55 protein-coding genes and 1 riboswitch (2 of these 56 only partly in view) are annotated in these 57,671 nt (G+C 45.7%); of the genes, 54 read left to right on the plus strand and 1 reads right to left on the minus strand.

Features of this window, described 5'->3' with window-relative positions:
* The 21 genes from EIZ58_RS01595 to EIZ58_RS01690 form a co-directional block, all read left to right on the plus strand.
* Positions 1–908, plus strand: the 3' portion of a protein-coding gene (locus EIZ58_RS01595; RefSeq protein WP_134698772.1) for a TRAP transporter substrate-binding protein. Its footprint begins 115 nt before the window's first position; 908 of the gene's 1,023 nt are visible here — the last part of the coding sequence; the start codon falls outside the window, past its left edge; its stop codon occupies positions 906–908.
* A gap of 83 nt (positions 909–991) precedes the next feature.
* The gene (locus EIZ58_RS01600) at positions 992–1,513 is read left to right on the plus strand and encodes a TRAP transporter small permease (RefSeq protein ID WP_134698773.1); all 522 of its coding nucleotides are present in this window, start codon (positions 992–994) and stop codon (positions 1,511–1,513) included.
* Position 1,514: 1 nt separating this feature from the next.
* Positions 1,515–2,810, plus strand: a complete 1,296-nt coding sequence (locus EIZ58_RS01605) for a TRAP transporter large permease (RefSeq protein ID WP_134698774.1) — start codon at positions 1,515–1,517, stop codon at positions 2,808–2,810.
* 39 nt (positions 2,811–2,849) lie between these two features.
* A complete protein-coding gene (gene iolB / locus EIZ58_RS01610) occupies positions 2,850–3,650 on the plus strand; it encodes a 5-deoxy-glucuronate isomerase (protein ID WP_134698775.1) in 801 nt (266 codons plus the stop codon).
* A gap of 60 nt (positions 3,651–3,710) precedes the next feature.
* Positions 3,711–3,956 (plus strand): hypothetical protein, encoded by a 246-nt coding sequence (locus EIZ58_RS01615; protein WP_134698776.1) that lies wholly within the window; start codon positions 3,711–3,713, stop codon positions 3,954–3,956.
* Positions 3,957–4,026: 70 nt separating this feature from the next.
* Positions 4,027–4,638, plus strand: a complete 612-nt coding sequence (locus EIZ58_RS01620; protein WP_240688910.1) for an ABC transporter substrate-binding protein — start codon at positions 4,027–4,029, stop codon at positions 4,636–4,638.
* A gap of 42 nt (positions 4,639–4,680) precedes the next feature.
* Positions 4,681–4,845, plus strand: a riboswitch (M-box (ykoK) riboswitch).
* 87 nt (positions 4,846–4,932) lie between these two features.
* Positions 4,933–5,058, plus strand: coding sequence for a hypothetical protein (locus EIZ58_RS34740; protein WP_255438117.1), 126 nt, complete (start codon positions 4,933–4,935; stop codon positions 5,056–5,058).
* Positions 5,059–5,062: 4 nt separating this feature from the next.
* Positions 5,063–6,421 (plus strand): magnesium transporter, encoded by a 1,359-nt coding sequence (mgtE, locus tag EIZ58_RS01625; RefSeq protein WP_134698778.1) that lies wholly within the window; start codon positions 5,063–5,065, stop codon positions 6,419–6,421.
* A 227-nt stretch (positions 6,422–6,648) separates the two neighbouring features.
* On the plus strand, positions 6,649–7,557 hold the full coding sequence (locus EIZ58_RS01630) for a metal ABC transporter substrate-binding protein (protein ID WP_240688911.1): 909 nt from the start codon (positions 6,649–6,651) through the stop codon (positions 7,555–7,557).
* A 28-nt stretch (positions 7,558–7,585) separates the two neighbouring features.
* Positions 7,586–8,347 (plus strand): metal ABC transporter ATP-binding protein, encoded by a 762-nt coding sequence (locus EIZ58_RS01635; protein ID WP_134698780.1) that lies wholly within the window; start codon positions 7,586–7,588, stop codon positions 8,345–8,347.
* Positions 8,344–9,192 carry a metal ABC transporter permease gene (locus EIZ58_RS01640; RefSeq protein WP_134698781.1) on the plus strand — a complete coding sequence of 283 codons (849 nt, stop codon included), beginning with the start codon at positions 8,344–8,346 and terminating at the stop codon, positions 9,190–9,192. Before EIZ58_RS01635 ends, EIZ58_RS01640 begins: the two co-directional genes overlap by 4 nt.
* Positions 9,193–9,350: 158 nt before the next feature.
* Positions 9,351–9,680 (plus strand): DUF1904 family protein, encoded by a 330-nt coding sequence (locus EIZ58_RS01645; protein WP_134698782.1) that lies wholly within the window; start codon positions 9,351–9,353, stop codon positions 9,678–9,680.
* A gap of 53 nt (positions 9,681–9,733) precedes the next feature.
* A complete protein-coding gene (locus EIZ58_RS01650) occupies positions 9,734–10,171 on the plus strand; it encodes a MarR family winged helix-turn-helix transcriptional regulator (RefSeq protein WP_134698783.1) in 438 nt (145 codons plus the stop codon).
* Positions 10,172–10,412: 241 nt separating this feature from the next.
* Positions 10,413–11,369: a CobW family GTP-binding protein gene (locus EIZ58_RS01655; protein WP_134698784.1), complete on the plus strand. Its 957-nt coding sequence runs from the start codon at positions 10,413–10,415 to the stop codon at positions 11,367–11,369.
* Positions 11,370–11,495: 126 nt separating this feature from the next.
* Positions 11,496–12,509: a permease gene (locus tag EIZ58_RS01660; protein ID WP_134698785.1), complete on the plus strand. Its 1,014-nt coding sequence runs from the start codon at positions 11,496–11,498 to the stop codon at positions 12,507–12,509.
* Between the two features lie 208 nt (positions 12,510–12,717).
* A complete protein-coding gene (locus EIZ58_RS01665) occupies positions 12,718–13,593 on the plus strand; it encodes a TIGR03943 family putative permease subunit (protein WP_167577434.1) in 876 nt (291 codons plus the stop codon).
* 227 nt (positions 13,594–13,820) lie between these two features.
* Positions 13,821–15,383 carry a nickel ABC transporter substrate-binding protein gene (gene nikA / locus EIZ58_RS01670; RefSeq protein ID WP_134698787.1) on the plus strand — a complete coding sequence of 521 codons (1,563 nt, stop codon included), beginning with the start codon at positions 13,821–13,823 and terminating at the stop codon, positions 15,381–15,383.
* Positions 15,384–15,385: 2 nt separating this feature from the next.
* The gene (gene nikB, locus EIZ58_RS01675; RefSeq protein WP_240688912.1) at positions 15,386–16,330 is read left to right on the plus strand and encodes a nickel ABC transporter permease; all 945 of its coding nucleotides are present in this window, start codon (positions 15,386–15,388) and stop codon (positions 16,328–16,330) included.
* Between the two features lie 77 nt (positions 16,331–16,407).
* Positions 16,408–17,196, plus strand: coding sequence for a nickel transporter permease (gene nikC / locus EIZ58_RS01680; RefSeq protein ID WP_240688966.1), 789 nt, complete (start codon positions 16,408–16,410; stop codon positions 17,194–17,196).
* A gap of 24 nt (positions 17,197–17,220) precedes the next feature.
* Positions 17,221–18,090 carry an ATP-binding cassette domain-containing protein gene (locus EIZ58_RS01685; RefSeq protein ID WP_134698789.1) on the plus strand — a complete coding sequence of 290 codons (870 nt, stop codon included), beginning with the start codon at positions 17,221–17,223 and terminating at the stop codon, positions 18,088–18,090.
* A complete protein-coding gene (locus EIZ58_RS01690) occupies positions 18,087–18,866 on the plus strand; it encodes an ABC transporter ATP-binding protein (protein ID WP_134698790.1) in 780 nt (259 codons plus the stop codon). The genes EIZ58_RS01685 and EIZ58_RS01690 overlap by 4 nt, the downstream gene beginning before the upstream one ends.
* 92 nt (positions 18,867–18,958) lie before the next feature.
* Here the strand turns inward: EIZ58_RS01690 and EIZ58_RS01695 are convergent, their stop codons facing one another.
* Entirely contained in the window at positions 18,959–19,303 is a 345-nt protein-coding gene (locus tag EIZ58_RS01695) for a hypothetical protein (protein ID WP_134698791.1), read from the minus strand.
* A gap of 722 nt (positions 19,304–20,025) precedes the next feature.
* On the opposite strand from EIZ58_RS01695, the gene EIZ58_RS01700 reads away from it, so the two are divergent.
* The 33 genes from EIZ58_RS01700 to EIZ58_RS01860 all read left to right on the plus strand — a co-directional run.
* A complete protein-coding gene (locus tag EIZ58_RS01700; RefSeq protein ID WP_134698792.1) occupies positions 20,026–20,256 on the plus strand; it encodes a ferredoxin in 231 nt (76 codons plus the stop codon).
* 136 nt (positions 20,257–20,392) lie between these two features.
* Positions 20,393–20,989, plus strand: coding sequence for an MSMEG_1061 family FMN-dependent PPOX-type flavoprotein (locus EIZ58_RS01705; protein ID WP_134698793.1), 597 nt, complete (start codon positions 20,393–20,395; stop codon positions 20,987–20,989).
* A 2-nt stretch (positions 20,990–20,991) separates the two neighbouring features.
* A complete protein-coding gene (locus tag EIZ58_RS01710) occupies positions 20,992–22,383 on the plus strand; it encodes a M14 family zinc carboxypeptidase (protein ID WP_240688913.1) in 1,392 nt (463 codons plus the stop codon).
* A 65-nt stretch (positions 22,384–22,448) separates the two neighbouring features.
* A complete protein-coding gene (locus EIZ58_RS01715) occupies positions 22,449–23,237 on the plus strand; it encodes an ABC transporter ATP-binding protein (protein ID WP_167577435.1) in 789 nt (262 codons plus the stop codon).
* 93 nt (positions 23,238–23,330) lie between these two features.
* Complete coding sequence (locus EIZ58_RS01720) at positions 23,331–24,278, plus strand: iron-hydroxamate ABC transporter substrate-binding protein (RefSeq protein ID WP_167577436.1); 948 nt, start codon at positions 23,331–23,333, stop codon at positions 24,276–24,278.
* A gap of 65 nt (positions 24,279–24,343) precedes the next feature.
* Positions 24,344–25,360 (plus strand): FecCD family ABC transporter permease, encoded by a 1,017-nt coding sequence (locus EIZ58_RS01725; protein ID WP_240688914.1) that lies wholly within the window; start codon positions 24,344–24,346, stop codon positions 25,358–25,360.
* The gene (locus EIZ58_RS01730; protein ID WP_134698796.1) at positions 25,357–26,382 is read left to right on the plus strand and encodes a FecCD family ABC transporter permease; all 1,026 of its coding nucleotides are present in this window, start codon (positions 25,357–25,359) and stop codon (positions 26,380–26,382) included. The genes EIZ58_RS01725 and EIZ58_RS01730 overlap by 4 nt, the downstream gene beginning before the upstream one ends.
* A 175-nt stretch (positions 26,383–26,557) precedes the next feature.
* On the plus strand, positions 26,558–27,529 hold the full coding sequence (locus EIZ58_RS01735; protein ID WP_134698797.1) for an ABC transporter permease: 972 nt from the start codon (positions 26,558–26,560) through the stop codon (positions 27,527–27,529).
* A 17-nt stretch (positions 27,530–27,546) separates the two neighbouring features.
* Complete coding sequence (locus tag EIZ58_RS01740; RefSeq protein WP_134698798.1) at positions 27,547–28,422, plus strand: carbohydrate ABC transporter permease; 876 nt, start codon at positions 27,547–27,549, stop codon at positions 28,420–28,422.
* Positions 28,423–28,575: 153 nt separating this feature from the next.
* Positions 28,576–30,132, plus strand: a complete 1,557-nt coding sequence (locus EIZ58_RS01745; protein WP_134698799.1) for an extracellular solute-binding protein — start codon at positions 28,576–28,578, stop codon at positions 30,130–30,132.
* 60 nt (positions 30,133–30,192) lie between these two features.
* Positions 30,193–33,312 carry a heparinase II/III domain-containing protein gene (locus EIZ58_RS01750; RefSeq protein WP_134698800.1) on the plus strand — a complete coding sequence of 1,040 codons (3,120 nt, stop codon included), beginning with the start codon at positions 30,193–30,195 and terminating at the stop codon, positions 33,310–33,312.
* 12 nt (positions 33,313–33,324) lie between these two features.
* Complete coding sequence (locus EIZ58_RS01755; RefSeq protein WP_134698801.1) at positions 33,325–35,706, plus strand: CBM96 family carbohydrate-binding protein; 2,382 nt, start codon at positions 33,325–33,327, stop codon at positions 35,704–35,706.
* 17 nt (positions 35,707–35,723) lie between these two features.
* Positions 35,724–36,164, plus strand: a complete 441-nt coding sequence (locus EIZ58_RS01760) for a hypothetical protein (RefSeq protein ID WP_134698802.1) — start codon at positions 35,724–35,726, stop codon at positions 36,162–36,164.
* A 903-nt stretch (positions 36,165–37,067) separates the two neighbouring features.
* Positions 37,068–38,102 carry a response regulator transcription factor gene (locus EIZ58_RS01765; protein WP_134698803.1) on the plus strand — a complete coding sequence of 345 codons (1,035 nt, stop codon included), beginning with the start codon at positions 37,068–37,070 and terminating at the stop codon, positions 38,100–38,102.
* 38 nt (positions 38,103–38,140) lie between these two features.
* The gene (locus tag EIZ58_RS01770) at positions 38,141–39,913 is read left to right on the plus strand and encodes a cache domain-containing sensor histidine kinase (protein WP_167577437.1); all 1,773 of its coding nucleotides are present in this window, start codon (positions 38,141–38,143) and stop codon (positions 39,911–39,913) included.
* A gap of 64 nt (positions 39,914–39,977) precedes the next feature.
* A complete protein-coding gene (locus EIZ58_RS01775) occupies positions 39,978–40,742 on the plus strand; it encodes an SDR family NAD(P)-dependent oxidoreductase (RefSeq protein ID WP_134698805.1) in 765 nt (254 codons plus the stop codon).
* Between the two features lie 51 nt (positions 40,743–40,793).
* Positions 40,794–41,750 (plus strand): sugar kinase, encoded by a 957-nt coding sequence (locus tag EIZ58_RS01780; protein WP_134699595.1) that lies wholly within the window; start codon positions 40,794–40,796, stop codon positions 41,748–41,750.
* A 2-nt stretch (positions 41,751–41,752) separates the two neighbouring features.
* A complete protein-coding gene (locus EIZ58_RS01785; RefSeq protein WP_240688915.1) occupies positions 41,753–42,421 on the plus strand; it encodes a bifunctional 4-hydroxy-2-oxoglutarate aldolase/2-dehydro-3-deoxy-phosphogluconate aldolase in 669 nt (222 codons plus the stop codon).
* 1 nt (position 42,422) lies between these two features.
* A complete protein-coding gene (locus EIZ58_RS01790; RefSeq protein WP_134698806.1) occupies positions 42,423–44,717 on the plus strand; it encodes a DUF4962 domain-containing protein in 2,295 nt (764 codons plus the stop codon).
* Positions 44,718–44,729: 12 nt separating this feature from the next.
* Positions 44,730–45,047, plus strand: a complete 318-nt coding sequence (locus EIZ58_RS01795) for a cupin domain-containing protein (protein ID WP_134698807.1) — start codon at positions 44,730–44,732, stop codon at positions 45,045–45,047.
* Positions 45,048–45,094: 47 nt separating this feature from the next.
* A complete protein-coding gene (locus tag EIZ58_RS01800) occupies positions 45,095–45,718 on the plus strand; it encodes a YesL family protein (protein ID WP_134698808.1) in 624 nt (207 codons plus the stop codon).
* Between the two features lie 14 nt (positions 45,719–45,732).
* Entirely contained in the window at positions 45,733–46,917 is a 1,185-nt protein-coding gene (locus tag EIZ58_RS01805) for an MFS transporter (protein ID WP_167577438.1), read from the plus strand.
* Position 46,918: 1 nt separating this feature from the next.
* Positions 46,919–47,857 (plus strand): DUF1835 domain-containing protein, encoded by a 939-nt coding sequence (locus EIZ58_RS01810; protein ID WP_134698810.1) that lies wholly within the window; start codon positions 46,919–46,921, stop codon positions 47,855–47,857.
* Between the two features lie 111 nt (positions 47,858–47,968).
* Positions 47,969–48,943 carry a CobW family GTP-binding protein gene (locus EIZ58_RS01815; RefSeq protein WP_134698811.1) on the plus strand — a complete coding sequence of 325 codons (975 nt, stop codon included), beginning with the start codon at positions 47,969–47,971 and terminating at the stop codon, positions 48,941–48,943.
* 11 nt (positions 48,944–48,954) lie between these two features.
* Complete coding sequence (locus tag EIZ58_RS01820; RefSeq protein WP_240688916.1) at positions 48,955–49,437, plus strand: hypothetical protein; 483 nt, start codon at positions 48,955–48,957, stop codon at positions 49,435–49,437.
* Between the two features lie 36 nt (positions 49,438–49,473).
* Complete coding sequence (locus EIZ58_RS01825; protein ID WP_134698813.1) at positions 49,474–50,817, plus strand: MATE family efflux transporter; 1,344 nt, start codon at positions 49,474–49,476, stop codon at positions 50,815–50,817.
* 19 nt (positions 50,818–50,836) lie between these two features.
* A complete protein-coding gene (locus EIZ58_RS01830; RefSeq protein WP_134698814.1) occupies positions 50,837–51,523 on the plus strand; it encodes a J domain-containing protein in 687 nt (228 codons plus the stop codon).
* An 11-nt stretch (positions 51,524–51,534) separates the two neighbouring features.
* Positions 51,535–52,344 carry a sensor histidine kinase gene (locus tag EIZ58_RS01835; RefSeq protein WP_134698815.1) on the plus strand — a complete coding sequence of 270 codons (810 nt, stop codon included), beginning with the start codon at positions 51,535–51,537 and terminating at the stop codon, positions 52,342–52,344.
* On the plus strand, positions 52,341–53,000 hold the full coding sequence (locus EIZ58_RS01840; protein WP_134698816.1) for a response regulator: 660 nt from the start codon (positions 52,341–52,343) through the stop codon (positions 52,998–53,000). The genes EIZ58_RS01835 and EIZ58_RS01840 overlap by 4 nt, the downstream gene beginning before the upstream one ends.
* 149 nt (positions 53,001–53,149) lie before the next feature.
* A complete protein-coding gene (locus EIZ58_RS01845) occupies positions 53,150–54,205 on the plus strand; it encodes a DUF4198 domain-containing protein (protein ID WP_134698817.1) in 1,056 nt (351 codons plus the stop codon).
* Positions 54,206–54,269: 64 nt separating this feature from the next.
* Complete coding sequence (locus EIZ58_RS35040; protein WP_134698818.1) at positions 54,270–55,916, plus strand: copper resistance CopC/CopD family protein; 1,647 nt, start codon at positions 54,270–54,272, stop codon at positions 55,914–55,916.
* 98 nt (positions 55,917–56,014) lie between these two features.
* On the plus strand, positions 56,015–56,302 hold the full coding sequence (locus tag EIZ58_RS01855) for a hypothetical protein (RefSeq protein ID WP_134698819.1): 288 nt from the start codon (positions 56,015–56,017) through the stop codon (positions 56,300–56,302).
* Positions 56,299–57,671: the 5' portion of a M1 family metallopeptidase gene (locus EIZ58_RS01860; RefSeq protein ID WP_134698820.1), read on the plus strand. It continues 82 nt past the right edge of the window; 1,373 of the gene's 1,455 nt are visible here — the first part of the coding sequence; it begins with the start codon at positions 56,299–56,301; the stop codon falls past the right edge of the window. The genes EIZ58_RS01855 and EIZ58_RS01860 overlap by 4 nt, the downstream gene beginning before the upstream one ends.

Below are 57,671 nucleotides of genomic sequence, written 5' to 3' on the forward strand. Positions count from 1 at the left end.
GGAAAGTAACATTAGTCGCTGCCCATGTTGAGCCGAAAGAGGGGGCATACCAAGCCGGAATGGAGAAGTTTAAGGAAGTAGTAGAGAAAGAGAGCAACGGATCCATAGAGGTTCAAATTCATTCGAATGGTGCCCTTGGCGGCAACGATGATGAGCTTGTACAGAAAATGCAAACGGGAACGGTAGATTTGATTGCCTCCGCTCCGGGATTTTTATCTCAGTCGGTACCCGAAGTGGGCCTGTTTTCCCTTCCTTATTTATTTAAGAATCGAGAACATTGGTCAGAGACGTTAGATGGGGATGTAGGGAAGGAGATGTCCGTTTTTATCGAAGGCAAGACTGATTTCAAAGTACTTGGTTTTTGGATTCGAGGGGTCCGTAGCTATTTCGGAACAAAGCCGGTTGAAACCCCAGAAGATTTGAAAGGGATAAAAATCCGTACGCAAAGTAGTCCCGCCAACCTGGAAACATGGAAGTCCTTCGGTGCACAGCCAGCATCGGTTGCCTTCAACGAATTGTATCAAGCCATTCAAAATAAAGTAGTGGATGCCGCAGAAAACGATTTTACGAATATCTATCAAATGAAGTTTTATGAGGTTTCCCCTTTCATCTCTTTAACGGAGCATGAATTCTTGACCCCGGCGTTTCTGATGAGTCAGAAAAAATTTGATCAGTTGACGGATGAACAGAAGAAGGCAGTGGAAAAAGCTGCCATTGAAGCGACCATAGCAGAGCGAGAAATGGATCGGAAGCTGGCGGAGGAGTCTTTACAGAAGCTAAAAGAAAACGGTGCCACCATTAATGAGGTTGAAAAAGAGAAGTTTGTCCAACTTACTGAACCTGTACGCCAAAAGATTGCGAAAAATTTAGGACTCGAAGACATGGTACAGAAAATCATGCAGCATTAAACATTAATGGGGAAAGATGATGGATATTTAGGTTCCTCTAAGTAACTCTCATCTTTTCCTAATTCATTCAGGTGGTGGAGCTTATGAAAAAATGGATGGAGCGTATGGAATCTTTCCAGATCTCTGTTGCTTGCCTATTTCTAGTCACATTTGTCTTATGTGTCATTTTGCAAGTATTATCTCGGTATGTTCCCTTTATCGAGATTGACTGGACAGAGGAAGCGGCGAAGTACTCTTTCATTTGGGCGATGTTTATGGGAGCAGCGATTATGGTCCGAAGAAAAGGACATTTTGCCATGTCATTTGTTATTGATCTGTTGCCAGCCCGCCTGACTAGGGGAATTCACATTTTTAACCATGTGTTGATTTTTAGTTTTGGTCTGCTCATGGTGTACTATGGCTATTTATTGACCGTCAATTTCTGGGATTGGTCCTTGAACACCATGCCGTTTCTAAAACAAAGGTATATTTGGGCGGTAATCCCCGTTAGCGGGGCATCCATGGCTCTTTATTCGCTGGGTGCTATTTTTGAACTGGTATGTTCCTCGCAAAATGAAGCACAAGAGGAAAAAAAAGGAGTAAGCCGGGAATTGGAGGCTAGGTAACATGGCGGGAATCTTACTAACTTCAGCTTTTTTGGTTCTGCTTGTGCTGGGAACCCCAATAGCATTTACGATCGGTATCATTTCGTTCTTGGGCATTGCCATGTTGGAAACCATACCACTCATTACTGTATTTCAAAAAATGTTTAAAGGATTGGATTCCTTTGTTCTACTTGCTGTTCCCTTATTTATCTTGGCAGCAAATTTGATGAACAGCGGAAAGATATCTGAAAAACTCGTGCAATTTTCCGTTGCGTTGGTCGGGCATATCCGTGGCGGATTGGCTCATGCGAATGTGGTGGTTTCCATGTTTTTCGCTGGTTTGTCAGGTTCATCTACAGCTGATACAGCGGGCATAGGCAAAATACTCATTCCCCATATGGAAAAGGAAGGATATTCAAAAGAAACTGCGGTGGCTGTAACAGCTGCATCCTCTACCATAGGAGGCATTATTCCCCCGAGCATTGTCATGGTTATCTATGGAAGCATTGCAAGCGCTTCGATTGGAGGGTTATTTCTAGCGGGCGTAATCCCCGGTATTTTGATTGGTCTCTCTATGATGGTGATCATTTATTTTTTCTCTGTTAAGAGAAATTACCCGAAGTATGAAAGAGTCAAAGTGCTAGATATCTTGAAGATGGCTATACCGATCATCCCTCCCCTATTGACGCCCCTTATTATCATCATCGGCATATTAGGAGGAATTGTAACGCCTACGGAAGCAGCCGTTCTGGCCTGCGTCTACGCATTTATTTTGGGTAAGTTTGTTTACAAGACACTGAAATGGCGAGACTTCCCTGATATTCTTTTCGATACGCTGTCTTTGAGCTCTATCGCCTTATTTGCTTTAGCCACGGCTAGCGCTCTAGGGGAGTTAATGAGTTACTACAAGGTATCTGAATTTGTTTCTGAATTTTTCACCACTTCTTTTTCGCAACCTTGGATATTTATGCTAGCTGTTATCTTATTGTTTTTAATAGTGGGTACGTTTATGGATGCGATTCCAGCCATGATCCTGTTCGTTCCGGTGATCTTGCCGACAGCGCAATTGCTTGGAATCCATGAAATCCATTTAGGACTCGTGGTGGTCACGTGTTTAGCCATTGGCTTAGTTACACCTCCATATGGATTATGCCTGCTATTGGCTGCGTCCATTGGCAAATTATCGATTACCCGAAGTACGGTGGCTGTAATCCCTTATATTATTGGCATCCTTTCGGTCGTTCTGATGATTGCCTTTATGCCGGAAGTCGTATTTTGGTTACCTAAAATGTTGAAACCGGACTGGTTTGGCGGATAGATAAAGTATAAATTACCATAAATGAGGATCGGTGATAAAATGCAAAGATACTATAAAGCAACACAGGTGGAAGGTTATCAGGACATTATCCGTGAGGATGATCACGTACTGACATATCTCGCTTTAAGCAAGGTTTCCCTAAAGCAGGGACAATCTTGCGAGTCTCAAACAAATGGATACGAAACCGCTTTGGTCATCTTAAAGGGTAAAGCAACGGTGACCGCAGAAGGACAACAGTGGATTAATCTGGGCGGGAGAAGCAGTGTGTTTGAAGGGAAGGCGACAACCGTTTACGTACCTTGTCAATCCGCTTATCAGATTGTTGCTGAAACGGATGTCGAGATCGCGGTCTGCAAGGTGAAAGCGGAAGAAAAGTTTGCTCCATTCGTCGTCACTCCAGAAGAAGTGGTGGTTCATCAGCGTGGAAAAGCCCAATGGACTCGCGAAGTTCATGACATTATCGCAGACAACGCCGATCATCGCGTGCACCGCATGGTATTGGGAGAAACTTTTAATGCACCAGGACAGTGGTCCGGCTATCCGCCTCACAAGCATGACGGAGAGTTTGCTCCTGAGGAACCGAATTTGGAAGAAATTTATTATTATCAAGTGAACCCGGAACAAGGTTTTGGTGTCCAGCTGCACTATACGAAAGATTTATCCATAGATGAGGCGCATATCATCAGGCACGGTGACAGCTTCGCTATCGATAGGGGATATCACCCGGTTGTTTCAGCAGGCGGCTATCAAGTCTATTACTTGTGGTTCATGGCCGGAGAAACGGGAAGAAAATTGAAACCTTATGAGGACCCTGATCATAAATGGCTTAACAACGATTAATTTGAACAATAGAAAGCATAGATTTGTTTGCCAACAAGATTAGATTACGAGGTGATTTCAGTGAACGTTCATACCTATGGAAGATGGGAACGAGTATGGATGTATTGGAGAGAAACAGCGGAGTTTAAGCTGGAACCGGGTTGGTATACATGCATTGATGATGCGCCCAAGGATGTACAGGACGGGACGAGAATCATAGTAATGGGTAACGTGCGAACGGATTATGAGAGGCGGGAGGGTAAGTGGGATAAAATGCAGGAGATTACTGAAGAAGATTGCAAAATGATATATGGAGAAGGGATCTGAACATATAGGTAGGTCTCGGATTTGTTTAATATTAATGAACAGTAGCTTGATTTGAGGATAATAGCAAATTTTGGATAATCCGGACTTTGTGTATGGACGATCGGTAGACTGTCTCGCAGAAAAGGTAATCACGGCTTATGTAGCTCAAGGGACCTACGTACCGGTAGGCAGAATAGAAGATGTATACGATGATATTTTAAATTTGGGACGTATCTTTGGGGTTGAAGATCGAGGCTTGGAGCTGATCGGGTCAATGAAGCAAGAGATTGGTCAGGTACATGAGCAAATAGGGTCAGTGGAGAAGCCTCTTCGTGTATTTGCTTTTGATTCTGGAGATCAGGCCGCGTTTACAGCAGGACAATCCTTATCCTCACAATTAATCGAGTTTGCTGGAGGGAAAAACATTTTTGATGATATAGCGAAGAGCTGGGCAGAAGTAAGCTGGGAGGAAGTGGTCAACCGTGACCCTGAAGTCATCTTGATTTATGATTATGACCAGCCTTCTACGGAAGAAAAAATCCAATTTCTTAAAAACCACAGCGCGCTGCAAAATGTAACAGCCATTCAAAATGACCACTTTGTCGTACTGAAGCTTTCGGACGTGTTTGAGGGGGTTCGCAATACTAGAGCCGTTCAAACCATGGCCAAAGCTTTTATCCGGATAAATTCTAAAGTAAGTTGACACCGATAAATGGCTGGTGTAACGTAATAGACGTATCTAACTAAATATCTTCGTTAGGTGAGGCTCCTGTGCAGGAGATAGGCTACTGCCCAGAAACGTCCAAAGACGCCAATGGGTCAACAGAAACCATCGAGCTAAGGTGGTTTTTAATGTAGCTGGCTTAGTCCTATGCCGCACAGTGCTAAAGCTCTACGAATGGAGAAAATTCTTTGGCAAGTAGTCTATTTGTTATGCCCGTGAAGCATCTTCATTCGTGAAGATGCTTTTTATTATGACTTTAAGGGGGTGATAGAAATGGACGAAGATCCGGGAGGGGGCTGCCCGATGGTTAGTATTCTCTATATAAGCAAAAATAAGAAAGGACGTCCTTTCGATTCATCCCATGGATGGAATAAACAGACGAAGCAAGAGAGAAGGTGAAAAGATGGCGAAAAATCTAACTCAAACTGAAATTACCATACAGGTCATTAAATTCTTAAAGGAAGCAAGAAAATCCGAGTTGCAGACCCTTTTGGATGAACTACATCCCTATGACATGGCTCAGATCTACGAGACTCTTCCCGAGAAGCATCATCAGCGCTTCTTGTCTTATCTAGATACGGTACAGCTAGCCAACATGATTGAAGAGCTAGATCGAGATCAGCAGCATAGCGTGCTGAATAAATTAGGGGTTGAAAAATCATCAGAGGTCATGGATGAGATGGACAATGATGATCTGGTCATTCTCCTGGAAGAGTTATCTCCTGAACGAAAACAGGCTTTTTTATCAGGAATGAAACAAGAAGAATCACAGGCCGTGCAAAATCTGATGAAGTACGCCCCCGAGACGGCGGGCCGTTTGATGACTAACCGCTTTGTCTGGATTCCACATCACTATTCGGTGCGCGACGTGGTGGAAAAATTAAAGGGATTTGCGGAAATCGCGGAGACGATCAATTATTTATACGTCATCGATGATGAGAAAAAGCTAATTGGGGTGGTTTCCTACCGGGATCTGATTCTTGCTGAATCTGATGATCTCATTAATAACATCATGTTTGAACGCGTCATCTCCGTGACCGTGGATACCGATCAAGAGCAGGCCGCCCGAATCATCCAGCGTTATGATTTCTTGGCTGTTCCTGTTGTGGATCAGGATAACGTCTTGGTTGGAATTGTCACTGTGGATGACATCATTGATGTTGTGGTCCAGGAAGCTACTGAAGATATTGAAAAGTTGTCGGCATCAGGGAAAAATATTGACTTTGATACCAAGGCAACGGTAGCTGCTTATCGTCGTTTACCCTGGCTGATCTTGCTATTGTTTCTTGGTTTAGTGGCTGGAACCATTATTAGCACCTTTGAGGAGACGCTAGAAAAAGTAGTAGCCTTAGCCTTTTTTATGCCAATGATCGCTGGTATGACGGGAAATACAGGTACTCAATCGCTGGCCGTCGTGGTTAGAGGCTTGATTACAAGGGAAATCAATCGAAGAGTGGTCTATCGGCTCATCCTGAGAGAACTGACGGTGGGCATTATGATTGGAGTCACGTGCGGGGTTCTGATCTCGCTTATTGCCTTAGTCTGGCAAGGAAATGCAGTGCTTGGATTAGTTGTGGGAAGCACGCTGGTGGTTACGCTTATTATTGGAACCTTAGCAGGGACGATCATTCCCCTCATTCTTTTCCGTTTAAAGGTCGATCCTGCAGTAGCCTCAGGCCCTCTTATTACAACCTTAAATGATGTATTATCCTTATTGATTTATTTTGGAATTGCGACGGCTTTTATAACAAGATTAATGTAGAAATAACCAAGCAGAGGATGTCTAGGCGTTTCTCAAGCTTGGTTTTTTTATAATGTTGTTCTAGACAATTATGCATTTTAAGATTATAATAAAAAGCAAATGTTGCGTTTGGTAAAAACTATTTACTTAAACTAAAAGTCATGTGTGTACACAAAAGAATTTTTTTTGACCTTGATGTTGCGCGTGTGCAAAAAAATAAGTTGAAGGAAAGAAGGAGGGGCATACCGTTGATTCGTTTTTTATTAATTCTAAGTATTTTTTTGGCAGGATGTGGGGCGAAACAAGTGGCTCAAGGGAATAGCCAAGAATCTGAGTGGGTGGAAGCTTCGGAAGGCATTACGGTCGCGACCAGCTTCTCGGTTTTAGGGGACATTATCTCCCAAGTTGTTGGGGAGCGCGGTAGTGTTGAGTATATTGTGCCGATTGGTGAAGACCCTCATGATTATGAGCCGATCCCTAGTAACTTTAAAAAGGTGAGTGATGCCGATGTGTTTTTTGTCAATGGGTTTGAACTCGAAGGCTGGTTAGAGAAAATCATGTCTAATGTATCGGATACGGAAATCGTGGCGGTATCGGAGGGCATTCAGCCTATTGTATTAAATGATGGGAAAGAAGACCCTCATGCATGGCTCAGTCCGAAACATGTCATCACGTACGTAGAGAATGTAACCAAAGAACTGGCCAAGAAAGACCCAGAAGGCAAGAAAATCTACCAGGCTAACGCACAGGCATATATCGCCGAATTAAAAGCACTCGATCAATGGATTGAAGAGCAGATTCAAACCATCCCAGAACAGCATCGGGTAATCGCCCTAAGTGAGAATGCCTTTAAGTACTTCGGCCAGGATTATGGGGTCCAGACGGAGGGGATTTGGGAGATAAACTCACATCAGGAAGGGACGCCTCAGCAATTTGCTCGTTTAGCTGAACTAGTCAAGGAAAGAGGAGTACCAGCCTTGTTTGTTGAGACTACCGTAGACCGTAGGTATATGGAAACTGTCTCAAAGGAAACGGGAGTACCCATCGTTGGAGAAGTATTTACTGACGCAGTGGGACCAAAGGGCAGCGGAGCGGAAACGTACATCGATATGATTAAGCATAACGTGGGAGTGTTTATCAAAGGGTTGGGACAATAGCTAAGAGTCATAGGAAGAGGAGGCTATTATGAGTGAAGTAGCGAAAGTAGAGGTCAAGGATTTATCGGTTTCTTACTATGGGAATCGAGTACTTGAAAATATCACGTTTTCTATTTCAGCTGGACAGTTGATGGGTGTAATTGGCCCTAATGGAGCCGGGAAGTCCACGCTTATGAAGGCTGTTTTGGGACTGCTACCCGTTGATCATGGGTCGATTCAAGTGTTTGGCCAACCTGTTCCTCAAGTCCGAAAGCGCATGGCCTATGTTCCACAACGGAATCAAGTGGATTTGGATTTTCCAGTATTAGTGGAAGATGTCGTAGTAATGGGGAGATTTCCTCACTTGAAATGGTGGAGTCGTCCAGGTAAAAAAGACCGAGAAGTTGCAGCGCAGTGCTTGGAGCAAGTAGGGATGATGGATTTTAGCAAGAGGCAAATTGGAGAATTGTCCGGAGGTCAGCAGCAGCGTGTGTTTCTTGCTCGAGCGTTGGCACAGGAAGCAGATCTGATCATCCTCGATGAGCCTTTTGTCGGGATTGACGTTACTTCCGAGCAAATTATTATTGATATCTTGCGGAGGTTGAGGAACGGTGGAAGTACTCTGTTTGTCGTTCACCACGATCTGAGTAAGGCAGAATCTTATTTTGACAGCATACTCTTGCTCAATCGCAGGTTAGTGGCATCAGGGCCTGCCGCTTGTGTGTTTAACATTGAAAATTTGCAGGAAGCCTATCAAGGAAAGGCAGCCATTTTCTCGAGAGAAGAAGGAATGGTGATGGTAGGGACATGAGTAATCTACTTTCTTTTATCGATGCCATAAGTAAGTATCAATATCTGCAGAATGCCATGCTCGCAGGGGTTCTTGTAGGAATCATTTGTGGTGTTGTCGGTTGTTTTATCATCTTGAGAGGAATGGCGCTGATGGGAGATGCTATCTCTCATGCGGTTCTGCCAGGGGTGGTCATCGCCTATATGGTTGGAGCCAGTTTCTTTGTGGGGGCTGTGATTACGGGGGTTCTCACGGCTTTGGCTATTGGTTATGTTTCGCAAAATAGCAGGATTAAGCACGACTCATCCATTGGAATTATGTTTACCGCAGCTTTTGCACTGGGCATTGTATTGATTACACTGCGCCGAGGGACGGGGGTGGATTTATGGAATATCCTATTTGGGAATGTTCTGGCTGTCTCTACAACCGACTTATGGATGACCATCGGAATTGGCGTTGTGGTGTTGGTCGGTATTTTTGTGTTTTACAAGCAGCTTCTGCTCAGTACATTTGACCCGGTGATGGCTACAGCGATTGGTCTCCCGACCAAATTAATTCATTACGTCCTGATGCTTGTCTTATCTCTCGTAACGGTAGCTTCTTTAAAATCTGTTGGAATCATATTGGTCGTCGCGATGCTAATCACTCCGGGGTCAACGGCGTATTTGCTCACGGATCGCCTTCCTGTCATGATCGGATTATCGGCTTTATTCGGAGCGATTTCCGCGATTGTTGGCGTTTATTTTTCCTTTATCTATGATGTCGCTACGGGAGCCTCGATTGTATTGGCAGCATCTGTCTTATTTATGCTGGCTTTTTGGTTTTCTCCTAAGCAGGGTGTATTTACTAGGTGGTTAAGGACGTGAGATTTGGGTAGGAAGGTCGTTTTTAGAAACGGCCTTTTCTTGACTTTTCATTCCCCTATTTTTGTGCTATTATTTCGTACAGAAAACATTGTTCCGACAACTATATTCAAAACTGGATCCAGTATTGGCTGGGTACCCTTATAGAAAGGAAGATAGAAGTGCCTTTCCTTCGCTTTAACGGTTTTACGGAAGAGGATCTAACTCCATTAATTCCAAGGATTACTCGAGATTTTGCTATAACAGCAGAAGTTGATGAAGATAGAGTAAAGGTAGAGCTTCATCTGACCAAGCGCTTGACCGATAGTCCACGCTCTCTTGAAATCCTTATGTTTCAAAGGGGTCAGGACAAACATGATCGCATAGCGGCTGTGCTTCATGAAATTTTAGAAAGTGGTGGTTATGAGGATACTCATATCTTCTACGTCATTTTGTCACCGCAATTATATTATAAGAACGGAAAGTCACTGTGTGGATATGTCATTCGCTAATATTTCGCATAAGAAATATCTTGTGATTCTACGTAATGGGAAAGGGGATTGGCGTGAGCAAAGCTACTATTTTGCGGGAACTGTTAAAAAAGTTGAACAAATCATTCGGACTGGCCATTGCGAATGAGTTATCCGAGTACGGGATCACTCTTCCTCAGTTGCTCGTTTTACGAAGAATTTCAGACGGGCCTAAAACGATTGGAGACATCAGTAAGTCTATCAGTCTATCCTATAGTACGGTTTCGGGCATCATTGACCGCCTCGAAAGAGAAAATCTGGTTAAACGAATACGAGATAAAGATGATCGTCGAGTCGTTTGGATCCAGAAAACAGAAAAAGTGGAAGAAATCAAAAGAAAGGCTCCCGTTTTTCAAGAAAGTTATTATGCCAGCTTATTCGAAGGTCTGACTGAGGAAGAAATGGATCAAATTATTCAGTCGCTAGAATTACTTACAAAGATACTAGAGAAGAAGGTTGAGGAGAAAGCATGAAAAGAAAGCTTACGCTCGGGCCATTGCAGATTCCTTTACCTTTTCACTGTGCCATTATTTCTCACCATTCCGCTCCTTTTCTTTTTTATAAGGAGGAAAAAGCGGGAGGAAACAACTCCAGTATAGTTAGTAGCTTTAAACCAACCAGAAATGCTACCTCTAATGAGGAGAGAACATTTCTGGTTTTTCTATGTTACAATAAAGCATTAGCAATTTTGACTGGGGGTCACGCAGTAGAGCTATGAACCATTCAAAAGTAGAGTTAACCATTTTAAGTGGATTCTTAGGGAGCGGAAAGAGTACTTTATTAGCAAGGCTGCTGGAAGGGGACCATGCATCTGGGAAAAAAGTAGGCGTGATTATGAATGAATTAGGGGAAATCAGCATTGACTCCTCCTTTGTCCCGGAGGGTACCCCTTTAAAAGAGCTGTTAAACGGATGTATCTGCTGCAGCATTCAAGGGGAGCTTTCGCTTCAGCTTGCCCAGATGCTCTCAGAGTATGAGCTCGATGTCATTTATATCGAGGCTACGGGAGCAGCCCACCCGATAGAGATCGTAGATGCTTGTACGCATCCTTCGCTAGCTTATCGCACCAACATTCATGCTGTGGTATCTGTTGTGGATGCCAAGCAATGGGAAGAACGAAATCAGTTAAAACCAAAAGTGAGAAAGTTAATTGAAGAGCAAGTAAAGTACGCGGATGTGGTCCTGCTAAATAAGATCGATAAAATAGAGCCAGATGCTCTAGAGCCTCTTAAGGTAGAGGTGAGGGAATGGAACTCAAAGGCTCGAATCTTTGAAACTTCTTTTTCTCAGATCGATCCCTCTCTCTTAAAGGGTGTGCATATCTTCGAGGAACGGGATCCGCACACGCCAACCCATGCTCATCATCATCTTCACCTGCGAACCTTTTCGCAGAAGCTGGAGGGTCCGTTGGATCGGATGCGCTTTGAGAAGTGGATCAAGAAGCTTCCTGGCCCGATTTATCGAGGGAAAGGATTTGTCCAGGTCTCAGACTCGGCGGAATTATACTTGTTTCAGTTCGCATATGGGGAAATCATGCTGACGCCTCTTCGTCCAGAGAGGCCGATTCAACCTATGCTCGTTATCATCGGGGAAGAACTGGATCATAAACGGATGGAAGAAGAATTGAGAGAGCTGCAGTCTTTGTCTTCTATTGATAAGTATAAATATTAAACTTAGAGGCCTATCCTAGGTCTCTTTTTTTTTTCTAACCAGAATAATTCCTATTTTTAGTCAAGATACCGGACTTGTCCGCATATAGTGAAGGGTATATGGGATCAAACTGGTGGAGGAATATAAATGATTGGGACGATTCGCTCTCTATTCGTAGAACTTACTGGTGTTGTACTGCTTGCAGCTGTCATGTTCATGTTATTGTCCGGAGGTAATCTTTTGGGCAACGCTGACGAAAGCCACTCGGTAATACCGTCTTCTTTACTCAGCATGAATACCATTTTCTTAAGTATATTAATTGAAGCCATGCCTTTTGTATTAATAGGAGTCCTCATCGCAGGGATGATTCAAATCTTTGTAACGGAGGATCATATCCGCCGATGGATGCCGAAGAATCGTTTGATGGCGGTTTTGATGAGCTGTGTGCTAGGTGGTTTTTTTCCCGCATGTGAATGCGGAATTGTTCCTATTGTCAGGAGACTGATTGCCAAAGGGGTTCCTGTCTATGCAGGAGTCGGGTTTCTTTTAACTGGTCCAATCATTAACCCAATCGTCATTCTTTCTACTTATATGGCTTTTGGAAATGACGCGAATATGGCAGGCCTTCGGATGTTGCTAGGTTTTGGCGTAGCTATTGTGGTGGCCTTGATCATCAGTTTGATGTTTAGGGGAAACCAATTGAAGAAGTCTTTCCCAACCGAGTCCTCTCCATCCTGTGGAGTCAAGCTTCCCTTTTCAGAGCGAGTGGAACAGATGTTAAGACACTCCATTGATGAGTTTTTTGACATGAGTAAGTATCTCATTCTAGGAGCGTTTTTAGCCGCCTTTGTCCAGACCTATGTGTCCTCGGTTTGGTTGATGAAGCTTGGGGAGGGATTGGTTCTGTCTACGCTCATCATGATGGGGCTAGCCTTTTTGCTTTCGTTGTGTTCTGAAGCAGATGCTTTTATTGCGGCTTCATTTCGGAATCTATTTACACCTTCAGCCCTTCTCGGCTTCTTGGTGTATGGGCCTATGCTGGATTTGAAAAACACAATCATGATGCTTGCCGTGTTCAGAACAAGGTTTGTTTTGGTATTATGCGTGCTAATTACGATAGTAGTCTTTGGAGCCATAATGTTGATTCAACCTTGGGAGTAACATGGATCGGACATACCGTTCGTTAAATGGGTGATAATTTGGCAAAGGAGTGGACATTGGTTCCGTTATTCCGTTAACATCTTGCTAGTTTTGGGGCGCAATGGGTAAATAAGGAACCCTATGTTCGATAAGAACATTAAATCAGTGTTTTTCAAACAAATAACGTACTCTATGTCCTTTTGCTATGAAAGGAGGAAGGTGTGGAATCATGCTACCATTTTCGCAACAAGTCCTTCGGGCATTTATTTTACTAGGCTTTTCTAGCTTCTTGTTTATGCTGCACCATACAGGAGAAATGGGTAAATATATCAACATGAAGTACGCAGGCTTGAGTAAGATTGCCTCTCTTATTTTCTTACTTTTATTTTTTATCCAGATCAAGAATCTTTGGTTCTCAGAAGGATCTGCACAAGAGCATGAGTGTCATGACGGCTGCGACCATGATCATGGCTTTACCCCACGATGGAGTCTGAAGACGACCGTTAGCTACCTGATCATTCTAGTTCCGTTAGCGACAGGCTTTTTGCTCCCTGCGAAAACGTTAGATGCAGCGATCGCGCAAAAAAAGGGGGTCCTCGTAAGCATTCCGGCTCCACCTCCTACCTCTGCACCTAAAAACACATCTTCAGAAGGTCACTTTGAACCGTTAACCCTTGATTCTTCGAATGCTGTAAATACCTACGGCAATGATCTATATGAGCAGGCATTGAAAGAGGTATTAGATATGCCTACGATTAGGCTAGAGGGCAAAACGTTTGCCCCCTATGCCGATGCAATATTTTTACATCCCGATCAATTGATTGGCAAACCAATTGAATTGACAGGTTTTGTGTATAAGGAAGAACAAATGAAAGAAGATGAACTCGTGCTGGCCAGGTTCTTGATTACGCATTGTATAGCAGATGCGAGTGTTATTGGTTTTTTAGCTCAGATGGAGGATGCTGCCATTTTGCCTCAAGATGCTTGGATTGAGGTCAAAGGGGTACTAGATATAGCGACCTATGGTGATTTTGAAATGCCTAGGATTAAAGTAGAGAGCTGGAAAACCGTTGAACGGCCGGAGGATCCGTATGTTTATCCGTAAGCATCCTGAGAAGGGTGCTTTTTTCTATATTGACAGCATATTGGAAGCATTGTACAATACAAATCGTAATCATTACAATATAAATGTGTGGTAAGAAGAGTGTGACAGGAGATGAAAACTTAAATAACAGCCCATAATCGACAATTTCCTACGTTGCTCTTCTGTACTAAAACAAAGGACTTACTACGATTTACATAATTTTCACTTTACTGAGAGGCGGTTTATAAATGAGATCTTTTAAATTTTTTGGTCCCCTTATGCTGAGTGCAGCCCTTTTGTTAACAGGGTGTGGAGCACAAGATCAAGGAGCAGCAGAAAAGACCGAAGCTACGGCAAGTCAAAAGGAAGACGTCAAGAAAGTAACGATGATTTATAACTTCAAGACAGGCAGCATGGATCCGCACAACGGTGCGGTTCCTCTTCGAGCAGGGGTGGTCGAGACCTTGGTCCGTATGGAAAACCTTGAGCTTAAACCATGGCTGGCCACGAAATGGGAATCGAAAGATGAGCACACTTGGGTGTTTACGATTCGTGAAGGAGTCACTTTTCACGATGGAAAAAGCTTAGATGCGGCAGCGGTTAAGGCCTCGTTTGAACGTGCGCTAGCGGTCAACCCTAAGAACGTGGGAGCCTTGAAGATCGCTTCCATGGAGGCGAATGGCCAAGAATTGACCATCGTCACAAGTGAGCCGAATCCTGCTTTACCTTCGGATCTAGTCAATCCGCAAGCGGCTATTGTCAATGCCGAGGCGGAAGCAACGATGGGAAGCGAGAAATTTAACACAGCTCCTGTGGGAACAGGTCCTTTCAAAGTAAAGCAGTTTACTCCTGATATTGAGGTTGTTGTAGAACGTTATGACGAGTATTGGGACGGGCAACCGAAATTAAATGAGCTCACCTTCAAGTTTAATGAGGATGCAAATGTTAGAGCACTGGCTCTTCAATCAAGAGAAGCGGATATCGTCTATCAGGTTCCAGCTGAAACCATTGATGTGATCCAAAAGGTTAACGATCTCCGTGTTGAGTCCTTGGCGGGCTTACGCGTTCATTTTCTGTTATACAATCAACAGAAGCCGTGGATTCAAGATGTAAGGGTGAGAAAGGCGATGGATCTGCTTCTCAACCGAGAAAGTATTGCCAATGATATTATGCTAGGAAACGCAACACCGGCGAATGGTCCTTTTAACACAGCTCTTCCTTTTGGAAGCAAGGAGCCCGCTACTTCCTTAGATATTGAGGGCGCAAAGAAACTGCTGGAAGAAGCCGGATTCGAAGCGGGCGCTAATGGATTGCTAGCAAAAGATGGGCAGCCACTAAAGCTAGAGTTATTGACCTACCAAGGAAGACCAGAACTTCCTCTGATGGCTCAATTGTTGCAATCTGACGCATCAAAGGCTGGGGTCACGATTGATATCAAAACCGTAGAAAACATAGATACGTATTTGCGTGAAAATAAAGATTGGGACTTGGCTACGTATAGTGTCCTTAGTGCTCCTCGAGGAGATGGAGGATTTTTCTTGAATTCTGCGTTTCTGCCTGGCGGATCTCTTAATGCTGCTGATGTTAATATTGCAAGTTTAAATTCATTGGTGGAAAAGCTTAACGGAACAGTTGAGTTACAAGAGCGATTACAGCTGACGCAAGAGGCTGTTGGGATAATCAAAGAAGAAGTTCCTCATTCCTATGCTGTCTATCCGAACATTATCGTGGGGATGAATGAACGAATTGTCGACTGGTCCCCGGGTGCAGAAGAGTATTATATGGTAACTCATAAAATGGATGTGAAATAATCGTGTTACACTTGATCAAGGCCCGTCTGGTTCAGCTCGTATTCGTTTTGTTTCTGTTATCTATATTAACCTTTACGCTTATGAAGCTTGCTCCGGGCGATCCGGTCCTGCTCCTGTTGGGGGCTGATGAGTTGGTTGTAACGCAAGATAATGAAGCTGCGCTCCGCAAGGAGCTCGGCTTCGATTTACCTATTCTCGTGCAATATGGTCAATGGATGATGAACTTGCTGCAGCTGGATCTAGGGATTTCCTATATCAAGGGGAAGCCCGTCTTGGATGAATTGATAGCGAGGCTCCCCACCACGATGGAGCTAACGGTTGGAGGACTCATAGTCATGATCATGATATCGTTGCCGCTGGGATTTTTGGCTGCAAAGTATCCAGGACGCTGGCCTGACCATGTCAGTCGATTGCTCGCTCTTATAGGGGCATCCATTCCTAGCTTTTGGATGGGTCTGTTGCTTATTTACGCTTTTGCATTCAAGCTTCAATGGTTGCCTTCCATGGGAAAAGGAAGCTGGAATCATATGGTGTTGCCTTCTTTAACTCTAGGCTTGGCCATGGCGGCGGTGTACGCCCGATTGCTTCGTGCAGGGTTGTTGGATAGCTTATCTCAAGAATATATACGGGCAGCAAGAGCAAGAGGAATCGCCGAGTGGCGAGTGATGCTCAAACACGCATTTCGCGCTGCGCTGATGCCAGTGGTTAGTGTTTTTGGCATGAGTATTGGAAGTCTGCTCGCGGGTACGGTTGTTGTGGAAACTTTATTTTCCTTACCCGGTCTAGGCAGTATGGGGGTTCAGGCCATTTTTCAGAGGGACTATCCTGTAATTCAAGGCTATGTTCTGTTCACGGGCGTTTGCGTGGTCTTGATCAATTTATTAGTTGATCTAAGCTACGGCTGGCTTGACCCTCGAATCCGTCAAGGCAAGGGGGATCTATCATGAACCTGGAAGCAGTGAATCGTAGTTACTCCGTTCGTGCTCGTCGCAATCATTGGAAAGTCTTGCTTCAATTCCGGACCATGGGAATCGGAATTGTCCTGATGTCCGTGATTCTCCTCCTGACATTCATCGGTCCCTTTATTGTCCCTAATGATCCCTTAACCGTCGTCATGTCCGAAAGGCTTCAATCACCAAGCTGGCAGTATCCGTTAGGGACCGATCATATGGGAAGATGCATATTTTCCAGGTTGATGGCCGGTGCGCAAATTACTTTAGGAGTCTCTTTTCTTGTTATTCTAACTGTCGTCATCATTGGGATTCCTTTGGGATTAATCTCCGGGTACGTTGGCGGTCGGTTGGATGCCGCCCTTATGCGGTTCGTAGATGGGCTAGCTGCATTACCGGAGTTTATTTGGGTGATTGCTGTTTCCGGCTTCCTGGGTCCGAGCCTTACGAATATGATCGTTTCCATTGTAATGATTAAGTGGATTGGCTATGCGAGAATGGTACGTGGCATTGTCTTATCGGAACGGGAAAAAGAGTATGTATTAGCAGCAACCGTGGCTGGTACCGGAACGTGGAAGATTCTCTGGCGGCATTTGCTTCCGCAAGTCCTCTCACCTGTCGTGATTCTAGCAGCATTAGATATCGGAAAGATTATTCTCATCATTTCTTCTTTATCCTATCTAGGGTTAGGTGCACAGCCGCCGACACCGGAATGGGGAGCCATGTTAAACGATGGGCGTCCTTACTTTCAAACCATTCCTGAGCTGATGATTTATCCGGGAGTAGCGATTATGCTTGTTGTCATTTCTTGTAACTTGATTGGCGATGGGTTGCGCGATTATTTGGATGTACGAAGCAGATAAGGCCATATCCTTGGGAGGAAAAAGATGACACAAATTCTATCGATCGGAGCTCCGATTCTCGAATTAAAGGATTTAAGCATTTGCCTGCATCACGGCAAGCAGCATCACATCCTTGTTCATGACCTCAATCTTACGCTTCGGCCTGGGGAAACCTTAGCTCTCGTAGGAGAAAGCGGCAGTGGCAAAAGTCTTACGGCCAACGCCGTACTAGGCTTGTTAGGAAACTCTCTTCAAATTAGTGGGGGACAGATTTTGGTATGCGGCGAAGATATTGTCCCCTGGTCGGATACGAAGAGAAGAAAGCTGAGAGGCACGGGAATCGGTCTCGTATTTCAAGATTATCAAGGGAGCTTTACCCCCTTTATTAAAATAGGTAAGCAGTTTGTAGAGACGTTGCGTTCGCATAACAGCCTGTCTGTACAAGTGGCAAAGTCCCAAGCGATGGATTGGCTTGGCAGAGTAGGGCTTCCCGCAGAAAGGGTATTCAACAGCTATCCCTTTCAATTGAGCGGGGGCCAGCGCCAAAGAGCGGCAATCGCCGCGGCTCTCATGCTGAAGCCTTCCTTGTTAATTGCAGATGAACCCACAACGGCACTGGATGTATTGACGAGTGAGACCGTGTTAGATCTATTAGATGAATTGCAAATTCAAACCGGCTGCGCGATCCTTATGATTTCCCACGACTTGCGTCAGGTCTTGAAGAGAGCCGATACGATCGCCGTGATGAAGGAAGGAAGAATCGTCGAATCAGGGGCAGCAGAGGTGATCCGAACTCGACCCACTCATGCCTATACGAAAATGCTCTTAAAATCGAGGCCTCTTTTGACAGAGATCCATGCGGAATTGCTAGCAGAGGAACAAGCCTTAGTGGGAACGGGGGATCGGCTGGCGTGAGACAACTAGTAAACGCAGAGAAGCTATGTAAAACCTATCATAGATCAGGTACAGCAGTGGAGGCACTTCAGGAGGTCTCTCTTCATATCGAAGTAGGGGAATGCTTAGGGGTGGTCGGCGAGAGCGGGAGCGGAAAGAGTACGCTTGGGAGGATTTTGCTCGCTTTAGAAAAGCCAGACCGCGGGGATGTTCGGCTTCTGGACAATTCCATCATCGGTCTAAAAGGCAAAGCTTTGCGCGAGATTCGAAAGCATATTCAAGTCGTATTCCAAGACCCTACTTCCTCGTTAAACCAGCGCCTCCCGATCTGGCTTTCCGTGATCGAAGCGCTAGATAATTTCCCTGAAGTTACCCCTCCTTTTTTAGAAGATGTGCGGCATTCCAGAAGAGATACGGCTGCTAAGTTGCTAGAAATGGTCGGTCTCAAGGCTGAGCACCTCGATCGGTATCCCCATGAACTGAGTGGGGGACAGCGCCAGCGCGTAGCGATTGCACGCGGGATCAGTTTAATGCCTAAGCTGTTAATTTGCGACGAACCGACATCAAGCCTAGATGTTACGGTGCAGGCCCAAATTCTACAGTTATTAAAGAGGATGAAGACGGAGCTAGGTATGGCTTGTCTGTTTATTTCTCATGACATCGCGGCGGTAAGGCTCATGAGCGATCGAATTATCGTGATGAAAGAAGGCCGGATTGTGGATCAGTTTCCCAGCCGGGACATCATGAATGAAGAACGCCATGAATATACGCGTAGGCTCATTGCTGTAGTGAGTTGACTGCAGAGCGTATAAGTAATGAATAATTAAGAACGATTACGGTATACTATTTACAGCTAAAGGATGGCAGCTATGCCATCCTTACACTCAGCTTAAACGGAGTGAATTGTCACAAGTTCAACAGGTCCGTGATCGTCGCAATGATCGCCATGAACGTGGTGTAGACGTCCATTCACTAAATAGTCCATATGATCGCCGTGCGGAACCATCTCGTGTCCGCATTCCTTGTCGTGGGTGCAGCCGCAATTCATGGGTTTACACTCTGCAGGATTTACAGCGGAAACAGGAATCGTGCATTCATCCCAATGTCCTTCATGCTCGTGATGCAAGTGTCCGTTGTGGACATAGTCAATATGGTCATCATGGCGAATCTTCGTATGGCCGCAAGCGATGGAATGTTTATGGTCATGTCCCTCATGTGTGTGATGATGCTCCATTTATTTCACCCCCCAACAATGCATAGTATTTCTGAAGGTTCTACTATCTATACCCGTACGAAATTTGCTTCAACTATGGTGAAAATAAACAATAAAAAATGAAGTAAAACGCATCAGTAGAGCAAGAGGAACTTTTTTAGGATTTGCGGACGGGAAACCTCTACCTCTTCATAAGAACAGATGTTCTTTGATAACGAGTCATAATGGGTTGGTCTTGAGGAAAACAGTCTGACCGTAAAATGATTCACGTTCCTCTTTTTTGACTATAATCAAGAACGAGAAGGGGACATCCCCAAATAATGTAAGAAAACAGAGTGAAAATGTGATAATAATTATCATTTTTGGTTAATAATATAAAGGACAACAGTTAACGTTGTTCAAGGGTTTTACAATCGGTAACTGCAGGGTTCGCCTTGCATTTAACATCTTGTGCAATGATATCACCTCCAATGATATGGCTTGGACATTATTATCGATTGTAAAGTCGATTAGAGGGTGTCCCTAAAGGTCGGTAAAACCGACCCCTAGGGACTGCCCTCTTTCTTTTTCACTCCATTTATTGGATATTATTGTTTGGGTTTAGGAGTATTAGCCTCACTAAAGCCTAAAGCTTGGTTGTATAACTGGGCAAGTAGGAAGATTTCACGTCTCTTTGTGGCTTTGACTAGAAAACTAGAATAGATATAGAAGTAAAGAAGAGATGGAGAAAGGAGGTGATTCATGTGGCGAAATACACTTGGGTTGACAAGGATACGTGTATTGCATGCGGCGCTTGTGGAGCTACCGCTCCTGACATCTACGATTATGATGATGAAGGTCTCGCGTATGTAACTCTAGATGATAATCATGGGATTGCAGAAGTGCCGGAGATCCTGTGGGATGACATGAATGATGCGGCAGAGGGTTGTCCAACGGATTCGATTAAGATACAAGATCAGCCTTTCAATAAGTAAAGGAGCAGTAAAAGTGGGTGCAGTTATCCTTGGTTCTTTAAGGATAGCTGCTTTTTTTGCTAAGGACATTTGTTCAACTCCCCCTCTCCCTTTATAATGGTTGTACGCAAATTAATCAAAGAGCAGGAGTAATGAAATGAACAACAACAATCTAACTGCGAAAGCGATTCGCACCGAGAAGGAGTTGAGGGAGTTCGTAGGTACTCCCCATGAAGCAGTGATCAGAAAAACCATTTCCATTATCGATGAACATTGCCAAACCTTTCTATCCATGTCTCCCCTTTTATTCTTGTCAACGAGTGATGCCGAGGGCAGATGTGATGTATCTCCTAGAGGGGATCATTCAGGATTTGTGCATGTCCTCGATGAGAAGCATTTGGTGATCCCTGATAAGCCTGGAAATCGTAGAGCCGATTCGATGTTAAACATCCTTTCCAATCCACAGGTAGGTCTTCTATTCCTTATTCCAGGAATGGAATGGGTGTTGCGAATTAATGGAAGCGCATCTGTCATGCGAACCGCGGACGTTCTGGCAACCGCTCCCGCCGATAAAGAGCTGCCTGCACTCAGTATCGTCGTAGAAGTAGAGGAATGCTTCATCCACTGCCCTCGGGCACTGAATAAAGCCCAGATCTGGAAAGCGGAGAGCTGGCCACAAGCTAAAGACCTGCCTTCTCCTGAGGAAATTTTCCATGGTCACTTAAAGCTGAATGGCATGACGCTAAAGGAGTAGGGATGAGAGCGATCGATATTCAAGCAGTCATTGACAAAGTGCCGGATTATCAAGCTTTTTTGACCTTGGATGAATTAGACGAGAGTACGAAAAAGCTGGCGTGGGAGTATCCTGATGTGGTTACGGTATTCGAAGCAGGACGATCACGCCAAGGACATCCCATACTCGGCTTGAAAATAGGAGAGGGCCGAAAAAATGCCCTCTGTTTTGCCTGTCCACACCCAAATGAGCCTATCGGTGCAATGACGATGGAGTTTTTGTCGCGGGCTCTGGCAGAAGATGAGGACTTGCGAAAGAGCTTAGATTTGACTTGGTATATCATCAAGTCTATCGACCCTGATGGCGTACGGTTAAATGAGAAATGGTTCAAGGGCCCGTATTCAATCACTGACTATACCAAGCATTTTTTTCGTCCCGCAGGCTATGAACAGGTGGAGTGGACCTTTCCTATAGACTATAAGGAGCTGGGCTTTCAGACTCCGCTTCCTGAAACGCAAGCCTTGATGAAGATCATCGATGAAATCAAGCCAGTGTTTATGTATTCCTTGCATAATACAGGATTTGGTGGAGCCTATTGGTATCTTTCTCATGATCTTCCTGAATTGTATGAGCCGTTAAAACAATCAGCGCTCAAGCAAGGTGTAGCACTAAGCTTAGGAGAGCCAGAGGCTCCCTATGTAACGGAATTTTCACCTGCTATCTATCAAACCTTGAGCGTGACCAAGTATTACGATTATCTGGAAGAGCTCTTGGGGTCTGCCCCGAATATCCATTTTGGCGCAAGCAGCGGAGACTATGTGCAGCGGATAGCAGATTGTGTCACTCTCGTGACGGAGCTGCCCTATTTTATGGATCCTCGTGTTCAGGATCAGAGTGAAGGGGAGATCTCACGTAAAGAGGCCCTCCTAAAAAATGTGGAGATAGGGGAGAGGTATTATTCTAAGCTCGAGAGTCTACTAGGTGGTGTTCGAGTCCTTATCCGTGTTGAGAATCCTTTTGTAAAGCTCGTCGAGGAAATTTTGTCGGTAAAGGACGAAATACTGGAATCCAAAAAAAACTGGGCTATTAGTCAGCCTCAATTTGAAGAGAAAGCTACCGTGTCCCAAATCTTTGATAATCTATATGCTTCAAAATTCTTCAACGGCTTACTAGTAGGTCTTTTACTGCGGGCGTGCGAGTATGAGGTGGGACGACTGCAGAGCGAAGCCTCACAAGATACTATTGCAATAGCTCGACTTCAAGAGACCTGGGAAAAAGCTGAACGCTGGTTACGTAATCATTGCGAAGAGATGGAACAAGTGTTGGATTACTCGGTGGTTCCCATTAAACAGCTGGTGCGCATTCAAGCGGAGTGTGGACTTTTGGTAGCCAGTTATGTCAGCAAGAAGTCTTGAAGTCCAATTATTTTCGTGTATACTGAATGATGTTGTAACAAGGCGATGAAACGAGGTGTGTTATTTTGCATCATATGGCGACCCAATCCCTATCGATCGGATACGGGAATGGAGATATTGTGACGGACTTAACCTTGGAAATACCGAAAGGTAAAATCACTTCCTTGATTGGGGCTAACGGCTGCGGCAAATCTACGATTCTCAAGACTCTTGCCCGCATTCAGAAGCCTTCCAACGGAATGATCTACCTAGATGGCAAAGCAATTAGCCAGCTGACAACAAAAGAAGTAGCCAAGCAAATGGCCATTCTGCCCCAATCTCCGGAAGCGCCGGTGGGATTGACGGTTTATGAGCTGGTCTCTTATGGCCGGTTCCCTCACCAGAAGGGACTAGGAAGAATGACCCCCCATGATCGAGAAATGGTGGAATGGGCATTGAAGGTCACAGGCATGTCCCCTTATTTCGGCAGATATGTCGATGAACTATCGGGAGGCCAGCGCCAGCGGGTATGGATTGCCATGGCTCTAGCCCAAGAAACCGACCTGGTTCTGCTTGATGAACCGACAACCTATCTGGATATGGCTCATCAGTTAGAAGTCTTGGAACTATTAAAGAAACTCAATGAGGAAGAAAATCGCACCATTGTAATGGTCCTTCATGATATTAACCAAGCCGTCCGGTTTTCTGATTATATATGCGCCTTGAAAAATGGGGCTATCGTGCACTTCGGATTAGCAGAAGAGTTGATGACGAAGGAAGTGTTAAGGGCTGTCTATCATATTGATGCGACGATTGGGGTGGATCCGAAAACGAATAAGCCGATCTGCATCACCTATGATTTGTTCACCGAATGAGTAAAGGTGGTTGTTTTGGTAAAAACTTTATTGTAAAATCAAATAATGATAATGATAATCATTTGATTGATGCGGAAGAAGGAGGAAATACCGATGAACCACATCCGAGGGAAGCTCACCATAGCTGGATTCATTCTGTCCCTACTGCTGATGGTTACCGCGTGTGGAAATAATGCCAGTGAAGCGCCAGCAGCGGAAAATCCAACGGAGCCAGAAACCGTTATGTTTCAAGCCGATAATGGAGAGATCGAAGTTCCCAGAAACCCCGGGCGAGTCATTGTATTAGCGGACTCTTATGTTGGATACTTGCTTCAGTTAGGCATTAAACCCATTGCCGTTCCCCAATTGGCGATGGACAATCCTTATTTTGAGGGGATGCTAGATGGGGTGGAGGTTATTGCTAGCGATGCGGTTGAAAAGATTATGCAGCTTGAACCTGACCTGATCATTACCTTGGCAACAGACGAAAATCTCAACCAGCTTTCCAAGATCGCGCCAACGGTGGCCTATGAGTGGGGGAAAAAGGATTACCTCGAATTAGTCACAGATATCGGAAAGCTTGTCAATAAAGAAACGGAGGCCAACAAATGGCTGACGGCATGGAATCAAAAAGTAGAAGAGAGTAAAGGAAAAGTTCAAGAAGCCATCGGGGATCAGACGGTATCCATTATGGAAACCTTCTCGAAGGGAGTCTACGTATTCGGTGCTAACTTTGCTCGCGGCGGGGAAGTGATATATGATGCCCTAAAGCTAAAGGCCCCTGAAAAAGTCCAAAAGGATGTCATCGAGCAATCAGGATTTGCTGAAGTTTCACTAGAGGCCATTCCTGATTACGCGGGCGATCATATCTTCTTTGGACGTTGGGCTGGAGAGACGGCGGAAAATGATAAAGTGGAAAAAAGCAGTGTTTGGCAAAGCTTGCCTGCCGTAAAAGAAGGACATGTCTATCCTCTTGATCCACGCACCTCCTTTTTCTCCGATCCCATTTCATTAGAGAAAACGCTAGACTTTATTGTCAAGAGTCTAACAGAACACCAATAAGGATGTGACGGCAAGAGCGCTTGGCGCTTTTGTCGTTTTCCATTTTAAAGTAGGTGGAAAAGAAAGTGAACCTTATATTCCTTAAAACTAAAGCAGCCAGGGGTCCTCTTTTCCTTGTCGCGAGCTCCTTGATTCTTTTGATTCTCCTGCCAGCAGCGATCACGGTAGGGGCGGCAAATATAGAGCTCCCTGTCATTTGGGAAGCGATAACCCGATATGACAGCAATATCTTACATCATCAAATCATTAGAGATATCCGTATCCCGCGTGAGCTATCGGCAGCGCTCGTCGGGGCGGCCTTCGCTGTAGCGGGTGCGATCATGCAGGGGATGACGAGAAATCCGTTGGCCGACTCTGGACTCTTGGGCTTAAATGCTGGTGCAGCTTTACTGCTTGCCATTTGCTTTGCTTTTTTCCCTGGCATCCCTTTTATCGCCATGATGGCTTTTTCATTTCTGGGTGCCGGCGTTGGAGCATCGCTCGTATTCGGGATCTCCTTTTTGGTAAAAGGGGGACTTTCCCCGTTGCGGCTTACGCTGGCAGGTGCAGCGGTAAGCGCGTTTTTGGCGGCTTTGGCTCAAGGGATTGCTTTGTATGCCAATGTAGCTAAAGAATTGACGTTTTGGATTGCCGGAGGGGTAGCCGTTTCAACCTGGGATGAAATTCGATGGATGGCTCCCATCATCCTCATCGCACTTATTTTGGCCTTATTCATTTCCAAACAGATCACGATTCTAAGCTTCGGTCATGAAGTTTCTACTGGATTGGGACAAAACACCTTGAAGGTTAAAGCAATTGCCATCCTCGTGGTTTTGATGCTAGCAGGAACAGCGGTTGCAACCATTGGATCCATCGCCTTTGTTGGGTTGATTGTCCCACACATTGTACGTTTCTTTGTTGGGGTCGACTATCGCTGGGTCATTCCCGGCAGTGCGGTAGCAGGTGCCATCCTGCTCGTGTTCGCGGATATCCTGGCCAGAACGATTAATCCTCCCTTTGAAACGCCGATTGGGGCGATTATTTCACTCATAAGCGTTCCCTTCTTTATTTACCTTACGGCCAGAGGGAGGAAGCCACTGTGAGCATTCAACAAGCTAATCAGAAGTTAGTAAAGAAACGGCTCAGGATTTTAGCCATTCTACTGGCTCTGATCTTACTCAGCTTTGTCGTGAGCATTAATTTGGGTCAAATTTATCTGGATCCTGTTCAACTCTTCAAGACCTTGTTTGGGTTAGGTACGGCAAAGGAAGAGCTGATATTATTTGAGTTCAGGCTGCCAAGGATCATGATCTCCATCCTTATCGGCATGGGTTTAGCTGTTGCAGGCTGTATTTTGCAAGGGGTGTCTCGTAACGAATTGGCGGACCCAGGCATATTGGGGCTTAATCAAGGGGCTGGGTTGATGATTGTGATTTATATCAGTTTTTTTCAGACCCAGACCGTTAATCACCTAATAGCCTTGCCAATCGCTGCTTTTGTGGGGAGTGCCTTTACCGCCTTCCTCGTCTATGTCTTTTCCTATCGAAAAAATGAAGGCATTGATCCGACGCGCATGGTACTGGTGGGGGTAGGGCTAGCTGCGGCGATTTCGGGAGCGATGATTATTTTTACAGTGCGGCTCCGACCAGAAGAATTTCAATTCATTGCAAAATGGCTATCGGGGCATATCTGGGGGAAGGATTGGAACTTTGTCCTTGTCCTGCTGCCTTGGATTCTTATTCTTTTACCATTGGCTTACAGTAAAGCCAAGATCCTCGATCTTCTTAACTTAGGAGATAAGTTAGCCGTTGGTTTAGGACTAAACATCCAAAGAGAACGAATCTACTTGCTGCTTATTGCCGTAGGCTTAGCTGCCTCCTGCGTTTCGGTTAGCGGCATGATTGCATTCGTGGGTCTGATTGCCCCTCATCTGGCCAGAAGACTAGTAGGTTCCAACCACGCCTTTCTGATTCCAGGCTCTGCCTTAATCGGCGCCCTTTTGGTCCTTAACGCGGATACTATAGCCAGAATGATCCTGCAGCCGTCCGGCATCCCGACAGGTATAGTAGTAGCTATTTTGGGTGCACCGTATTTTGTCTATTTACTGATTAGAGTGAAGGGGTAAGATGTTTAAATAATATATTCTCTGAGGAGCGAAAATGGATCGCTCCTCGATTTTTTTTGATAGAGTATAAAAGGTTGCTGAACAAAATAAAAGCCGATGAGAACAAAAGCTACTCCGAAGTCATTCGCCTCAGCTTCAGATATCATGTAAGTACAATCTAAAAGAGGTGAGGCTTATGAAAGCGGAAATTGAGGTTCAATATGCGTCCAGTGCAGCGAAAACCTCTGCAAGAAGTCAGAGGAGGAAGGAAATCACGGCAAATCTGAGAAAGTATTGGCCCCTATATGTAATGGCCTTGCCTGGTTTGATCTGGTTTGCGGTGTTTCGCTATATCCCGATGGGCGGAAGTATTATTGCATTCCAGGATTATAACGTATTCAAGGGGATAACGGGGAGCCCTTTCGTTGGACTCAAGCATTTTCAGCATTTTATCCAATTTCCCGAATTCCTGCAAATTCTGAAGAATACGCTCCTTATTAATTTATATGATATTTTGTTTGCGTTTCCAGCGCCGATTATATTGGCGCTTCTGCTTAATGAAGTAGGAAAGATGGCGTTCAAGCGAACGATCCAGACGATCGTCTATATGCCGCATTTTCTATCCTGGGTGATCATCGGGGGGATTTTTATCAACTTGCTTTCGCCTGAGACTGGCTTAGTGAATCACTTTATCAAGGCCTTAGGCTATGACCCGATATACTTTATGGCTAAAACCGAATATATTCGAAGCATCCTGGTCGGTTCAGGAGTATGGAGAGATGTAGGTTGGGGCACGATTATCTACTTAGCGGCCATTGCCGGGATTAATCCCAGCTTGTATGAAGCTGCGGCGGTGGATGGGGCGAGCCGTTTACGCCAAGTATTTGTGATTACCCTTCCGAGCCTGTTGCCGACCATTATGATACTCTTCTTGCTGCAGATCGGGAACTTCCTTGATTTTGGGTTTGAGAGAGTATGGGTATTCATGAACGGCTTGAATCGGGAAAATGCGGATATCTTTGATACGTATATTTATCGAGCGGGGTTATTGAACGCTCAGTTCAGCTATACGACAGCGATAGGCTTGTTCAAGTCAGTCGTTGGGCTTATCCTTCTTGTTACCTGCAACAAGCTGAGCAAGAAGCTGACAGGAAATGGACTTTATTAATGGAGGAGGGATGAATCATGAAGGATTCCTTATCGAGAAAAGTTTTTGTTTATGGTAACACAATCTTTTTAACCTTATTAAGCTTGACGATGCTTTTGCCCTTTTTCCACATCTTTGCCGCTTCCCTTAGCGACTCGTCTGCGGTAACATCGGGTAAAGTTGTATTTTGGCCGGTTCAGTTCACGTTAGACAATTACCTGTATGTCTTCCAGGATTTCAGCATATGGAGATCGTTTGGCGTATCGATATTCGTGACAGTAGCAGGTACGCTGTTCAGTTTAATCCTGACGGCCTCGTTGGCCTACCCCTTGTCCAGGCAGGAGTTTATGTACAAGAAAGTGTGCTTGCTTTTCATCTTATTTACCATTATTTTTTCTGCTCCGCTCATACCGACCTATTTACTCGTAAAAAATCTTGGATTGCTGGATTCCGTTTGGGCCCTGATCATTCCTTCGGCCATGAGTGCTTTCAACTTTTTCGTCATGCGCTCCTTCTTCCAGCAGCTACCGGGAGAGCTGATTGATGCTGCACGGATTGACGGGTGTGGAGAGTTCCGGATATTACTTCAGATTGTGGTACCCCTATCGAAGCCTGCGTTTGCCACGATTGGAATCTTTTATGCCGTCTATTATTGGAACAGCTACTTCAATGCTCTCATGTACATTAACAATCGGATGCTGTACCCTCTTCAAGTGAAGCTTAGGGAAATGATCGTAAGCGGGGATATGAGTTTGGAAATGGGTTCTGACCTAGCAGAGATGATGACGGCCATTTCTCCGGAAGGCATTAAAATGGCGACCATCATTGTGGCCACAGTTCCGATTCTGATTGTTTACCCGTTCCTTCAAAAGTATTTTGTCAAGGGAGCCCTGTTGGGTTCTGTGAAGGAGTAGAAAAAAACTTTTATATCAAATTATAAAAAAAGACCGATAGATCACAAAAAAAGACAATAGTCGTTCTTTTCCGAAAAAAATAAAATAAGAGCATGAAAGACATGAAAGCGTTTCATCAATCGTTTTCAACAAAAAGGAAAGGGGATCAATCAGATGAAAAAATGGTTTCATGGTTTACTGGCCTGCAGTATGGCAGCGTCCTTACTGGTAGGTTGCTCCAGCAGTTCTACCTCCACCAGCCCACAGCCTACGGAAAAGAAAAAGGAAACGGAGGCTACAAAAGAGGAGGGACCTACAAAGTTTTCTATTAGCTTAAGAACCCATAAATACAAGTATGTTGAAAACCATCCGAATCTTAACGAGGATAAATGGGTGAAGGAACTGGAAAATCGTACAAACTCGGATTTGGATATCCGTTTGATTCCTCATCAGGAATATGTAGAAAAGATGAATCTTATGATGGCGTCCGGGGACATTCCTGATGTGGTTAATGCAGGAGGCATCCACGATATCGCTTTAGCGGGAGCATTGGAAGCCGGAATCTTCAGGCCGCTAGATGACTTGCTTCAAACGCATGGCCAGAATCTCCTCAAAGTGATTCCCAAGAAAGCTTGGGAAGAGGTGACTCATGAAGGGAAGATCTACGCCATCCCTGAGTTCTTGAGTGTTCCGGCACGTCGCGGAGCCTATATCCGGAAGGATTTGCTAGATAAGTTTAATCTTCCGGTTCCAAATACGCTCGACGAATTCCTCCATACCATGAGAGTCTTTAAGGAAAACGGGATCAAATACCCTTACAGCGGCCGCGAGAAGTTCATGTACACGGAATTGTTCTTTGGTCCTTTCGATGCTGTGCCGACAACCTATAGCGAAGACGAGCAAGGCCGCGTTGTTCCGACTTTCATTACGCCAAAAATGAAGGATGCGCTAGCATTCTATCGCAATATCTATCAGGAAGGCTTAATGGATCCTGAATTCTTAACGAATAAATATGCCGATTGGGAACGCAAAATTGTCAATGGAGAAGTCGGAATGTTTGATCATAATTTCAACTTGCTCCCAAGCTGGCAGCAAAAAATCAAGGCTGTAACGCCTGAAGCCGAATTGGCCATCATCCCGAGTCCGCTTGGATTGGATGGAGGGCGCGGTGTTGCTCACTATAGCTCCATTTTAAGAACCTATATGATTAATGCGAAATATGAGCATCCGGAAAAAGTCATTGCCTTCTTTGATTGGATGGTAACACAAGATGCTACGAACTTCTTTAACTTCGGGATTGAAGGTGAAAACTACACCATCAAAGACGGAAAAATCGACTACACTTACCCGACAGACCAGAATCAGATCGATGAGGAAGACTACCGCGATTATTGGCTGTGGTTGGTAAAGGATGGAGCCTACAACAAACAGAAGCTTCCTTACATGCCAAATGGCCAGGAAGTCGTTCAAGCCATGGAGGATATTGCTAGAAACGAAGGTCGCGCATGGATCAATCCGAAGCCATTGAAGGCGGAGGATGCTCACCCGGAGCTTAGAACGGATGAAAACAAGCAAGATTTGTGGCAAGAATATGCTGCAAAAATCGTACTAGGCGAGCTTCCTCTCGATGCCTTTGATAAGTTCGTACAGGACTATCTGAAGCGAGGCGGGGATGCGGTCATCAAGGAAGCAACGGAAAAGCATAAGAACGGACAAACCGTTGTCCAGTAAGATGATTGGTGCCCAAGGAAATCCTTGGGCACGATTTTATACATGGAAAGGAGTTAGGCTATGCGAATGATAAAGGTGGCGAAAGCTCTCCTGTCTACCGTGCTGGCCATCGGCATGCTTCCCACTTCCGCGTTAGCGGTTGACTATGAAAGCTATCATGGTTTTACGACTTCAACGGTTCCCGTGTTGCCAGATGAGGAAATCCACCCTAAGCTATGGTTTGATGCTTCTCAAACGAATAGCGTGTATCAAAAGCGAAACGCAAATGAATATACCCAAGCTTTATGGCAATCGATCTCCAATTCTTCTTATTTAACTGCAGAGTTGCCTTCTGTACCGACATGCCCGCCATCCTTGACAAATGAGGCAAAGGAAGAAATTCATCACTATTATGGGGATATGGCAAGGATTGCCAAGTACAATGCGTTCATGTTCGCCATGGAAGGCAGTGAGCAACATAAGCTGCGGGCTGTTGAGGCCTTAACACGAGCTTATGATGGACCTATGTATACCTGCAGTGTTATCGAGCCGACGGTCTCTAGCAGTCCAATCGACGAAACCTATCGTGCCCTCTGGGCTCAAAACTTTGCGGCTGCCTATGACTGGATGCATCCGCATCTAACCGTAGAAGAAGATGAGCTGATTCGGGAGCGTTTTGTCCGGGAAGCGCGTGAATTGAATGATAAGATGTACTTATGGGGGCCGCGGCCTCACAATCACCGATCAAAGCCGGCATGGGGCCTTGGAACGTTAGCCCTGACGTTGTCCGAGCATGAAGAGGCCTCAGTCTGGCTGAGAACGGCCTTGGAAGCAGCTAATACCAATACGAAATATTTTTTCAGCTCAGATGGGGTCTATCGTGAAGGGTCGCAATATTACATCTATTCACATATCAATTTTGTTCCTTTTTTATATCATTATAAAAATGTTTCAGGTGTTGATAACTTTAAAGTATATAAGCCAGCGTTCATCTGGGAGTTTCATGTTTCAAACAACAAGGGTTGGATGCCGAACTTTGCGGATTCTTACCTCAGGCATAATTTCATGCAAATGGTAGCAGGCCAATTTATGACAGAGGAAGATCACACGCCTTTGCATCCAGAAGCCAAGTGGGGAAACCTGTTTCAATGGCGATATGAGCATACCGATACGAGCCCTTGGGGAGGCGAATTCGGTAACAATGCAGGAGCCAGCTATGATGATACGCTTGACCTGGATAAATACTTAACCTACGATCCGACCGTGGAGTCGATCGCACCGCAAAGGAGCGGCACCCACTTCTTCGATGAAGGCGGCCAGACTGTATTGAGAAATAATTGGAATTATAACGAGCCGTCTAGTCGTTATTTGTTATTCCATGGCGTTGCGGAAGCGGATAACCATAATAATTTCGACCATCTTAGCTTTATAATTCACGCCGAAAATCAAATGATGGCCAGTGATGCAGGGTATTCCCGATCGGCGTACGGCGATGAAATCAGAAGAACCTGGTACCGCACGGCACCGGCACACAACACGGTGACCCTCGATGGAAAGTGGCCAGTGGATAGGGCGGAAAATCAAACGCCCGATTCAAAGTACAGCATAGATACCGAGTTTTTCGACTTTCAACAGAAAGAAGCAAGATTCATACCCATCAGCAATAATACGGCCAAAGGAGAAAGCGAGCTGCTCTTCCCCCCTGATGAAGAGAGCCTAGGCTACATGAAAAGGGCGGTAGCGTTCCCTGGCCAGGATTACTTTGTCATAGCAGATCAATTAGTCAGCAAAGATCAGGGCACCTTTGATTTGTATCTACATGGTGGCCGGGGGGAGATGACCGGTTCCGGCAATCATCGATTATGGACGTATCGAGACGACGCCTACGGATCAGCCGCCCAATTTGCCGCTTGGATTTTTTCCGATGGAGCGGAATTTACGGATCATGAAGGCGAACTGACCTATGTCAAAGGGGATTACGGTGTATTCGATTATGTGAAAGCTACGAAAAGCAGTTCGAATGCTGCCAATTTCATGCAAGTGCTGATTCCCTTAGGCAAACAGGCTACCTTGCCAAGGGTAACAGAGCTGAGCGATGCTGCACGCGTAGGCGGGACGGTGGAGAAGGATGGGAACATAGATACCTTCCTCGTTCAGCAGGAGCCCGCTCTTCAAACTTTAGGGAGAGTAACAACAGACGGAACCTTTGCCTATGTTAGGCAAAACGGCATGGTTTATCATTGGGCTGTCCGAGAAGCCCAGAAGCTAACTTATGAAAATGAGAACCTGTTTCTTGCAAGCGTGCCGATTACGTTGGCTATGGATACAAGCAGGCGTGAAAAGATAGAAGGTCTCGTTTCCACGAACGAAAGCGATTACGAACTATCGCTGGCGAACCCGGTTGGAAAAGTGCCCGATCGCGCCACCTTGAATGGCGTTGTGATCCCTATACTGAACCATAATGAGGGGAGAACGGTCCTAAGTGGATTGAACGGAGGAGGAGAGCTGGTCATTGAGTACAGGGATGAGGAAGGATTCCAGTCCGCAATACCTGGCGTGGTGACGGATCTCTCTGTCGAGAGCGTGAGCGCTTCATCGATTTCCCTTCGCTGGACGGCTCCGGAGATGCCAGAAGGCATGGTTCGTCCGTTCTATGATCTGAGATACAGCACGGCTCCGATTACGGAGGCGAATTGGGAAGTGGCTGCCCAGGTCAACAGTGAGCCTGGAATGGCAGAACCCGGAACGGTTCAGTCCATGGAAGTGACAGGACTCAGACCATCGACAGAATACTATTTCGCAGTGAAAATCAGGGATCATTCCCTTAGCCCTTCTGCCTTGTCCAATGTCAGCCGTGCCAAAACAGATGCTTTAATCCTTGGAATACCGGAGTTTTCGGATGCAGACGGTAATCCCGTTCAATCCTTGGCTAGGGCTGCTGGTTTCTTGGGTACTCACGTCCAAATCGAAAACCCAGGCGATCAAGCCGTTCCAGTCACGCTGCTTGTCGTCCTTTATAAGCCTGATGATTCAGTGGCTAAGACCACCTTCTTGAGCAGATCGCTTAAGGCACAAACAAAAGAAGCCTTTAACATCGGTTTTCAGCTGCCCGATGAGATGAACTCCTATTATATCAAGGTGTTTGCTTGGGATAGCCTGATGAGGATGCAGCCCTATGGGCCAGCATTTAGGTTTCAATAAAGGAGGCGCAGGATGAATCGGAAAATAGTCCAAAAGGTGATTCAAGTATTTCTTTGCTTGTTCCTCTTCGTTGGAGGATTCCCAGGCTCTGGGATCTCGCAGGAAGCATCGGGAGATATGATTATCTTCCCAGTGGAAGACACCTATGTAGAAATTTCAAAAACGACTTCCCAAGGAAATGTAACGGGTTTAAAGGTAAAAAAAGCAGATTCGGAATACCGCAATGCTTATTTCCAATTTGATATGGGTTCAGTAGATGTAGCGGGCATCGATCAGGCCGAATTTAAAGTCTATGTGAACAATATTGACAGCAATACTATCGATCAGGGCTATGTAATCGAATTGCAGGCCATTGATGATCACGCCTGGTCGGAACATGAAGTCCTTTATACCAACCAGCCCGGTGTTCAACCTAACGAAACCGGCCAACGGATATACTCGGCAACAGACCGAGGAATGGTATTAGGCACGGCATCGGTTACGCAAAAGGAAGTCTACATCTCCTTTGACGTTACGGATTATTTAAAGGCTCATGGGGTGGCGACGGTAAGCTTTCGCTTAGTTGGCGTGACCAATAATAGAGGGGCCACTTATGCTTCCAAAGAAGCAGCATGGGAAAAAAGACCGATGCTCGTCATTCAATCACAGACGAATGGGAATCCCATCCCGCCAGATGGAGATGGGGATGAGCCTGCTAAGGTCACGTCGATTTCCATTTCCGGCTTGACACCCATGAGAGTAGGAGACACGAGCCAAGCGGTCATACAAGCGGTATACAGCGATGGTTCGGAAGCCGTCATCGATTCCGGTGTCATCTTTTCCAGCTCCAACCCAGAGGTTGCCTCGATCTCCCCGTCCGGGTGGGTTAACGCAACAGGTTCGGGGACAACCGTAATCCAAGCGGCGTATGGAGAGCTCAATCCTGCCACCTACGTATTAACAGTGGAGGACCGCGAGGAAATACCAGAGCCAGAGCCAGAACAAAGCATGCTGAGCGTAAGAGTCTCTAACGACACGTATGTGGAAAGCGGCAAAGGTCCTTTAGGCACAGAGAAGTCAATGAAGGTGAAAAGGACAAGTACAGAATTCCGAAATGCTTACTTGGGATTTGAGCTTCCTCAACTCGTAGAGGATAGAATTATCGAGTCCGCGAGCTTAAGAGTCTTTGTTAAAAAACTGGATTCCAATACCGTAGATACGGGGTATGAGATTGAGTTTCAAGGGATGCTGGATGATGACTGGAACGAATCCAGCGTTGCTTATAGCCATCAACCGGGTACATGGGACGGAACGTATAAGGAGTCAGATCAAGGATTCTTCCTGGATCAGCAGATGGTAACCCAGTCGTCGGTAGGTCGCTACTTGGAAATCGACGTTTCCGAGTTTATCCAAAGACAAACCAATGGGAAAGCCAGCTTCCGCATAGTCGGCGTAACCAGCGGAAAAGGGGCGGACTATGCCACGAAAGAGGATACAAGCCTCAATAGTCCGCCGATCCTTGAAATCAGAACGAAGGCGGATGAGGGGGAACCGGGAATCCCTGCTAGCTTGGCCATTGAGCATGCGAATGGGCAGAATCTATTAACCTGGAGCCCCGCTAGACATGCCGCCGGCTATAAAGTGAAAAGAAGCACGGTAAGCGGAGGTCCTTATGAGGTAATTGGAGAAACCGAGATTCCTGCTTTTATTGATGAAAGCTTTCAGAATGGAAAGACCTATTACTACACAGTATCATCAATGAATGACATGGGAGAAAGTCCGAATTCCTTCGAGGCAAGCGTAAGAACGACGCCGACTCAGCCTAAGCAAGTCACTGCTATTGGGGAGGACAGGGGAGTGCGATTAACATGGTCAGAGTCAGCCGGAGCAGAAGAATATAAGGTCATCCGGAGTGAAGAGGAAAACGGAAGCTATCTTGAAGTGGGCGGCTTGACCTCAGCAACATATCTGGACACGGGGCTGATAAATGGAAAGACCTATTATTACAAGGTGGTTGCGATCAATGAAAATGGGGAGAGCATGCCATCTGCAACGGTGTTTGCAGCACCCGTCGCACCGATTGTAATGGGTACATTAGAACTCAGCGACATTTTTGGAAACCCGATGACAGACCCTGTGCCAGGCCAATTGGTTAAGGTTTCAGTTCCTTTTGTGAATCAAGCTCCTTCAAGTATTTCTGGAACCCTGGTCGTCGGGCTCTATCATGCTGACCAATCGGTAGAAGTCCTAGCTTATCTGGAAGCGAATGTGGCACCAGGAGAGGAGAAGATGGAGGCTGGATTCGAGCTGGCAGCCAAGGTCGAAGGGATGACGGTGAAGGCATGGATGGTTGATACTCTTAATGGCATCAATCCCTTATCCAATGTCAGCCAGATTCCCAGTCAGCAAAAATAAGGGTGCGGGAGGTTAGAATGCAAAAAATAATGAGTCTTGTCCTATTATTGATGTTAAGTTTGGGCACTATGGCCTCTGCCGAGTCGGCTTCCGTGACGGCAGCCATTTCCGTTGAACCTTCTACTCAGGTTACTAGTATTCAAGGGAGTATTGCTTCCGGTGAAAAACAACAGGTAACGGTAATCCTATTTAATCCGTCAGGTAAAATAGAATATATCAGTCAGACGACAAGCGGTCTACATGGAGCCTATCAATTCAGCTATCAGCTCGATAAGAAAATCAAAGGAGTTTATGAGGTTTGGATTGGAGGTACGGGAGTAGCTGAGCCTTATAAGACGACTTTTGGATATCCGGCACAGGGTCCCCATGGGAAGCTTCCCGTGCTGCCGCCTCAGGCTAAAGGGATGAATGGCATCACAACCGCTCAAGAAAAGATGAACGTAGGCAGAGAAAGGTAAGAGAAGGAGGGTGTCCCAAAAGCCTAGCTTTTGAGGTAACGGTTTCCGTTTAGAGGTGCAAGCAAGGGTGTTCACAACTATATCACATCAAAAATCGCTGTAAAAATCACAAAAACAGGACTTCTCCCAACTGTTATGTTGGAAAAAGTCCTGTTTTAATTTTATCTACATTATTGAACTGTCGAATCCGATAGTGTAATAATTAATGACCAAGCTAAATATACCCCCTAGAGGGTATTATTAAAGACAAAATTAGTAAAAGTCCACTGATAATAAACATCTAAGATGGAAGCAACAATAAATAGATGGCAATTCTCCACGTATTGATTAAAATTGAGTAGGATTTCATTTTGTAGGTGGAAAAAATCCAACTATTGGCTCTGAACGCCAAATTTACAAGCCATATTGAAGCTTTAGTTAATGATTCTCCACTTATTTTGCTTTTTTTTCTCTAATTTTTTCGGATAAATGGACTTTCTACCACATTTATTTTCAACCCAACTCGATGCACTCGAATTCACATGCTATTTTACCGTGCATTCACGCAGTCCAACAACTTATGGTCATCTTTAAAATGCATTGCGAATTACGGTGTGATTTCTATTGTGATTTAGACATAAAGCCATGTAAATCAAGAAAAAAAAAGAAAAGCGTGATTCCATATGCGAATCAACGCTCAAAGAGACATATGAAGTCCGTTATACCGACCTTTAGGAACACCCTCTTTTGCATGGGAAAACAAACCTAAAAAAAAGCCGATTACCCCAAAACCGTACCACTTGCTGCACTATATCATGTTTTATATGATTAATAAAATAGATTCTCGTTTCTATTTACTCTCAGAAGGATTAAAATGAAAGCTAGGTTATCCAAATTTAACTAGATACAAAAAGGAGGAGTTTGATGTACCGTGTCTTGCTAGTCGACGATGAGCCCGTCATTCGAAAAGGGATCAGGGCCATGCTTCAGAAGGCTGACTTGCCGATCAACGACCTTCTGGAAGCGGGGGATGGAGAAGAAGCCATGCGTATCATTGGCGAGCAAGGTCCGCAGATGGTGATCAGCGATATTCGCATGCCCAGGATGAATGGTCTCGACCTCTGTGCCCACATTCAAAGCAAGTGGCCTGAAGTTGCCGTGATTTTAGTTTCTGGGTATGATGACTTTCAATATGCGCAACAGGCCATTCGCTTTGGGGTTAAGGATTTCATTCTCAAGCCCGTCCATCGCGCCAGTCTAATTGAGAGCGTTTCCAAATATCTTGGGTTGCTGGAGCAAGGAGCTGCTTTTGCTTCCATTGCATTTAATGAATTAGAAGATTTCATAGTAATGCTGGAGAAAGGAATCTGGAATCATGAACAGGAAGAGTGGGGACCGGGAATCAAAGATTTGTTTTCACGACTGAGAGGTTTACCGATTGCGTATGGGAAAAAGACCCTGGCAGACATGTTAGATGCAGTCTTAAGGAAACTGTCGACTAGGATTGGCTATGCCTTAGAACCTTTGCCATGGAATCCGCCTTTGGCTGACCATGATGCCCTATTCACTTCGTTTTCCGACACGCTTGCCCAACTCCAAGAAGAGTTGAATCAGAGAAAAGCCAATGGGGACTTTAATCTGATCCATCAAGCCAAACGTTATATTGAAGATAACTATAATAAAGAGGTTTCTCTTGAGGATGTCGCGAGAAAGGTAGGATTGAACGCCTCCTATTTCAGTCAGCTTTTCAAAGCTAAAGCGGGGAAAACCTTTGTCCAGTACCGTTCGGAGATTCGGCTGGATAAAGCCAAGGAGCTTCTCGGCTGCCCGGAAAAATCCATTACCGAAATCGCCTTTGATGTGGGTTACACGGATATTACCCATTTTATACGAAAGTTCAAAAAGCACGCTGGAGTCTCACCGTCGGAGTACCGCGCGGCTCATGGAATACGGACATGACTTGGAAATTTTGGCAGAGGAGCTTATTTTCCCGATTCATGCTTTATTTTTGCATTGCCATCATTATTCCTTCAAGCATTATCGGGGCATTCACGTACTATCGCTCCATTCAGCAGATGGAAAATCAGGTCAAAGAGTACTTGGAGCAGATTGTATTTAATGTGGGAGAACAGGTCGATACGTTTTTTCGCGGGTATGATTGGCTTTCTCTGCGAGTCGTGGGTTCACCAGAGGTCCGGCAATTTCTCGACTTACACCAGTCCGACTATTATAAACGATTAGAATTTGTCAACTGGCTAGAAGGCCATTTATTGAAAGAAATAATATTACAGAATCCAGTGATTGAGGGCTTTCACATCATTGGGGATAATGGGTTAACTTATTCCACCAACGTGTTTGAGTCCAGGAGTATCAACGTGGAGAAGCGGGCTGAAATCTTGAAAAGGGAGCTTCCGCCAAACGGGAAGCTTAAGATTTTAGTGACCGAATTTGGAGATGATTTGCCAGACAAGCAATTGTTTATTTCGGTGGCCAGAAGGGCCTTTTCGCAAAAAACTTTTGAAGATAAAGGATCCTTTGTTCTCGATGTACGTGCAACTGACTTGCAAGCCATCTGGGAAAAGGTGGACTTTAAAGGCGGCTTCCTTTGGATCATTGATCAAGAGGGAAGGATCGTGTATCATCCGAAAAATGAATGGATGGGGTCTCTTGGATCGGATTTGCTAGGGGACAGGTATTTGACCGAAACCAGCGGGAGCTTCATCCGCAGTTGGGAAGGCAGTGAGCACTTATTTGCTTATCATACGTCCGAGTATACGGGATGGAAGATGATAGCGACTATCCCCTTAAAGGAGCTGCAAAAGCCCATTCTGGATATTCGCAATGTGATGATGATCTCGGCAGGCGCTTCCTTCCTGCTCATGATGATCATTCTTTATCTGTTTCTGCAAAAAATCCTGCATCCCATTCGCCGCCTGGAAAATAAAATGGTGGAAGCAGGGAAAGGAAGGCTGCGGCCGATTGATCAGCCGATTCCCAAGGATGAGATCGGTGTCTTGATGAACGGCTACAATGAGATGATTGCGCAAGTCTCCGAGCTGATTCAGCGCGTGTATGAAGCGGAATTAAACGAACGAACGCATGAGTTGGCGAAGCAGAAGGCGGAACTGCAAGCCCTGCAGTCCCAGATCAACCCTCACTTTCTCTACAATACGCTCGAAGCTATTCAAGCCTATTCCCTCATTGGAGAGGAAGAGCCAATTCAGGATATGGTCGCCGCGTTGGCTTCGATGTTTCGCTATGCCGTTCGAAGCCCTCTCGAGCCAACGAGGGTAAGGGATGAAATCCATCACGTGGAGAACTTTTTGCTCATTCAGCGATACCGGCAGCAGCAAATGCCGCAAGTCGAATGGAAGCTCGATGGTGTTATGGATGTCCCCATGCTTCGACTGACCCTCCAGCCCTTGGTGGAAAATGTTTTTCACTATGCCTTTCCGCATGGCATTGAAGCTCATCATAAAATTTGGATTGAGATGAAGAGGGAAGGGGAGCACTTTATCGTGGAAGTATCAGATAATGGGGCAGGGTTTGAGCAGGACAATCCAGATATCCAAGCTATCGTCAAAGAAAGGGAAGCAAACGGAAAAGGTATAGGGCTTGCGAATGTGCACCGGCGGATCAAACTTACCTATGGGGATGAATATGGGCTGCAGTTAAGCGGAAAAAAGGGTCTAGGTGCTACGGTGCGCGTCATGATGCCTTTGCCGGAATTGGACCAAAAACTAAAAAAAAGCACAAACGAGTCAAAATAGACCCAAGTTTGCAGACCAGCCTCAATGCTAGAATGAATCTATCATTCAAAGAGGAGGCATGAACATGAAAGTAGACTTAACGGATAAAGTAGCGCTCGTAACTGGAGCCAGCGGAGGAATCGGAAAAGCCATCGCGATTGAACTCGCCGCGTGCGGCGCCAAAGTCGCTGTTAATTACTTAAGCAACCGGCAGGGAGCGGAGGAAACTGCTCAAGCCATCCGCGAGCAAGGCGGGGAAGCGATCACAATACAAGCGGATGTTACCGATCAGTTGCAAATTCAGCAGCTCGTTGAACAAGTCGAAAGCGCTTTTGGAACCGTTGACATTCTAGTCAACAATGCAGGGCACTTAGTGGAACGGCGAGCCATTGCGGAGATGACGGAGGATTTATGGCGAAAAATTATCGATGTGAACGTGACCTCTGCCGTTTTTGTAAGTAAAGCGGTGATTCCGGGAATGAAAGAAAAAGGAAGCGGCTCGATCATCAATTTGAGCTCGCTTGCAGCCCATAACGGTGGAGGGAACGGAGCGGTGGCTTATGCGGTGTCCAAGGGGGCAATCCTCACCTTCACCAAAGGTTTGGCTAAGGAATTGGCTCCGTATGGCATTCGAGTCAATGGAATCTCCCCTGGTTTTATCGAAGAGACTAAGTTTCATTCAACCTTTACTTCTGCAGAAGCAAGAAATGCGACGGTCAGCAGCGTCCCACTGAAGCGGGGAGGAGTACCTGAAGATATCAGCGGAGTCGTTGCCTTCCTTGTATCTCCTTATACCTCTTATATTACCGGCGAAACGATTGAGATTAACGGTGGATTGTTCATGAAATAGAAAACAGGGGAGAGGGATGGGGTACTATTGATCCCACCCTCTTCTTCATCCATGGAGGTGGAGGAGCTGGACGTTGTTACACTAGGAGAATCAATGGCATTGTTTATTCCGCTTTCCCCAAGTCCCTTGCGATATGCTGAGCAGTTTAAAAAGACGATTGGGGGAGCGGAATCGAATGTAGCGATTGGTTTGTCGCGACTAGGCCATCAAGCGGGATGGATGAGCCGCTTAGGGGCGGATGAATTCGGCCTGTATGTGAGGAATGTCATTCGCGGAGAAGGGGTTGATACGTCAAGGGTCAAGTTTGATCCCCATAGGCCAACTGCCGTTTTTTTTAAGGATAGAAGTCAAACGGAACCCCAAATTTACTATTATCGCAAGCATTCAGCTGCGAGCTCGATGAATTCTGAGGATCTTGATGAACCCTACATCGCTCAAGCTAAGATTCTACACATTACGGGGATTACACCAGCGCTTAGCGATTCCTGCCTTCGGACTGTGCAAGAAGCAATAAGGATCGCTCGAAATTATGGCTTGCTTATCACTTTTGACCCCAATATTCGGCTCAAGCTTTGGTCTAGCGAAGTTGCCCGGCAGGTTTTAGTTCCCTTGGCGGCTACGGCGGATATCGTCATGCCTGGTGCGGAGGAAGCAGAACTGCTGACGGGGGAAAGACAACCGGAGAAAATGGCCCAGTTTTTTCTTGAGAGAGGCAGCGAGGCCGTGGTGATTAAGCTAGGGGAAAAAGGAGCATTTTTCGCGACACGATCGCAAGAGGGATTTATACCGGCCTATCGTGTTGAAAAAATAGTGGATACGGTCGGAGCCGGGGATGGCTTTGCTGCCGGTTTCTTGTCTGGACTCTTGCGAGGCTGGTCGTATGAGGAGTCGGTTCGGCTCGCTAACCGGGTAGGAGCCTATGCGCTGACGGTAGAAGGGGATATGGAGGGGCTGCCTTATTGGTCGCAAGTCTCTCCTGATGCAGAAAAAAATGTGATCTTGAGATAGGAATGATGAAATTGACAATACCCAAAGCAGAGAAATTGCGGCAGCTCGTGGAGGGCGGCGTCATTGCCGTACTGCGCCAGATTCCGGAGGAAAAGCTGGAGGCTCTATGCAACTCCCTTGTTGAAGGCGGAGTAACCGCACTGGAGATCACGGTAGATCACCCCAAAGCAATGACAATGATTGAACAGGCAGCCGCTCGTTTCGAAGGGAGGGCGCTAGTCGGTGCCGGAACCGTGCTGGATTCAGAAACAGCAAGACTAGCGATCCAAAGCGGAGCCGAGTTCGTGTTTAGTCCATGCTTAAAGCAAGAGATGATCCAGACTGTTTTGCGATACGGAAAGATCGCAGCACCCGGGGTGATGACACCATCCGAAATGGTGCAAGCGATGGAGTGGGGAGCCGATGTAGTTAAGGTCTTCCCGGCTACAGGTCTTGGCCCTGCATTTCTTAAAGATGTAAAAGGTCCCCTGAGCCACATTCCCATGATTCCAACTGGAGGCATTGATATACAGAATGTAGAGGCGTTTATCCGGGCAGGTGCGGCGGCTGTGGGAGTGGGAGGAAGTCTGATCGACAAGGAAGCCATCGCCCTCGAAAATTGGGAAGTGATTACTGAAAAGGCAAAGGAATATGCAAGGAAAATCAATCAAGTTAGAAAGGGGAGGGACTAAAATGAAAACCTTATACCAACCGGATGTCAGCGTACTGAATGTACAGTACCAGCCAGATGCAAAAACCTCTATCATAGAAAATCCGCCGCGCTTTACCTGGATGCCGGCTCAACTTGAAGACGATTGCTATGTTCTGCAAATCTCCCAATTCGAGGATTTTGCGTCCGATGATACGCTGACGTTTAAGCCTATTCCATATAACTTTTTTACTCCAAGTCAAGCGTTGCAGCCAGGCACGTATTATTGGCGATATGCTTTGGTGGACCAGGAAGCAAACGTTCGATCGGAGTGGAGTGCGATCAGGACCTTCCTCGTGAGCGAAGGGTTGCCCGAGACGCCAATGCCAAGACGTGAGGAGCGATACAGCAAGTCGACGCTGCCTCATCCGCGATTATGGCTGAATCAAGAGGAGCTAGATGCGTTTAAGAAGCAGGTGGCTCAAGATCCTTCCTATTGTAATTGGTCTGAATTTTTAGAAAGGTCAGTCCTGCCGTGGTTGGAACGAGACCTCATTGCTGAACCGGCTCGTTATCCAGATAATAAGCGAGTGATCAAACTGTGGCGCCAAATGTATATGGATTGCCAAGAAACTTTATATGCCATTCGCCATTTAAGCGTCGCTGCGATCGTGCTGGAGAACGAGTCCATCCTAGAAAAAGCGAAGCGTTGGCTCTTGCATGCGGCCTCTTGGGATACAGAGGGAACGACCTCCCGCGATTATAACGACGAAGCTGCGTTCCGGATTGCCGGCGCTCTAGCCTGGGGTTATGACTGGCTTTACTCTGCGCTCTCTGAGGAAGAAAGGCAAATTGTAAGGCAGGCCTTATTCCGCCGGACGGAACAGGTGGCCTTCCATGTCATTGAACGGTCAAAAATCCATCACGTGCCTTATGACAGTCATGCCGTAAGATCCCTATCATCGGTGCTCGTGCCCTGCTGCATTGCTCTTTTTGATGAAGTGCCTGAGGCAAGGGAGTGGCTGGATTATACGCTTGAATACTACTCCTGCTTATATAGTCCATGGGGAGGAGCAGACGGGGGATGGGCTGAGGGTCCGATGTACTGGACCACCGGTATGGCTTATTTGACCGAAGGCTTAAATTTGGTGAGGAAATTCACTGGGGTGGATATTTACCAGAGACCGTTTTTCGCAAAGACAGGAGATTTCCCACTTTATTGCTATAGTCCGGATACGATCCGAGCCAGCTTTGGAGACCAGTCCAGTCTCGGGGATCGACCTGGATTGAAGACCGCCTTTAATATCCGCCAGTTTGCTGGCATTACAGGCAATGGCAGGTATCAGTGGTACTTTGATCAGGTAAAGGAATATGACGTACATGCCGATGAGAAATTTTATAACTACGGCTGGTGGGACTTCCGGTTTGATGACATGATGTATCTCCATGATTACCCGGAAGTCAAAAGCAAGTCTCCCTCAGACATTGAGCCTGTCAAGTGGTTCAAGGATGTGGGCTGGGTCGCCTTCCATCATAAAATGGATCAACCGGATGACCATATTATGCTGTTGACCAAAAGCAGCTCCTACGGGTCGGTCAGTCATAGCCATGGGGACCAGAATAGTTTCCTGCTTCATGCTTTTGGGGAACCTCTAGTCATTAAGACTGGCTATTATATAGGTTTTAATAGCACGATGCATATGAATTGGAGAAGGCAGACTCATTCCCATAACACGCTTTTAATTGATGGGAAGGGGCAATACGCCGGAACCGATAAGACTCTGAATATGTCAGCAACGGGCAAAATTATCCGAGTAGAATCCACCGATCGCTATCACTATGTCCAAGAGGATGCGACGCAAGCTTACAAGCATACCGTGCCTTACTTGAATCTCTACCAGCGGGAAATCTATTTCATTGATCAATCCTATTTTGTGATTGTTGATGCTGTTGATCTCGATCAGCCAGGCCGTGTAGATTGGCTCCTTCATTCCCTGACGGAAATGAAGCTTCACGGTCAAGCCTTCCACATCGAAGGGCAGAAAGCGGATCTGGAAGGACGATTCATTTACAGCTCTTCAGGAGACCTTCTGCTATCGCAGGATGACGAATTCATAGGAGTGGATCCAGCTGAGGTAGAGGGGTTACCTAAGCAATGGCATCTGACGGCATCGACTCGGGTTGCGGCGGGGCACCGGATTGTGACGTTGCTTGTGCCAAAGCGAAAGCAGGAAAACAAATATGTATCCTATTTTATGGATGACCAGGATCATGGCGTAAATATTTATTTGACGGAAAACGGAAAAACGCAACGTATCGAAGTAGCTAAAGCTTATTAGGAGGAAATTGGAATGAATCAATTGGAAGTTTGGGAGCAGGCGGAGCCAGGGGTGAAGCGGAGGATCTTTCCTCCGGGGGCCTCTCTTATGATGATGGAAGTCCATTTTGAGCAGGGAGCGGAAGGCTACGAGCATAGTCATCCGCATGAGCAGTTGAGCTACTGTCTAAGAGGGAAGTTTCAGTTTACGATCAATGGGGTAAGCCATATCCTAACCCAAGGGGAGACGATCTTTATCCCAAGCGGGGCCAAGCACGGGGCGGTTGCTTTAGAAAGCGGCGCCTTGTTGGACACCTTTACTCCATTAAGGGAGGACTTACTAAAGAAGTAAAGGGAGGCGTTTAGCGTCTTCCTTTACAATACATGAGGTGATCAGAGTTGGAGCTAAGCGGTTGGGCAGGGAGTTTATATCGGCTATGCGAATGGGTGATGAGATTGGCCTATGTTAATCTTCTTTGGGTTGTTTTTACCTTAGCAGGATTGATCGTATTCGGAGCCATGCCAGCCACGCTGGCAATGTTCGCTGTGGCTAGAAGGTGGGTAATGGGGGACGGGGACGTACCGGTTTTTCCGCTTTTTTGGAAGGTTTACCAAGCAGAGTTCAAACGAGCAAACGGCTTAGGGCTGTTGTTTGGAGCTTTTGGGTTCTTTTTATATGTAGATCTGATCTATTTTGAAACATTTTTTTCACATGGGCTGGTCTTTCAAGTCGGCTATTGCTTCTTTTTGGCATTATCTATCCTGTTTTTCCTTACTTTGATGTTCGCTCTGCCCTATTTTGCTCACTTTCAGGATGGGATGCTGAGAAGCCTATATTCCTCCTTTCTATTAGCGATGTCCCATCCGGTTTGTGTATTGAGAATGTTGGCTGGAACGCTTGCCATTTATTATATAGTTTGGTACCTGCCTGGTTTGCAGTTGTTTTTCAGTGCAAGTGCTCTAAGTGTTTGGCTGATGTGGAATGCGATGAAGGTTTTTGACACTGTCGCGATGAAGGAGTAGATATGCATTTTCTAATGAAAGCAAAAAGTAAGGGGTTGATAAACCTGCCCTTGATGGTCATGTATCTCGATACCTTGCTGATGGCCATCGGTTTCTTTATGCTGGTTCCTTTGCTTGGCGTATATTTTATTGATCATTTGGCCTGGAGCGCTGCGCTTTCGGGCTTTATTTTGTCCATCAGCGGATTATCCCAGAATGGACTGAAATTTTTTTGCGGAATAGCAGCGGATCGCATGGGCTTCAAAAATGCCATACTGCTGGGCGTAGCGATTCGGGCGGGCGGCTTTTCCGTATATGGCTTTGTTGAGCATCCTCTAGGGTTTGCGGCGGCGGCTTTTGTGTCGGGCCTGGGAGGGGCAATGTTCCACCCGGCAAGCTATGCGGCTTATGCCAAATTAGCCGAAGGTTACGATAAGCAACGAATTTATGCGATTCGGGAATGGCTTAGCAATATCGGGTTTATTCTCGGTCCAGTCATAGGAATGTTTCTTTTGAAGTTTGATTTTACGTTTGTTAGTTTGATATCGGCTTTGATGTTTTTACTATCCTTTATTGTGACTTTTCTATTCCTACCGCCGCTGGCTGGAGAAGAGAAGTGTCATTTCTCTTTTCATATGGTTTCGGGCACATTGGGCAGCGATCGTCGATTTCTTGTCTTTACGCTTCTTTCAGCAGGAGTCTGGGCTATCTATGTCCAGTTGTATCTCGCCGTTCCTGTCCGAACCACTGCCATACTGGATGACGCAAGTGTGATTGGCTATTTGTATATGACGGGTGCCATCTTTATGGTCGTGATGCAGCTGCCCGTCATACGATGGCTGGAGAGTCGGTTCGCTCCCCTTCAACTGATGGCTGGCGGGACTTTCTTCTTGGGGCTTGGCTTGTTTTGTCTGGGCTGGTCTTCGGGAATGAAGTCCATCATCACTTCTATTTTGGTTTTTACTTTCGGCCAAATGATTGCCATTCCTGTGATGAACGGCATCATTGCCACTTTTGCGAATGCTTCGTTAACAGCCACATATTTTGGCTTTCAAGGTTTAGGCCTAGCGATAGGCGGAGTGGCGGGAAATACGATTGGCGGTGTATTATATGACTGGGTTTTGGAGTTTCCTCATGCCCAATGGGTGTCGTGGAGTTCGCTTTTTATATATTCTATAATCTTGAGCGGATTATTGATGTTAGCCGGAAGGAGGTCATGAGATGGTTCATGTTGTAAATGGGGATATCGTAGGAAAAAAACTCTCCAATCAGCTGGAGGGTGAAATAATCGTTTGGCGGGAAATGTACGACTACGGACCGCTTCCAGATATGAAGAAGCGAGCAAGCTTTTTTGAAGAAAACGTAGGAATTCCATCTCAGTTGTTTCTGGAGAGCTGCGCCAGGCAACGCCGCATGCTTTATGATTTGCCGAGAGGAGCGGAAATTACGCTTTGGTTTGAGCATGACCGATACGATCAAACCATGCTGATGTATTTGTTGCAGGAGTTGTCAATGAAAGGGTTTCGCGACCTTTCGATGGTCACGCTCGATGCCTATCCGGGAATCGAGCCTTTTTTCGGGCTGGGGCAGTTGTCCTCCGAGCAGTTAGTTGAGCTCTATTCCTATCGAAGACAAGCGATCACCGGCGAACAAGTACAAGAGGCGATAACGGGATGGAAGGCGTATACTTCGCCGACACCCTATGACCTGGAAACATGGATAGCAGGGTGCGAGCATCCCCTTCCTTTTTTAGCCCAGGCAATGCAAAACCATTTGCAGTATTATCCATCAACTCATACAGGACTGAATGAGGTAGAGGCCTTATCCCTAAGCTTTATCCGCGTTAACAAGTGCTCTTTTGACCAGCTGTTTACATATATTTGCAGGAAAAGGCCGCTTGATGGTCTAAGCGATTTGCATTTCGCCGCCCTACTAAGCCAGTTGCTGACGGGAGCAACGCCCCTACTCAAAAGTGACGGTCCTTTACCTAGCTATCAACAGCCTCAAGCTAACTGCCAGTTCGAATTGACTTCTTTTGGTTCAGACGTCCTAGATGGAAGGAGAGATCGTTTTTATTTCATAGGCATCGATTGGTGGCTGGGCGGCGTTCATCTGCGAGAGGATCGATGGAGGTGGGATGGGGAAAGGATTGTTGAATAGCCCTTGACCCGACAGAGAAGATATTAGATAATATAATTCGTAATAATTACGATTATTGCAGATATACATAAGAGGGAGATCGAATCCGTAACGACTAGGGAGGTATGAACGGTGACTGTTGGGAGAATACCGGTTATTGTCTTAAGTGGTTTCTTGGGAAGCGGAAAAACGACCCTCTTGCTGCGGTTGCTTCAGTATGCTAAAGCAAATGGAAAGAAATCTTCTGTCCTAATGAACGAACTAGGGAGTCTAGATGTCGACGGTCAGATTATCGCCAAGCATCTGAGCGCCGGTGATCTTGAAAAGCTGTTTGACGGTTGTATTTGCTGTGACAAAAAAAGCGAGGTTGCCTCAAGTGTTCAAAAGCTGCTGAAACGCTCTACCGACATTCTCTTCATCGAGCTAACAGGAGTGGCGAACCCTGAGGAGATTGCCGATGCACTAACAGAGCCTGAAATTCTGGATCGAGTCTATTTGCATAAAGTGTTAACCGTTCTGGATGCTGAGTATGTTTTGGAGTATAATAGCATCTTTGAGTCGGATCGGCAGCTGGTTCACACTCTTCGTCAGCAGATGGCCTTGGCAGATTTTATTATCGTGAATAAGTCGGATCTGGTGAGCGAGAAGCATAAAGAAAAGATCGGAAAAGCAGTCCGTAAACAAAATGATACCGCTCCTATTGAATATACAACTTATAGTGAAGTAGAAATGGACCCTTTATTTACAGGGATTGACGGGAGAAGGCCTAGGAAGCAAACCCTAGCACCCCTCTTTGTTGTGTTAAGCCCATCATGTTCCCACCAGGAAGATAAAGCGTCCTATTCTCGTGTTCAAACCGTAAGTTTTTCGGCTCAGAAGCCGTTAAGAGAAAGAGACGTAGAAAAATTCCTGAAAAGATGGTCTTCTGAACTGCTCAGGGCAAAAGGTTATTTATCGATAGATGGTAAGGGACACCAGCTTATGCAGTTCTCTGGTAAGCGAACGAACTGGCAATTGAATAAAGAGGTTCAAGAGGTCTATATTGTTTTAATAGGAATGAATTTGGACGTAGAGAAATTGAAAGAAGACTGGGAAAGTCTATCATAAGGAGAAACATGATGGGAAAGTCAAATGAAGCCTTGCAGGAAATACAGTTATCTCACCATTCGATAGAGCAGTGGCAACGCAGAAAGCGGGAGTTAGAATGGTGGGTGAACCATCCGAAGCCGGAGAAGCGGCCAAAATCCCTCAAGTGGTTAAAGCAGGATTACGTAGATGAGGAGCTTTATCCTGTTCTGCAACTGTTGAACCAAGCGGGGATTCCAACTGAGTATTCATGTGCAGGAGTGAGTCTATTAGATGATCCCCATGATCATTCCCTATACGCCTACCTCACTTTTTATAAGAAAGACTTGTCTTCCGCTCTCATGGAGTATTTGCTCAATCGCATGAAGCATAGGGTCATAGTCGTTTATGAACCCGCTCGCAACCGATATGATGTGTCTTCTTTTTATATTCAACACAACCGATCTTTTTGTTTGCTTCTCTACCATTGTGCGATACAATTTTTAAATCATGACAGGCAAGAAGATAACCTCTAGCTTAATGAGGTTATCTTTTTAGTAATTGGAGGAAATATGCATACCGTCTCAGCAACTTCACTCTCAACCACACCGCCGCTAACACATGGGCAATTTCTTAAGCTTTCTCTACCCTTAATTTTATCTGGGTTATCGACTCCGCTCTTAGGAGCGGTGGATACCGCTGTTGTCGGTCAATTGCCCCATCCGGCTTATATTGGCGGAGTGGCGATCGGTGCACTGATCTTTAATTATTTATACTGGGTGCTCGGATTTTTGCGTGTTAGCACGTCCGGGTTCACGGCTCAAGCTCAAGGGGCAGGGAACACCCAGGACTTGCTGATGTTTCTGCTCAGACCTTTAGGCATCGCGCTGATTATGGGATGTTTGTTTATTAGCTTACAATCTCCCATAAAGTATCTTTCTTTGCTTCTAATGGAGTCAAGCCCTGTGGTAGAAGCTCAGGCTTCCAGCTACTTTGATATACGAATTTGGGGTGCACCCTTTGTCCTAGCAAACTACGTTATATTAGGTTGGCTGATTGGTATTTCGAAGGTGAAGCTGGCCTTATTTCTTCAAATCTTTATGAACTTATTAAATATAGGATTAGATTTATATTTTGTTCTTGTTCTCCAATGGGGAGTGCCCGGAGTTGCCTTAGCTACCGTGATTTCTGAGGTAAGTGCCATTGTAGTGGGACTTCTACTTTTATTGGCAAGCAGGAAAATGGATTGGGGTCAATGGAGCTGGTCTCATTATTGGGACTCTCGTTCCTTTTTGAAAATGTTTAAAGTGAATCGAGATCTTTTTATCCGCACCATTTGTTTACTCACGGTTTTCGGTACCTTTACGGCTTATGGGTCAAAGCTGGGTGAGGTCACGTTGGCAGCCAATGCGATCTTGATGCAGCTGCAGTTCATCTTGGCTTACTTCTTTGGAGGATTCGCTAATGCTTCGTCCATTCTTATTGGGCGATCGATTGGCAGTAAAAATGAAGCTTTGTTTGATGCTACCATCCGGGTTACGGTGTTATGGTCTATCATGGCATCGGTTCTTCTTGCGTTAGGGTTATTTCTTGCACAAGGATGGATTATAAGCTTGTTTACGGCCATAAAAGAAGTGAAAGCTCTGGCATCGGAATATATCATTTGGTTGCTGCTCTTTCCCTTTGCCGTGTTCTGGGGGCTGCAGCTCGAGGGAATCTGCGCAGGGGCGACCAATGCCAGGCCAGTACGAAACACGATGATCCTATCTATGATCATTTTCCTGGCTTCTGTCTGGCTGCTAACCCCCATCTGGAACAACCATGGCTTATGGTGCTCCTTCGTATTATTTAGCTTATCTCGTTCGTTGATTTCTTGGACATATCTCCCTAAACTAAGGAAAAGCAGTTTTTCTTAGAGGAGGTGGGCAGGTTCAGATGGTGATTGAAGATGAATTCACGAGGGAGCTTGTCGAGACTTTAGGGCAGCTCACCGAAGGATGGAAAGATAAACTACGAAAAAGGCAAATTAAGCTGGACTTTGCTTATCGGATCGGTCAAAGTCTGAGTAAAGAGGAGCAGCAGAGGATGGACGTTTTTTTGAAAGAAATGACCATTCATCCCAAGCACGAGTCCCGTGTGCTAACTGCATTCTCTTTAGGAATATCAGAATGGGCGATTCAAGATATTCTACGCATCTATAGTTTAGGAGAAACGATTCAACAAAAACTGAAGCCTTATAATGACATCATGGCCGAGTTTAGAAGGATCTATGTTGAGGGATTTGAAGCTGAGTTTCTTGAAGGCAGGCTGCCAAAGGATGAATGGGAGCTTGAGGATCGGTTAAAGTATTATCAATTGAGATTACAAACCCTTATGGACCAGGTCCCGAAGAGGGAACAGAGTTATAATCGAAGTTACGGTGACAGTTCGATCTCCTCTATTCCGGAAAACAAGGAAACAAGATTAATTGAGCTGATCGGGCTAAAGGAAGATGCTACTCATGAAGAAATACTAAAGCAGTTTCGTCATTTGCTAAAGGTCCTCCATCCTGATACTGGGGGAAGTGCATACTTATTTGGGATGGTGAAGCGAGAGTATGAGCGGTATCAGAGGAGGGAGTAGATCCGTCTATCATGACCTATAACAAATTAAAAGTGTTTGCGATCCTTCTCCCGACGCTTCTCATTGGGGGCTTTGAGTATGTTCGCCACGAACTTCTCTTAGATCATCTCTCCATGGAAGCAGGGAATCTATATATCACTATTCTAACGTTTGTTTTATCCTATATTTTTGCTACCTGGATGTTTAAGAAGATCGATAAGATGAATCAAAAAATAGTGGAGGAGCAGTCCAAGCGAGCGGTTTATGAGGAACAAGAACGGCTGGCCCGCGAGCTGCATGATAATATAGCCCAAGTGCTATTTTTCCTGAAGGTGAAGTTGAAGCAAGGGGATCTGACAGAAGCGAGGATGGCGGTTAACGAGATTGATAATAACCTGAGGCAAGCGATCTTCAACTTGCGTACCATGCCGCATGAATCCGTTGATATGACTCATCGCATAGGCAGGTGGCTGAATGAGTGGTGTGATCTGACCGGCATAGAAATTTCCAAGCAGGTGGAAATTTCAAAAGGATATTTTACACCGGGCGAAGAAGTTCAGCTGTTCGGGATTATTCAGGAAGCCTTTACGAATATTCGCAAGCATTCTCAAGCTACACAAGCCACTATTCAGCTGTGGACGGAACCCCAATCTTGGCGGCTTGTCATCAGTGATAATGGAAAAGGCTTTTTGCCTCCTGCCCCTGCCCATTCCTCCAATCAATTTGGCCTGAAAATGATCAGCGAACGCGCGCAAAAAATAGGCGCTGAGCTAGAGCTTGGACAAACACCCCTTGGAGGAGCACAACTGATCCTCCGAGCGCAAAGGAAGGTAAAGCCATGAATTTAACTTATCAGGTACTCATTGTAGACGATCATCCCCTAGCAAGGAAAGCCGTAAAAAGCTTGTTGGCGAGTGACCCGTCTTTTGTTCTTGTGGGGGAAGCAACAAGTGGGGAGGAAGCGCTGAGTGTATGTGAGGAGCTGCAACCAGATTTAGTCTTAATGGATATCCACATGCCGGGGATGAATGGATTGGAGGCTACTCGAGAAATTAAGCAAAGGCATCCCCAAACCAAGGTCGTGATATTAAGTGTCTCAGACGATATTGCTGATTTATTTACGGCGATTCAATTTGGGGCTCAGGGGTACTTGCTTAAAAATATGGACCCGGATGATTGGGTCACTTATCTGCATGCTTTAATCGATGGGACAGCCGATGTGTCCCGGGAGTTGGCTGGAAGATTGTTTTACCAATTTCGAGAGACGGATAATCCTGATCAGCTCAATCCGGATACACTAACCCCAAGAGAACGGGAAATCCTCCGCCATGTGGCCGAAGGCAAGACGAACAAAGAACTAGCAGAAGTACTAAGCATTTCAGAGAATACGGTGAAAAACCACATGAAGAACCTGCTAAAAAAACTTTATTTAGAGAATCGGGTTCAATTGGCCTCCTATGCCGTTAAGCATGGCATTAGCATACGAAAAGAAAAATAGTGTCAGCCCAACTGCCGTTTATGGCAGTTTTTTTATGGACAAAAATAGCCCACATGGGTCATATCCAAGAGTTCACACTCTCTCTATAATAAAAACTGTGCTTATCGATAGGAATTCATTGATTACAAGTAAATAGGGGGACAAATGACGTGAAAAAGCTATTATCATCCATCGTTTTATCTGCAACGATTCTCTCCGCCGCAGTACCTGCACTGGCTCATGACGGCTGGTCCCAGACAAATGCACCCATCATTGGGGTTGGAGAAAACTCTTATGTGGAGCTTCTCTTTGGTAATCATTCCAATCATCATGCCAGTTATCGAATAGATTCGAACTGGAATCTAGATAACAGTAAAGTTTATGTCACCCTGCCTAACGGAACAAAAGCGGATATTTCTAGCACTTTGTTCTATACAGGGGAGGAAATAGATACTCCAGAATCTCGTCTTAAAGTAAACAACTACCATGTAGCATCCTTCGCTTCTCAAATGGCAGGTGCACATATTATCTCAGTCGAGGGGGATATGGTGTTTAAACATGGGGATGTGGCTAGCCGTACGCTTCGCAGCGCAAAATCTTTTGTTGCGGTAAGTGATCTGCCAAGTGCGCAGAGAGTGGCTCATCTAGGCGGCTTTAAACGACAGGTGACTACGGACCGTGCAGAATTAGTTCCACAGTTTAACCCTGCAGCCTTGGTGAGTGGCAAGGAGGTTTCGGTTCAACTTCTGCTGAAAGGACAACCGGTTTCAGATGCGGAGGTTTCCTTGATCCAGCGAAGCAATTCTGAAGGGAAAACGTTTAAGACAGATGCCAATGGAATAATTACTTTCACGGCTGGTCCAGCGGATTACTATTTGGTTCGATCGAAAATCGAAAAAGCCGAGAAATCCGAGGGCCAGTATGACAAGACCTACTATGAAGCAACGATGACGTTCCACGTTCAAAATGGAAGCTATGTATTGCCAGTCAACGGACAACTTCAACCGATTGTCAAGGTGGAGGGACGTCAAGTGGCAGGCCAGGGCTTAGCCAATAGGAATGGCAGTCTTCATGTGTCCAGTGATTTCATTCGTCAATACATCGATGCCAGCTTTACTGGTCAAGGATTAGTGCCGCTTCGTTCAACGGTAGAAGCGAATGGGGCTTCTGTTGAATGGTTTGCACCTGTCGGTGGAATGGCTCCAGTCGTATCCATTTATAAATAAATCCCTTATGGTAGCGTCGGCATTAAGCTGGCGCTTTCCATTTACAAAAAGGTAGGTGTACCAAATGAAAAGAGTCTATATATATCTGCTCATTCTAGGCTTATGGGGTGCTTTCCTCGTTCCTCAAGAAGCCTTGGCTCATGCGTATCCATCGAAGTCCATACCGGCCCAGGAGTCCAAGCTGCAGCAATCTCCGCCAGAGATCCGTGTCCAATTTTCGGAGAAGATTGATACGAATCTCAGTCATATGACTTTAAGAGATGCTAAAGGCAACGTCATCCCTACTGAAAAATTAAGTGAAGATGGATTATGGCTCATTCTTAAGAATCCGCCGTTGGAGCCGGGTGTCTACACGGTTCATTGGCAGACCTTATCTCTTGATACGCATACGACAGAAGGAAGGTTTCGATTCTCCGTTGGCGGAGCCGAGCTGGAAACAAGTAAACCCTCAGCTACGCCAGTGTTAGGTGGCTCCCCACCCCCTGCTGACCCTGCTCCTATCGTTACTCCTGCACCAGCTGCTCCTGCTCCTACTGCGCCGCAAGCGGATTCGAAGCCAGCCCAAGTTCCTCCTTCGCCTCCTCCAGCACCAGCACAATCAAAACCTGTCGCTGAAAAAAAGGAGGAGCAAGTGAAGCCTTCTCCGGTGCAGGAAATTAAAACAGTAGAGGTTCCTCGGCAAGAGGTGCACACTACGGTTTCCGTTGAGGAGTCTGCTCCTGCTATAGACAACGCAGTAGAGGAGTTTCAATTAGCCGAAGAAACTGTAGTAGAAGAAACGAACTCTTTGCCTCCAGCGGAGGTCAGCACAGAACAGCCGCACGAACATCTGGTCGATACACATGTTCATTCCGAAGCGGAGCATGCTGGCATGAATACCCAACGTTTTCTCCGCATAATGGAACTGGTGATCGTAGTGTCTGTAGGAGGTTTCCTATTTTTTACTCGTTGGATCCTAAGAGCACAAAGTCATGCTACAAAGGGAGAACGAAATCTCCTTCTTGCAGGTGTTTTTCTCTTAGTAGCTGCTGGGGTTGGGGATGTGTGGAATCTCATCGTTCGACTGGGGCAGGGATGGGATTCCTTGCCAATCATCTTGACTTCTACCTGGCTAGGGATAGCCAGCTGGTTAAGGCCATTGCTCCTGTTTCTCCTTTTCTTCTTCTTAAAACGTCAGCTGGTAAGCTTTTTCTTGATTAGTGTTCTTAGCCTAACCTTTCCGTTAACAGGCCACGCAATAAGCGGACAGGGAGCAATTACTGCGGTACCTGCACACCTGATTCATATGATGGCTGTAATGGTTTGGTTTGGAGGATTGATTGGTTTGGCAGGGTATTCCTTCCTCCAGGATGGGACCAAGGAAAGTCTTCTTCAACTGCACCAGGGTATGGAGAGGTTTTCTCGCTATGCTGCAGGAATGATGGTGATTGTGACCATAAGTGGGATATTCCTCACCATCCTGCGGGTGGATTCCTTCCACATGCTTTTTACAAGTAATTATGGTATACAGCTACTCTGGAAACTAGCCTTTTTTCTACCGGTACTAGGAATTGCGGCGATTCATCGGTGGTATTTCTTTCCCAGGATTACTGCCTTATCAACCAATGCTCACCAAGGCTTGGTATGGGGATTAAGGCTTGAATTGATTTTGGCCATCCTTGTATTAATTTGTGCTGGATTGTTATCGACAACCTCCCCGCCTTTGGGTTAAATAGATTTGGAGCCAAGCAGACAGTAAAGCCAAATGCTTGGCTTCTTTTTATGCGAACGTTACAATGAAAGGAAGAAAATAAAATGTGGAGGATAACTATGATTTCACACGGATTTACCCAGTTTCAAGAATCCAAATTCAAACAATTGAAGGTGGACGACAAGGTTCAGATGGGCCAATGGCTTCATGTATACATTAGCTTTCAGGTGGATACACTGCCGGAAGGCTTAAGCGAGCCTAGTGCCCTCATCATTCTCAATCAGGAGAATGACGTTGTGCAGATGGTGGTACAGGATGAAGGATGCGATTCGGAATTTAAGTTTACGGAAGGGGAGCAGCAGCAGCTGACAGAGTTTCTTAGGGAACAAGGTATCGTGAAAGAATGATCGGACGAGCACGGATCCTTTCTATCGTTTTGCTTAGCCTCTTGATGGCCTGCAATTCTCATGAGCCAACAGAGGAAACGGTGCCTGCTGCTCTGATAGAGCAGGAGATGGCGGTATCCGTCCCTATGGAGCCGAAGCCACCCCACTACCAGCACAAACTTACCTATGAATCAACGAAAAATATACTAATAGGAGAGACCACGATCCAAGCGTGGAATCGTACATCTATTCCCACAGATGAACTGAATATCCAGCTTTTCCTCTCCGCTTTTGAACCCAGCCAGAAACAGCCGCCTGTTCTGCCGAAGTCCTTTTCGCGAGCTTATCCGCACGGCGTACAGTATGGAAGAATGGACATTCAAGAGGTGCAAGTAGATGGCTTCCCTGTCTCTTTCCATCGTGATGGAGCCATTCTTAAGGTTGAGCTCCAACAACCATGGTCCGCTAATACCCCAAGGGAGATTCAACTTCAATGGACGGGACAGCTCCCTGGGATCCATCATCGGTTGGGATCCGAAAAAGAAGCAGCGTGGTTCGGCAATGTGCTGCCGATTCTCTCCGTCTATGACGGGGAATGGCGGGTGAATCAATATGAGGCGGTGGGAGATCCCTTTTTTAGTGAGGCCGGAAGCTATGAGGTTGAGGTAACGGTGCCAGACTCTTATCATGTGGTGATGACTGGGGAAGAAGAAGCGTCCAACGAGCAGGGGAGTAGTAAAACGGTCTCCAAGGTGGATCGTGCAAGGGAGTTCGTATTTGCTATCACCCCGAATCATCAGCAAGAATCGATTCGTACCTCTTCAGGAAAAGACATTCATCTCTACCACCGCACGTTAAGTAAACAGACGGTTTCCAAGGTTCTCCAAGAAGCCAAGGGTATGCTGGATTATATGGAATCACGAGTTGGAACTTATCCGTATCAGCAGCTAGATATTTTCGAGAACGAGATGTTTATTACCGGAATGGAATATCCAGGTTTGGTGTTTGTTCGTTCCGATCGGCTTCAAGATCCGAAGGGGATTGAGACGGTCGTTCATGAAATCGCTCATCAGTGGTTTTATAACATCGTGGGCAATGACCCGTTAAACGAGCCTTGGCTAGATGAAGGGTTTGCTACGTATTTTGCAGATGAGTATCTCCAGGGTGCAAAGCTTCCTTCTTACTATGCAGAGGAAAAGCGATACCTCGATAGACACTTCCCGCAAACAAAGATTCAGCCTATTCACCATTATCCAGACTGGGCTTCCTACTGGCGAGGAAACTATAGAAAAAGCAGCTTGATGATCTTCGCCCTCCAACAAGAGTTAGGGGAAGAAGCATTCAGCCGCTTTTTAAAGGAGTATGTCCAAGAGTTTGAATATCAAATTGT

It is taken from the genome of Ammoniphilus sp. YIM 78166 (assembly GCF_004522215.1).
In the GTDB taxonomy this organism is placed as follows: domain Bacteria; phylum Bacillota; class Bacilli; order Aneurinibacillales; family RAOX-1; genus YIM-78166.

Coding starts and splice junctions, on each gene's coding strand:
- EIZ58_RS01600 (WP_134698773.1), top strand. CDS start 992: ATGAAAAAATGGATGGAGCGTATGGAATCTTTCCAGATCTCTGTTGCT.
- EIZ58_RS01605 (WP_134698774.1), top strand. CDS start 1,515: ATGGCGGGAATCTTACTAACTTCAGCTTTTTTGGTTCTGCTTGTGCTG.
- iolB (WP_134698775.1), top strand. CDS start 2,850: ATGCAAAGATACTATAAAGCAACACAGGTGGAAGGTTATCAGGACATT.
- EIZ58_RS34740 (WP_255438117.1), top strand. CDS start 4,933: ATGGACGAAGATCCGGGAGGGGGCTGCCCGATGGTTAGTATTCTCTAT.
- mgtE (WP_134698778.1), top strand. CDS start 5,063: ATGGCGAAAAATCTAACTCAAACTGAAATTACCATACAGGTCATTAAA.
- EIZ58_RS01635 (WP_134698780.1), top strand. CDS start 7,586: ATGAGTGAAGTAGCGAAAGTAGAGGTCAAGGATTTATCGGTTTCTTAC.
- EIZ58_RS01640 (WP_134698781.1), top strand. CDS start 8,344: ATGAGTAATCTACTTTCTTTTATCGATGCCATAAGTAAGTATCAATAT.
- EIZ58_RS01655 (WP_134698784.1), top strand. CDS start 10,413: ATGAACCATTCAAAAGTAGAGTTAACCATTTTAAGTGGATTCTTAGGG.
- EIZ58_RS01660 (WP_134698785.1), top strand. CDS start 11,496: ATGATTGGGACGATTCGCTCTCTATTCGTAGAACTTACTGGTGTTGTA.
- EIZ58_RS01665 (WP_167577434.1), top strand. CDS start 12,718: ATGCTACCATTTTCGCAACAAGTCCTTCGGGCATTTATTTTACTAGGC.
- nikA (WP_134698787.1), top strand. CDS start 13,821: ATGAGATCTTTTAAATTTTTTGGTCCCCTTATGCTGAGTGCAGCCCTT.
- nikC (WP_240688966.1), top strand. CDS start 16,408: ATGGGAATCGGAATTGTCCTGATGTCCGTGATTCTCCTCCTGACATTC.
- EIZ58_RS01685 (WP_134698789.1), top strand. CDS start 17,221: ATGACACAAATTCTATCGATCGGAGCTCCGATTCTCGAATTAAAGGAT.
- EIZ58_RS01695 (WP_134698791.1), bottom strand. CDS start 19,303: ATGGAGCATCATCACACACATGAGGGACATGACCATAAACATTCCATC.
- EIZ58_RS01705 (WP_134698793.1), top strand. CDS start 20,393: ATGAACAACAACAATCTAACTGCGAAAGCGATTCGCACCGAGAAGGAG.
- EIZ58_RS01710 (WP_240688913.1), top strand. CDS start 20,992: ATGAGAGCGATCGATATTCAAGCAGTCATTGACAAAGTGCCGGATTAT.
- EIZ58_RS01720 (WP_167577436.1), top strand. CDS start 23,331: ATGAACCACATCCGAGGGAAGCTCACCATAGCTGGATTCATTCTGTCC.
- EIZ58_RS01735 (WP_134698797.1), top strand. CDS start 26,558: ATGAAAGCGGAAATTGAGGTTCAATATGCGTCCAGTGCAGCGAAAACC.
- EIZ58_RS01740 (WP_134698798.1), top strand. CDS start 27,547: ATGAAGGATTCCTTATCGAGAAAAGTTTTTGTTTATGGTAACACAATC.
- EIZ58_RS01745 (WP_134698799.1), top strand. CDS start 28,576: ATGAAAAAATGGTTTCATGGTTTACTGGCCTGCAGTATGGCAGCGTCC.
- EIZ58_RS01750 (WP_134698800.1), top strand. CDS start 30,193: ATGCGAATGATAAAGGTGGCGAAAGCTCTCCTGTCTACCGTGCTGGCC.
- EIZ58_RS01755 (WP_134698801.1), top strand. CDS start 33,325: ATGAATCGGAAAATAGTCCAAAAGGTGATTCAAGTATTTCTTTGCTTG.
- EIZ58_RS01760 (WP_134698802.1), top strand. CDS start 35,724: ATGCAAAAAATAATGAGTCTTGTCCTATTATTGATGTTAAGTTTGGGC.
- EIZ58_RS01765 (WP_134698803.1), top strand. CDS start 37,068: ATGTACCGTGTCTTGCTAGTCGACGATGAGCCCGTCATTCGAAAAGGG.
- EIZ58_RS01770 (WP_167577437.1), top strand. CDS start 38,141: ATGCTTTATTTTTGCATTGCCATCATTATTCCTTCAAGCATTATCGGG.
- EIZ58_RS01775 (WP_134698805.1), top strand. CDS start 39,978: ATGAAAGTAGACTTAACGGATAAAGTAGCGCTCGTAACTGGAGCCAGC.
- EIZ58_RS01780 (WP_134699595.1), top strand. CDS start 40,794: ATGGAGGTGGAGGAGCTGGACGTTGTTACACTAGGAGAATCAATGGCA.
- EIZ58_RS01785 (WP_240688915.1), top strand. CDS start 41,753: ATGATGAAATTGACAATACCCAAAGCAGAGAAATTGCGGCAGCTCGTG.
- EIZ58_RS01790 (WP_134698806.1), top strand. CDS start 42,423: ATGAAAACCTTATACCAACCGGATGTCAGCGTACTGAATGTACAGTAC.
- EIZ58_RS01795 (WP_134698807.1), top strand. CDS start 44,730: ATGAATCAATTGGAAGTTTGGGAGCAGGCGGAGCCAGGGGTGAAGCGG.
- EIZ58_RS01805 (WP_167577438.1), top strand. CDS start 45,733: ATGAAAGCAAAAAGTAAGGGGTTGATAAACCTGCCCTTGATGGTCATG.
- EIZ58_RS01810 (WP_134698810.1), top strand. CDS start 46,919: ATGGTTCATGTTGTAAATGGGGATATCGTAGGAAAAAAACTCTCCAAT.
- EIZ58_RS01820 (WP_240688916.1), top strand. CDS start 48,955: ATGGGAAAGTCAAATGAAGCCTTGCAGGAAATACAGTTATCTCACCAT.
- EIZ58_RS01825 (WP_134698813.1), top strand. CDS start 49,474: ATGCATACCGTCTCAGCAACTTCACTCTCAACCACACCGCCGCTAACA.
- EIZ58_RS01830 (WP_134698814.1), top strand. CDS start 50,837: ATGGTGATTGAAGATGAATTCACGAGGGAGCTTGTCGAGACTTTAGGG.
- EIZ58_RS01835 (WP_134698815.1), top strand. CDS start 51,535: ATGACCTATAACAAATTAAAAGTGTTTGCGATCCTTCTCCCGACGCTT.
- EIZ58_RS01840 (WP_134698816.1), top strand. CDS start 52,341: ATGAATTTAACTTATCAGGTACTCATTGTAGACGATCATCCCCTAGCA.
- EIZ58_RS35040 (WP_134698818.1), top strand. CDS start 54,270: ATGAAAAGAGTCTATATATATCTGCTCATTCTAGGCTTATGGGGTGCT.
- EIZ58_RS01855 (WP_134698819.1), top strand. CDS start 56,015: ATGATTTCACACGGATTTACCCAGTTTCAAGAATCCAAATTCAAACAA.